Source organism: Mumia sp. zg.B21 (genome assembly GCF_019550855.1).
Taxonomy (GTDB): domain Bacteria; phylum Actinomycetota; class Actinomycetes; order Propionibacteriales; family Nocardioidaceae; genus Mumia.
Window position 1 is genome coordinate 1,407,303 of record NZ_JAHWCJ010000001.1, and the last position, 57,671, is coordinate 1,464,973.

At 70.5% G+C, this 57,671-nt stretch carries 42 protein-coding genes (2 of these 42 cut by a window edge); 11 read left to right on the top strand and 31 right to left on the bottom strand.

Going from position 1 to position 57,671, the window contains the following annotated elements; translation table 11 throughout:
- The 13 genes from nuoL to KV100_RS07000 all read right to left on the bottom strand — a co-directional run.
- Positions 1 to 1,272, bottom strand: partial view of an NADH-quinone oxidoreductase subunit L gene (gene nuoL / locus KV100_RS06940; RefSeq protein WP_220342119.1) — the 5' portion only. The gene continues 684 nt to the left of window position 1, outside the view; the window shows 1,272 of its 1,956 coding nt (coding positions 1–1,272); the start codon lies at positions 1,270 to 1,272; its stop codon lies off the left edge, out of view.
- 10 nt (positions 1,273 to 1,282) lie between these two features.
- A complete protein-coding gene (nuoK, locus tag KV100_RS06945) occupies positions 1,283 to 1,582 on the bottom strand; it encodes an NADH-quinone oxidoreductase subunit NuoK (RefSeq protein WP_220342120.1) in 300 nt (99 codons plus the stop codon).
- The gene (locus tag KV100_RS06950) at positions 1,579 to 2,448 is read right to left on the bottom strand and encodes an NADH-quinone oxidoreductase subunit J (protein ID WP_255559084.1); all 870 of its coding nucleotides are present in this window, start codon (positions 2,446 to 2,448) and stop codon (positions 1,579 to 1,581) included. Before KV100_RS06950 ends, nuoK begins: the two co-directional genes overlap by 4 nt.
- Positions 2,449 to 2,474: 26 nt before the next feature.
- A complete protein-coding gene (nuoI, locus tag KV100_RS06955; RefSeq protein WP_220342122.1) occupies positions 2,475 to 3,047 on the bottom strand; it encodes an NADH-quinone oxidoreductase subunit NuoI in 573 nt (190 codons plus the stop codon).
- A gap of 5 nt (positions 3,048 to 3,052) precedes the next feature.
- Positions 3,053 to 4,306, bottom strand: a complete 1,254-nt coding sequence (gene nuoH / locus KV100_RS06960) for an NADH-quinone oxidoreductase subunit NuoH (RefSeq protein ID WP_220342123.1) — start codon at positions 4,304 to 4,306, stop codon at positions 3,053 to 3,055.
- On the bottom strand, positions 4,303 to 6,873 hold the full coding sequence (locus tag KV100_RS06965; protein ID WP_220342124.1) for an NADH-quinone oxidoreductase subunit G: 2,571 nt from the start codon (positions 6,871 to 6,873) through the stop codon (positions 4,303 to 4,305). The genes nuoH and KV100_RS06965 overlap by 4 nt, the downstream gene beginning before the upstream one ends.
- On the bottom strand, positions 6,870 to 8,189 hold the full coding sequence (gene nuoF, locus KV100_RS06970) for an NADH-quinone oxidoreductase subunit NuoF (RefSeq protein WP_220342125.1): 1,320 nt from the start codon (positions 8,187 to 8,189) through the stop codon (positions 6,870 to 6,872). The genes KV100_RS06965 and nuoF overlap by 4 nt, the downstream gene beginning before the upstream one ends.
- Positions 8,186 to 8,959, bottom strand: coding sequence for an NADH-quinone oxidoreductase subunit NuoE (gene nuoE / locus KV100_RS06975; RefSeq protein WP_374197352.1), 774 nt, complete (start codon positions 8,957 to 8,959; stop codon positions 8,186 to 8,188). The genes nuoF and nuoE overlap by 4 nt, the downstream gene beginning before the upstream one ends.
- A gap of 44 nt (positions 8,960 to 9,003) precedes the next feature.
- Positions 9,004 to 10,353: an NADH-quinone oxidoreductase subunit D gene (locus KV100_RS06980; RefSeq protein WP_220342126.1), complete on the bottom strand. Its 1,350-nt coding sequence runs from the start codon at positions 10,351 to 10,353 to the stop codon at positions 9,004 to 9,006.
- On the bottom strand, positions 10,350 to 11,069 hold the full coding sequence (locus tag KV100_RS06985; protein ID WP_220342127.1) for an NADH-quinone oxidoreductase subunit C: 720 nt from the start codon (positions 11,067 to 11,069) through the stop codon (positions 10,350 to 10,352). Before KV100_RS06985 ends, KV100_RS06980 begins: the two co-directional genes overlap by 4 nt.
- Positions 11,066 to 11,620: an NADH-quinone oxidoreductase subunit B family protein gene (locus KV100_RS06990; protein ID WP_220342128.1), complete on the bottom strand. Its 555-nt coding sequence runs from the start codon at positions 11,618 to 11,620 to the stop codon at positions 11,066 to 11,068. Before KV100_RS06990 ends, KV100_RS06985 begins: the two co-directional genes overlap by 4 nt.
- Before the next feature lies 1 nt (position 11,621).
- Positions 11,622 to 11,981 (bottom strand): NADH-quinone oxidoreductase subunit A, encoded by a 360-nt coding sequence (locus tag KV100_RS06995; protein WP_220342129.1) that lies wholly within the window; start codon positions 11,979 to 11,981, stop codon positions 11,622 to 11,624.
- Between the two features lie 217 nt (positions 11,982 to 12,198).
- Positions 12,199 to 12,891, bottom strand: a complete 693-nt coding sequence (locus tag KV100_RS07000) for a demethylmenaquinone methyltransferase (protein ID WP_220342130.1) — start codon at positions 12,889 to 12,891, stop codon at positions 12,199 to 12,201.
- A 59-nt stretch (positions 12,892 to 12,950) separates the two neighbouring features.
- On the opposite strand from KV100_RS07000, the gene KV100_RS07005 reads away from it, so the two are divergent.
- On the top strand, positions 12,951 to 14,249 hold the full coding sequence (locus KV100_RS07005) for an isochorismate synthase MenF (protein ID WP_374106971.1): 1,299 nt from the start codon (positions 12,951 to 12,953) through the stop codon (positions 14,247 to 14,249).
- Positions 14,250 to 14,275: 26 nt separating this feature from the next.
- Here the strand turns inward: KV100_RS07005 and KV100_RS07010 are convergent, their stop codons facing one another.
- The 3 genes from KV100_RS07010 to KV100_RS07020 form a co-directional block, all read right to left on the bottom strand.
- Positions 14,276 to 17,659 carry a DEAD/DEAH box helicase gene (locus KV100_RS07010; protein WP_220342131.1) on the bottom strand — a complete coding sequence of 1,128 codons (3,384 nt, stop codon included), beginning with the start codon at positions 17,657 to 17,659 and terminating at the stop codon, positions 14,276 to 14,278.
- Between the two features lie 122 nt (positions 17,660 to 17,781).
- Positions 17,782 to 19,611: a gamma-glutamyltransferase gene (gene ggt / locus KV100_RS07015; RefSeq protein ID WP_220342132.1), complete on the bottom strand. Its 1,830-nt coding sequence runs from the start codon at positions 19,609 to 19,611 to the stop codon at positions 17,782 to 17,784.
- A gap of 78 nt (positions 19,612 to 19,689) precedes the next feature.
- On the bottom strand, positions 19,690 to 20,460 hold the full coding sequence (locus tag KV100_RS07020; protein ID WP_220342133.1) for an SGNH/GDSL hydrolase family protein: 771 nt from the start codon (positions 20,458 to 20,460) through the stop codon (positions 19,690 to 19,692).
- Positions 20,461 to 20,547: 87 nt separating this feature from the next.
- Between KV100_RS07020 and KV100_RS07025 the strand changes: the two genes are divergently transcribed.
- From KV100_RS07025 to pta, 3 genes are read left to right on the top strand one after another with little or no spacing between them, the layout of a single operon-like run.
- A complete protein-coding gene (locus tag KV100_RS07025; protein ID WP_220342134.1) occupies positions 20,548 to 23,100 on the top strand; it encodes an RNA helicase in 2,553 nt (850 codons plus the stop codon).
- Between the two features lie 30 nt (positions 23,101 to 23,130).
- Positions 23,131 to 23,649, top strand: a complete 519-nt coding sequence (locus KV100_RS07030) for a GNAT family N-acetyltransferase (protein WP_220342135.1) — start codon at positions 23,131 to 23,133, stop codon at positions 23,647 to 23,649.
- A 47-nt stretch (positions 23,650 to 23,696) separates the two neighbouring features.
- Complete coding sequence (gene pta, locus KV100_RS07035) at positions 23,697 to 25,778, top strand: phosphate acetyltransferase (protein WP_220342136.1); 2,082 nt, start codon at positions 23,697 to 23,699, stop codon at positions 25,776 to 25,778.
- A 12-nt stretch (positions 25,779 to 25,790) separates the two neighbouring features.
- Here the strand turns inward: pta and KV100_RS07040 are convergent, their stop codons facing one another.
- The 5 genes from KV100_RS07040 to KV100_RS07060 all read right to left on the bottom strand — a co-directional run bounded on the left by KV100_RS07040 (position 25,791) and on the right by KV100_RS07060 (position 30,704).
- Complete coding sequence (locus KV100_RS07040; RefSeq protein WP_220342137.1) at positions 25,791 to 27,353, bottom strand: aldehyde dehydrogenase family protein; 1,563 nt, start codon at positions 27,351 to 27,353, stop codon at positions 25,791 to 25,793.
- A gap of 254 nt (positions 27,354 to 27,607) precedes the next feature.
- Complete coding sequence (locus KV100_RS07045) at positions 27,608 to 27,916, bottom strand: DUF4399 domain-containing protein (protein ID WP_220342138.1); 309 nt, start codon at positions 27,914 to 27,916, stop codon at positions 27,608 to 27,610.
- 77 nt (positions 27,917 to 27,993) lie between these two features.
- Positions 27,994 to 28,533 (bottom strand): hypothetical protein, encoded by a 540-nt coding sequence (locus tag KV100_RS20345; protein WP_374226659.1) that lies wholly within the window; start codon positions 28,531 to 28,533, stop codon positions 27,994 to 27,996.
- Between the two features lie 685 nt (positions 28,534 to 29,218).
- On the bottom strand, positions 29,219 to 29,800 hold the full coding sequence (locus tag KV100_RS07055; RefSeq protein WP_220342140.1) for a dihydrofolate reductase family protein: 582 nt from the start codon (positions 29,798 to 29,800) through the stop codon (positions 29,219 to 29,221).
- Between the two features lie 64 nt (positions 29,801 to 29,864).
- Entirely contained in the window at positions 29,865 to 30,704 is an 840-nt protein-coding gene (locus KV100_RS07060) for a helix-turn-helix domain-containing protein (RefSeq protein WP_308291370.1), read from the bottom strand.
- Positions 30,705 to 30,806: 102 nt separating this feature from the next.
- Between KV100_RS07060 and KV100_RS07065 the strand changes: the two genes are divergently transcribed.
- The gene (locus KV100_RS07065) at positions 30,807 to 31,091 is read left to right on the top strand and encodes a hypothetical protein (protein ID WP_220342141.1); all 285 of its coding nucleotides are present in this window, start codon (positions 30,807 to 30,809) and stop codon (positions 31,089 to 31,091) included.
- Between the two features lie 238 nt (positions 31,092 to 31,329).
- Here KV100_RS07065 and KV100_RS07070 read toward each other — a convergent pair whose 3' ends face one another.
- From KV100_RS07070 to KV100_RS07085, 4 genes are all read right to left on the bottom strand, one after another.
- Entirely contained in the window at positions 31,330 to 32,019 is a 690-nt protein-coding gene (locus tag KV100_RS07070) for a hypothetical protein (RefSeq protein WP_220342142.1), read from the bottom strand.
- Positions 32,020 to 32,863: 844 nt separating this feature from the next.
- The gene (locus KV100_RS07075) at positions 32,864 to 33,040 is read right to left on the bottom strand and encodes a hypothetical protein (protein ID WP_220342143.1); all 177 of its coding nucleotides are present in this window, start codon (positions 33,038 to 33,040) and stop codon (positions 32,864 to 32,866) included.
- On the bottom strand, positions 33,034 to 34,455 hold the full coding sequence (locus KV100_RS07080; RefSeq protein WP_220342144.1) for an RHS repeat-associated core domain-containing protein: 1,422 nt from the start codon (positions 34,453 to 34,455) through the stop codon (positions 33,034 to 33,036). Before KV100_RS07080 ends, KV100_RS07075 begins: the two co-directional genes overlap by 7 nt.
- A 71-nt stretch (positions 34,456 to 34,526) precedes the next feature.
- Entirely contained in the window at positions 34,527 to 34,916 is a 390-nt protein-coding gene (locus KV100_RS07085) for an RHS repeat domain-containing protein (protein WP_220342145.1), read from the bottom strand.
- A gap of 275 nt (positions 34,917 to 35,191) precedes the next feature.
- On the opposite strand from KV100_RS07085, the gene KV100_RS07090 reads away from it, so the two are divergent.
- Entirely contained in the window at positions 35,192 to 35,980 is a 789-nt protein-coding gene (locus KV100_RS07090) for an alpha/beta fold hydrolase (protein ID WP_220342146.1), read from the top strand.
- On the opposite strand, the gene KV100_RS07095 is transcribed toward KV100_RS07090, so the two are convergent.
- Positions 35,977 to 37,599 carry a GMC family oxidoreductase gene (locus KV100_RS07095; protein WP_220342147.1) on the bottom strand — a complete coding sequence of 541 codons (1,623 nt, stop codon included), beginning with the start codon at positions 37,597 to 37,599 and terminating at the stop codon, positions 35,977 to 35,979. The two genes, KV100_RS07090 and KV100_RS07095, sit on opposite strands and share 4 nt — an antisense overlap.
- A gap of 192 nt (positions 37,600 to 37,791) precedes the next feature.
- Here KV100_RS07095 and KV100_RS07100 point away from each other — a divergent pair, with 192 nt between their 5' ends.
- Positions 37,792 to 46,965, top strand: a complete 9,174-nt coding sequence (locus KV100_RS07100; protein ID WP_308291373.1) for a polyketide synthase — start codon at positions 37,792 to 37,794, stop codon at positions 46,963 to 46,965.
- Complete coding sequence (locus KV100_RS07105) at positions 46,962 to 47,357, top strand: holo-ACP synthase (protein WP_220342149.1); 396 nt, start codon at positions 46,962 to 46,964, stop codon at positions 47,355 to 47,357. Before KV100_RS07100 ends, KV100_RS07105 begins: the two co-directional genes overlap by 4 nt.
- A 223-nt stretch (positions 47,358 to 47,580) precedes the next feature.
- On the opposite strand, the gene KV100_RS07110 is transcribed toward KV100_RS07105, so the two are convergent.
- Together KV100_RS07110 and KV100_RS07115 are read right to left on the bottom strand one after the other, a co-directional pair.
- Positions 47,581 to 48,207 carry a TetR/AcrR family transcriptional regulator gene (locus tag KV100_RS07110; protein ID WP_220342150.1) on the bottom strand — a complete coding sequence of 209 codons (627 nt, stop codon included), beginning with the start codon at positions 48,205 to 48,207 and terminating at the stop codon, positions 47,581 to 47,583.
- A 120-nt stretch (positions 48,208 to 48,327) separates the two neighbouring features.
- Positions 48,328 to 49,839: a S8 family serine peptidase gene (locus KV100_RS07115; RefSeq protein ID WP_220342151.1), complete on the bottom strand. Its 1,512-nt coding sequence runs from the start codon at positions 49,837 to 49,839 to the stop codon at positions 48,328 to 48,330.
- 231 nt (positions 49,840 to 50,070) lie between these two features.
- Between KV100_RS07115 and KV100_RS07120 the strand changes: the two genes are divergently transcribed.
- From KV100_RS07120 to KV100_RS07130, 3 genes are all read left to right on the top strand, one after another.
- Entirely contained in the window at positions 50,071 to 51,591 is a 1,521-nt protein-coding gene (locus KV100_RS07120; RefSeq protein WP_220342152.1) for an acyl-CoA carboxylase subunit beta, read from the top strand.
- The gene (locus tag KV100_RS07125; RefSeq protein ID WP_220342153.1) at positions 51,578 to 51,787 is read left to right on the top strand and encodes a biotin/lipoyl-binding carrier protein; all 210 of its coding nucleotides are present in this window, start codon (positions 51,578 to 51,580) and stop codon (positions 51,785 to 51,787) included. Before KV100_RS07120 ends, KV100_RS07125 begins: the two co-directional genes overlap by 14 nt.
- A gap of 108 nt (positions 51,788 to 51,895) precedes the next feature.
- A complete protein-coding gene (locus tag KV100_RS07130) occupies positions 51,896 to 53,428 on the top strand; it encodes an AMP-binding protein (protein WP_220342154.1) in 1,533 nt (510 codons plus the stop codon).
- Positions 53,429 to 53,461: 33 nt separating this feature from the next.
- Here the strand turns inward: KV100_RS07130 and KV100_RS07135 are convergent, their stop codons facing one another.
- The 3 genes in view from KV100_RS07135 to menD are tightly spaced (at most 53 nt apart) and all read right to left on the bottom strand, a layout consistent with a single transcriptional unit that may run on beyond the window.
- Positions 53,462 to 55,123: a 4Fe-4S binding protein gene (locus KV100_RS07135; protein WP_220342155.1), complete on the bottom strand. Its 1,662-nt coding sequence runs from the start codon at positions 55,121 to 55,123 to the stop codon at positions 53,462 to 53,464.
- A 13-nt stretch (positions 55,124 to 55,136) separates the two neighbouring features.
- The gene (locus KV100_RS07140; RefSeq protein ID WP_220342156.1) at positions 55,137 to 56,057 is read right to left on the bottom strand and encodes a diiron oxygenase; all 921 of its coding nucleotides are present in this window, start codon (positions 56,055 to 56,057) and stop codon (positions 55,137 to 55,139) included.
- Positions 56,058 to 56,110: 53 nt separating this feature from the next.
- On the bottom strand, positions 56,111 to 57,671 hold the 3' portion of the coding sequence (menD, locus tag KV100_RS07145) for a 2-succinyl-5-enolpyruvyl-6-hydroxy-3-cyclohexene-1-carboxylic-acid synthase (RefSeq protein ID WP_220342157.1). Its footprint extends 131 nt past the window's final position; 1,561 of the gene's 1,692 nt are visible here — the last part of the coding sequence; its start codon lies beyond the right edge, outside the window — the gene reads right to left on this strand; the stop codon is at positions 56,111 to 56,113.

The window sequence follows — 57,671 nt, forward strand, 5'->3', positions numbered from 1 at the left end:
CCCGGAGAACCCTGGGAAGCCGATGATCGCCAGGTAGCCCATCGCGAAGGTCACGAAGGTCACGGGCATCATCGTGCGCAGCGCGCCGTAGTGCCTCATGTCGACGTCGTCGTTCATGCCGTGCATGACCGACCCGGCTCCCAGGAACATGTTGGCCTTGAAGAAGCCGTGCGTGATCAGGTGGAAGATCGCGAACGCGTATCCGGCCGGGCCGAGGCCCGCTGCCAGCATCATGTAGCCGATCTGGCTCATCGTGGAGCCGGCCAGCGCCTTCTTGATGTCGTCCTTCGCGCAGCCGATCCACGCGCCGTACAGGAGCGTCACCGCGCCGACGACGACCACCGCCGTACGGGCGACCTCCGACAGGTCGTAGATCGCCGCCGACCGCACGACGAGGTAGACGCCCGCCGTGACCATGGTCGCGGCGTGGATGAGGGCCGAGACCGGGGTCGGGCCCTCCATCGCGTCGAGCAGCCAGCTCTGCAGCGGCACCTGGGCCGACTTGCCGCAGGCACCCAGCAGCAGCAGGAGGCCGAGCGCGGTCGCCACACCCTGGGAGGCGTTCGCGACGTTGAGGCCGACGTCGTGGATGTTGGTCGTGCCGAACTGCGCGAACATCAGCATGATGCCGAGCGCGAGCCCGAGGTCGCCGACACGGTTGACGACGAACGCCTTCTTGGCGGCGACGGCGGCCGAGCGCTTCTCCTGCCAGAAGCCGATCAGCAGGTACGAGGCGAGGCCGACGCCCTCCCAGCCCAGGAAGAGCACGAGGTAGTCGCCCGCGAGGACGAGCACGAGCATCGCCGCGATGAAGAGGTTGAGGAAACCGAAGAACCGGCGTTTGCGCGGGTCGTCGGCCATGTAGCCGATCGAGTAGACGTGGATCAAGGACCCGACGCCGGTGATCAGCAGGACGAAGAGCGCGGCCAGCTGGTCGTAGTAGACGCTCATCGTCACGTCGAACCCGCCGACCTGCATCCAGGTCCACAGGTCGTGCGTGATCGCCCGCTCGGCGACGTCCTGCCCGAGCAGCGCGATGAAGGCGACGAGACCGACGACGAACGAGGCGATCGCGGCCAGGGTGCCCAGCAGGTGGCCGAAGCGGTCGAGCGGACCGTGGTCGCCCGCACCGTCGCCGATGAGCAGGATCGCGGCGCTGACCGCCGGGATGGCGACCACCAGCCACAACCAGGAGAAAACGCCGTCGGCAGCGACCGGCACGACGTCCGCGTGCTCGCTCGCAGCCAGCACGACGGTGGACAAACTCGTCATTCCCGTCCCCTCAGAGCTTCAGCAGACTGGCGTCGTCGACCGAGGCCGAGCGACGGGTCCGGTAGATCGACACGATGATCGCGAGGCCGACGACGACCTCGGCCGCGGCGACCACCATCACGAAGAAGGCCGCGATCTGACCGTCGAGATTGCCGTTCGCCCGCGCGAACGTGACGAACGCGAGGTTGCACGCGTTGAGCATCAGCTCCACGCACATGAAGACGATGATCGCGTTGCGGCGGACCAGGACCCCGACGGCACCGATGGTGAACAGCAGGGCCGAGAGACCGATGAAGGGTTCGACGTTCACCGGTCGGTCACCTCGTCGTCAGCAGGTCGGTCGTCAGCAGGTCGGTCTTCGGCAGGTCGGTTGTCCGCAGGGTGCGCGGCGCCGTCCTTCGGTGCCCGCGGGCCGGTCACCGAGATCGGTGCCGACTCGATGACTCCGCGCTCGGGACCGTCGGACTCCAGCTTGCGGAGCGTGACCGCGACGTCGCCGGAGAAGGCGCCGTCACGCACGACACCACGGTCGCGCAGCGTCTTCGACGTCGACGACTCGGCCGGCGAGCCGTCGGGCAGGAGGGCCGGCACGTCGACGGCGTTGTGGCGGGCGTAGACGCCGGGAGTGGGCAGGTTGCCGGGGTGCTCGCCGTGCTCGGCGTAGCGCTGCATCCGCTGGAGCGCCAGCTCGCGCTGCGTCGGCTTGGGCTCGAGCCGCTCACGGTGCGCGAGCACCATCGCGCCGAGCGCCGCGGTGATGAGCAGCGCGCTCGTCGCCTCGAACACGAACACGTACCGGTTGAAGAGCAGCCGGGCCAGCCCGTGCACGTTGCCGTCGGCATTGGCGTCGCCGAGCCCGATCACGGGCCCGACGGTCGTCTGGGCGACGACGGTGACGACCAGGAACCCGAAGAGGATGCCCACCACGGCCGCGGCCAGCCGCTGCCCGGGGATCGTCTCGACCAGGGAGTCGGTCTTGTCGACGCCGACCAGCATCAGGACGAAGAGGAACAGCATCATGATCGCGCCGGTGTAGACGATGATCTGCACGACGAACAGGAACGGTGCGTCCTGCATCGCGTACATCATCGCGAGCGAGATCATCACGACCGCGAGGCACAGCGCCGAGTGCACCGCCTTGCGCGACAGCACGACGCCGAGTGCGGCCACCACCATGATCGGTGCCAGCAACCAGAAGGCGGTCACTTCTCGCCTCCCGATGAGGATCCGCCGGCCACCGTGCCGTCGGCGGCCGCCCGCGCTGCCGCGTCGCCGCGGTAGTAGTCGCGCTCGGTGTCGCCCAGACGCATCGCGTGCGGCGGCGCCTCCATCCCCGGAAGAAGCGGGGCGAGGAGGTCGGACTTCTCGTAGATCAGCGCCTCGCGGCTCGTGTCGGCCAGCTCGTACTCGTTGGTCATCGTCAGGGCGCGCGTCGGGCACGCCTCGATGCACAGCCCGCAGAGGATGCAGCGCAGATAGTTGATCTGGTAGACGCGGCCGTAGCGCTCACCGGGCGAGAAGCGCTCGTCCTCGGTGTTGGAGGCACCCTCGACGAGGATCGCGTCGGCGGGACACGCCCACGCGCACAGCTCGCACCCGATGCACTTCTCGAGCCCGTCCGGCCACCGGTTGAGCTGGTGCCGGCCGTGGAACCGCGGCGCGGTCGGCCGCTTCTCGAACGGGTACTGCACGGTGACCGGCTTCTTGAACATCGTCCGGAACGTCACGCCGAAGCCGGCGATCGGGTCCCAGAGCTGCTCCTTCAGCGTCGCCATCGCGATCAGGCCTCCTTCTCAGCCGTACGGCTGGACGACGCCCCGCTGGGGGACGGCTCCCGGCCCGGCATCGGGGGTACGGGGAATCCACCGGCGAACGCGTCGTGCTCGGTCTCGGCGACCTCGGGCGCGCGCCGCTCGGGGATGAACTGCACGACCAGCAGCGCAGCCACGACCACGCCGGCGATGATCAGGATCATCGTCGGGTCGAGGTCGCCGTCGGTGATCAGGCGACGCATGACGCAGACCACGACGATCCAGGCCAGCGAGACCGGGATGAGGACCTTCCATCCGAACTTCATGAACTGGTCGTATCGCATCCGCGGCAGCGACCCGCGCAGCCAGATGAACAGGAAGACGAAGAGCAGCGTCTTGCCGAGGAACCACAGCACCGGCCAGTAGCCCTCGTTGGCGCCGTCGATCTGCGAGATGCCCCACGGTGCTCGCCAGCCACCGAGGAACAGCGTCGTCGCGAGCGCGGAGACGGTGACCATGTTGATGTACTCGGCGAGGAAGAAGAGCGCGAACTTCAGCGACGAGTACTCGGTGTGGAAACCTCCGACCAGCTCGCCCTCGGCCTCGGGGAGGTCGAACGGAGCGCGGTTGGTCTCACCGACCATCGCGATCATGTAGATGATGAACGACGGCAGGAGCGGGAGTGCGAACCACCCGTCCGCCGCCTGCGCGGCGACGATCTCCGACGTGGACATCGAGCCGGCGTAGATGAACACGGCGACGAGCGAGAGACCCATCGCGACCTCGTACGAGATCATCTGCGCCGAGGAGCGGACCCCACCGAGGAGTGCGTACGTCGAGCCGGACGCCCAGCCGCCCAGCACGATGCCGTACACGCCGATCGACGTGATGGCGAGGATGTAGAGCACCGCCACCGGCATGTCGGTCAGCTGCAGCGGCGTCCGGGTGTCGGTGAACGGGATCGTCACCTCGGGCCCGAACGGGATCACGGCCCACGCCAGGAAGGCCGGGATCGTCGCGATCACCGGCGCGACGAAGTAGACGACCTTGTGGGCGTGCTTGGGGAAGATCTCTTCCTTGAGCGCGAGCTTGACGCCGTCGGCGAGGCTCTGCAGCAGCCCGAACGGACCCCAGACGTTGGGCCCCACACGGTGCTGCATGCGCGCCACCACGCGACGCTCGAACCAGATGTTGAAGAGGGTGAAGACCACCAGCACGACGAAGACGCAGAGCGCCTTCAGGATGACCACCCACCACGGCTCGTTGCCGAAGAGATCGCTCACAGCTGCTCCTCCGCCGGTCGGGCGAGGTCGGTATCGGTCGGCGCGGCGCTGTCACCCGGCGCCGTCGTCGCGTCCAGCTCCACACCCTCGTCCGGTGCCGGAGTCTGGTGCGGGTGCGGCGGGCCGGACAGGGCGTCGGCACGCGAGTCGGTCGTGGACCGCTCGATCGTGACGACGTCTCCGTACGTCGCACCGAGGATCCCCAGGAGCGACAGTCCGTTGGAGTTGGCCGGCGTCCAGACGACCCCGTCGGCGATGTCGGCGAGGTCGACCGGGACCGCGACCGCGCCGCGATCGGTACGGAGGATGATCTCGTCACCGGCACGCACGCCGGTCGCACGGGCGGTGGCCGCCGACAGCAACACCACCGAGGGACGTGCCGTCGCCTGGTAGTGCTGGTCTCCGTCCTGGCCACGACCGTCGTCGATCAACCGGCGCCAGGTGTCGAGGACGACCTCGCTCGGGTCGGTCCGCGGTGCGCGGCCCGGCAGCACCTCCGGCCTCGGTGCGCGCGCTCCGTCCCAGGCGCCCAGCTCCGCGAGCTCCGCGGCGGCGGCCTCGGCCGTACGGAAGCCGAGGTCATGTCCCGCGGCCTCGGCGATCCCGGCGAGCACCCGCGTGTCGGAGAGCGCGTGCGGAGGGGAGAACACGGCGCCGAACCGGCGCGGGCGTCCTTCCCAGGTGAGGAACGACCCAGCCTTCTCGGCGGGGGCGGCGACGGGTAGCACCACGTCGGCGCGCTCGGTCACCGCACTGGCACGCACCTCGAGGCTGACGACGAAGCCGGCTGCCTCGATGGCGTCGATGGCGGCCTGCGGGTCGGCGAGGTCGTCGACCTCGACACCGGCGACCAGCAGGCCGCCGATCTCACCGGTCAGTGCCGCCGCCAGGATCGCGTCGCCGCTGCGGCCGACTCCGCCGGGAACGGAGCCGACGCCCCAGGCCGCGGCGAGGTCGGCGCGCGCCTCGGCGTCACCGACCGGGCGTCCACCCGGGAGAAGGTTGGGCAGGCATCCTGCCTCGACGGCGCCGCGGTCGCCCGCGCGTCGCGGCACCCAGGCGAGGCGGGCACCGCGTGCGGTGGCCGCTGTCAGGGCGGAGGTGAAGGCGCCTTCGACCCGCGCCACCCGCTCACCGAGGAGGACGATCGTGCCGGCGTCGAGCCCGGCCTCGCCGAGCGCCTTCGCCTCGTCACCGGGGACGGTACGGATCAGCTGACCGCCGACCTTCTCCAGCGCGCGCGTGGCGTGGCTCGCGAGCGCGACGACCTGGGTGCCGTTCTGCCGCCACGCCTTGCGCAGCCTCAGGAAGATGGTGGCCGCCTCGTCCTCGGGCTCGAGACCCACGAGCACCACCTTGGCGGCGTGCTCGAGGTCCCGGTAGGTGACGCCGAGGCCAGAGCCCGCCACCGCGTGCGCCAGGAAGGCCGCCTCCTCGTCGGAGTGCGGACGGGCACGGAAGTCGATGTCGTTGGTGCCGAGCACCGTCCGCGCCAGCTTGGAGTAGGCGTACGCGTCCTCGACGGTCAGGCGACCGCCGGTGAGGACGCCGACGCCGGCCGTCCGGGCCGCGTCGGTGAGCCCTCGCGCAGCGGCGAGGAACGCTGCCGGCCAGGACGCCGGCTCCAGGGCCCCGGTCTCGGGGTCGCGGATCAGCGGGCGGGTGAGGCGGTCCGGCTGGCGGTCGTAGGCGAACGCGAACCGGTCCTTGTCGCTGATCCACTCCTCGTTGACCTCGGGGTCGTCGCCGGCCAGGCGACGCATCACCTTGCCGCGGCGGTGGTCGACGCGGATCGCCGCGCCGCACGCGTCGTGCTCGGCCACCGACGGCGTCGAGACGAGGTCGAACGGGCGCGAGCGGAACCGGTAGGCGCTGCTGGTCAGGGCGCCGACGGGACAGATCTGGATCGTGTTGCCGGAGAAGTAGGACGAGTAGGGCTCGTTCTCGTAGATCGCCACCTGCTGGAGCGCCCCGCGCTCGGCCATCGCGATGAACGGGTCACCCGCGATCTGCTCCGAGAAGCGCGTGCAGCGGGCGCACAGGACGCACCGCTCTCGGTCGAGCAGGATCTGCGGCGAGATGGCGAGCGGCTTGGGGAAGGTCCGCTTGACCTCGTTGAAGCGTGTCTCGCCGCGACCGTGGCTCAGCGCCTGGTTCTGCAGCGGGCACTCGCCGCCCTTGTCGCACATCGGACAGTCGAGCGGGTGGTTGATCAGGAGGAACTCCAAGATCCCCGTCTGGGCCTTGTCGGCGACCGGTGACGTGACCTGCGTCTTGACGACCATCCCCGGCGACACCGGGAGCGTGCACGACGCCTGCGGCTTGGGGAAGCCGCGCCCGTTGCCCGCGTCAGGAACGTCGACGAGGCACTGGCGGCACGCGCCCACAGGCGCCAGCAGCGGGTGGTCGCAGAAGCGCGGGATCTCGACACCGATGAGTTCGGCGGCGCGGATCAGCAGCGTGCCCTCCGGGACGCTGACCTCGACGTCGTCGATGGTCAGCGTCACGAGGTTCTCGTCGGCACGAGCAGCCTCGGTGCCGGACTCGTTGTTGTGGGTGACGGTCATGCCGACGCTCCCTTCCGCCAGGCCGTGGAGGCCTCGTATGGGAACAGGTCCCATGCCGGGGTGTGCATCCCGGCCTCGAACTCGTCGCGGAAGTGCTCGATCGCCGACGTGATCGGGCTCGTCGCCCCGTCGCCGAGCGCGCAGAACGCACGTCCGAGGATGTTGTCGCACTGGTCGAGGAGGAGCTCGATGTCGCCGTCCTGGCCCTTGCCGGCCTCGAGGCGCTCGAGCGTCTGGACCAGCCACCAGGTGCCCTCACGGCACGGCGTGCACTTGCCGCAGGACTCGTGCTTGTAGAACTCGGTCCACCGCAGGACGCAGCGGACCACCGAGGTGGTCTGGTCGAACACCTGCAGCGCCTTGGTGCCCAGCATGGAGCCGGCACCGGCGACGCCCTCGTAGTCGAGAGGGACGTCGAGGTGCTCGGCGGTCAACAGCGGTGTGGACGAGCCGCCGGGCGTCCAGAACTTCAGCTCCGAGCCCTCGCGCATGCCACCGGAGAGGTCGAGGAGCTCGCGCAGCGTGATGCCGAGCGGCGCCTCGTACTGACCGGGGCGCTTCACGTGGCCCGAGAGGGAGTAGAGCGTCATGCCCTTGGACTTCTCGGTGCCCATCGAGCCGAACCAGTCGGGTCCGTTCTCCACGATGCAGGGCACCGAGGCGATGGACTCGACGTTGTTGATCACCGTCGGCGCGGCGTAGAGGCCGGCCACCGCGGGGAAGGGCGGTCGCAGCCGCGGTTGGCCCCGGCGCCCCTCGAGGGAGTCGAGGAGCGCGGTCTCTTCACCGCAGATGTACGCGCCGGCGCCGGCGTGCACGACGACGTCGAGGTCGATGCCTGACCCGAACACGTCCGTCCCCAGGAACCCTGCCTCGTACGCCTCCTCGACCGCGGCCTGGAGGCGACGGATCACGTGCAGCACCTCGCCGCGGACGTAGATGAACGCCTTCTTGGCCCGGATCGCGTGGCAGGTGATCGCAACGCCCTCGACCAGGGTGTGCGGGCTGGCCATCATGAGCGGGATGTCCTTGCAGGTGCCCGGCTCGGACTCGTCGGCGTTGACGACGAGGTAGTGCGGCTTGTCGCCGCCCGGCTTGCTCGGGTCCTGCGGGATGAAGCTCCACTTCATGCCCGTCGGGAAGCCGGCGCCGCCGCGCCCGCGCAGGCCGGAGGCCTTCACGGTCTCGATGAGCGCGTCCGGCTCGGTCTGCAGGGCCGTACGCAGGGCGGCGTACTCGCCGTACGCGTCCAGCGTCCACGCGCGCTCGTGGTCCCACCCTCGGGTGAGGACCGGGGTGAGGGGTGCGACGCTCATTCGGTCTCCTCCGCCTCGTCGCGCTGTGCGGGTGGGGTGGTGCTGTCGTCGACCTTGGTCTCGGACTCGGCCCGCTGGGTGTCTGCCTGCTTGACGGCGGCACCGGCGTCGTCGCCGGTGGTGCCGGTCTCGCTCGGTCGCTCGCCGCTCAGCTGGTCGCCGCTCGGGCGCGCACCGTCGGGGGCTGTCCAGCCGTGCTCGTTCGCCAGCCGCAGACCGGCGAGGGACGGCTCCCCCGCGGCAGGGCCCTCGTGGGCGCGACCGTCGGGGAACCCGGCGAGCACACGCTCGGCCTCGCGCCAGCTGGTGATCTGCGCGCCCCGGGTCGCCGTGCGGGTCCTGCCCGCGCGCAGGTCGTCGACGAGCTCGACCGCGGAGTCGGGGGTCTGGTTGTCGAAGAACTCCCAGTTGACCGTCATCACCGGCGCGTAGTCGCAGGCCGCGTTGCACTCGATGTGCTCGAGCGTCACCTTGCCGTCGGCGGTCCGCTCGTCGTTGCCGACACCGAGGTGCTCGCGCAGCCGGGCGAAGATCGCGTCGCCGCCCATCACCGCGCACAGGGTGTTGGTGCAGACCCCGACGTGGTGCTCGCCGACGTCACGCCGCTTGTACATCGTGTAGAACGTCGCGACGCCGTTGACCTCCGCCGTCGAGACGTCGAGGAGCTCGGCGCACAGCTCGATCCCCTCGGCGGTCACCCGGCCCTCGACCGACTGCACCAGGTGGAGCATCGGCAGCAGGGCCGATCGCTTCTGCGGGTAGCGGGCCATGATCGCCTGAAGGTCGTCGCGCACGCGTGCGGAGTCCAGACCACTCACCGGTCCACTCCTCCCATCACGGGGTCGATGCTGGCGACGGCGACGATGACGTCGGAGAGCATGCCGCCCTCCGACATCGCCGCGGTCGCCTGCAGGTTGCTGAAGGACGGGTCGCGGAAGTGCGCACGGTACGGACGGGTGCCGCCGTCGGAGACGAGGTGGCACGCGAGCTCGCCGCGGGGGGACTCCACGCTGGTGTACACCTGGCCGGCCGGGACGCGGAAGCCCTCGGTCACCAGCTTGAAGTGGTGGATCAGCGCCTCCATCGACTCACCCATGATGTGGCGGATGTGGTCGGCCGAGTTGCCCTGGCCGTCGGGACCCACGGAGAGCTGCGACGGCCACGCGATCTTGCGGTCGCCGACCATCACCGGAGCGCCCTCCAGCCCGCGCAGGCGGGTCACGCACTGCTCGACGATCCGCAGCGACTCGTCCATCTCGTCCAGGCGGATGCGGAAGCGTCCGTACGCGTCCGGCTCGTCGCGCGTGATGACGTCGAAGTCGTACGTCTCGTAGCCGGAGTAGGGCTGCTTCTTGCGAAGGTCCCAGTCGTACCCGGTCGACCGCAGCGGCGGTCCGGTGACGCCGAGCGCCAGGCAGCCGGCCAGGTCGAGGTAGCCCACGTCCTTGAGGCGGCCCTTGAAGATCGGGTTCTGGTTGCAGAGTGCGGCGAGCTCCGGGAGCCGCTTGCGCATCAGCGCGACGAACCGGTCGACCGCGTCGAGCCCGCCTTCGGGGACGTCGACGGCGACGCCGCCGGGTCGGATGTAGGCGTGGTTCATCCGCAGGCCCGTGAACAGCTCGAAGATGTCGAGGCAGAGCTCGCGCTCACGGAACCCGACCGTCATCACGGTCAGGGCGCCGATCTCCATGCCCCCGGTCGCGATCGCGACGAGGTGCGAGGAGATCCGGTTGATCTCCATCATCATCACGCGCAGGACCTGGGACTTCTCAGGGACCTGGTCGGTGATGCCGAGGAGCTTCTCGACGGCCATCACGTAGGCGGCCTCGTTGTACATCGGGGACAGGTAGTCCATCCGGGTGCAGAACGTCACGCCCTGCGTCCAGGTCCGGTACTCCATGTTCTTCTCGATGCCGGTGTGCAGGTAGCCGATGCCGCACCGGGCCTCGGTCACCGCCTCGCCGTCGATCTCGAGGATCAGGCGCAGCACGCCGTGGGTCGACGGGTGTTGCGGACCCATGTTGACGACGATGCGCTCGGAGGCGTCGGGATCGACGCCCGCGACCACGGTGTCCCAGTCCTGACCGGTGACGGTGAAGACGCGCCCGGACGTCGTGTCCTGGCTCTGGGCGTACGGGTCGGGACCGGTCTGTGTGGTGCTCATGAGTAAGACCTCCGCTCGTCTGGCGGTGGGATGGTGGCGCCCTTGTACTCGACGGGGATGCCGCCGAGCGGGTACTCCTTGCGCTGCGGGTGACCCGGCCAGTCGTCGGGCATGAGGATCCGGGTGAGCGCGGGGTGGCCGTCGAAGATGATCCCGAAGAAGTCGTACGTCTCGCGCTCGTGCCAGTCGGCGGTCGGGTAGACCGATACGACCGACGGGACGTGCGGGTCGGCGTCGGGCACGGCGACCTCGAGGCGGATGCGCCGGTTGTGGGTCATCGACAGCAGGTGGTAGACCGCGTGCAGCTCGCGGCCGATCTCGTGCGGGTAGTGGACCCCCGAGATCCCGCTGCAGAGCTCGTAGCGCAGGGCCGCGTCGTCGCGCAGGTGCTGGGCGACCTCGAGGATGCTCTCGCGCCGCACGTGCAGGGTCAGCTCGTCGCGGTCCACCACGACGGACTCGACCGCACCCTCGCCGGCGAGCTGCTCGAGCCGGTCGGCGACCTCGTCGAACCAGCCGCCGTACGGCCGTCGCGCGGTGCCCGGCATGGCGACCGGGCGCTGCAGCCTGCCGTAGCCGGAGGTGTCGCCGGAGCCGCGGACGCCGAACATGCCCTCGCGGACCTCGACGACCTCGAGCGTGCGGGCCTCCGACGGGACGACCTCCTCACCGCCGACGGTCGTGCTGCTCGGGTCCTGGGTGCTCCCGCCGGTCATCGCAGCAGGCCCTTCATCGCCGAGGCCGGCACGGCCTCGAGAGCGACCTTCTCGTCCGAGTCGATCTGGTCGAGGCGGTGCTGGCCGAGCTTGGTCTCCTGGATCTTGGTGTGCAGCTTCATCACCGAGTCGATGAGCATCTCCGGCCGCGGCGGGCAGCCGGGAAGGTACATGTCGACGGGCACGATGTGATCGACGCCCTGCACGATCGCGTAGTTGTTGAACATCCCGCCCGAGCTCGCGCACACACCCATCGCGAGCACGTACTTCGGGTTGGCCATCTGGTCGTAGATCTGCCGCAGGACCGGCGCCATCTTCTGGCTCACGCGGCCGGCGACGATCATCAGGTCGGCCTGGCGCGGCGAGGCCCGGAAGACCTCCATGCCGAAGCGGGACGAGTCGTACTTGGGAGCACCGAACTCCATCATCTCGATCGCGCAGCAGGCCAGGCCGAAGGTGGCCGGCCAGAAGGACGCCTTGCGGAAGTAGCCCGCAAGCCCTTCCACGGTCGTCAGCAGCACTCCGCTCGGGAGCTTCTCCTCCAGGCCCATGTCAGTCCCACTCCAGTCCGCCGCGGCGCCAGACGTACACGTACGCGACGAAGACCGTCGCGATGAACAGCAGCATCTCGACGATGCCGAACCAGCCGAGAAGGTCGAACTCCACCGCAAAGGGGTAGAGGAAGATGATCTCGACGTCGAAGACGATGAAGAGCATCGCCGTGATGAAGTACTTCACCGGGATGCGGCCCCCGCCGACCGCCTGGGGGGTGGGCTCGATCCCGCACTCGTACGAGTCGAGCTTGGCGCGGTTGTAGCGCTTGGGCCCGGTCATCGGCGCGATCAGCACGGAGAACACCGCGAACGCTCCCGAGATGACGGCGAGCACCAAGATCGGCGTGTACTCGGTCACCGCATCCTCCCTTCGTGAAAATCTTCACGAGCCTGTTCACACGCTCTCACGGTCGAGTGAGATCTTGTGTTTCACGTCACTATGCCACGGCTTCGAGGCTGGTTCGACAGGGGGTGGGCGAGGTCACGGGCCGCAGCGCGACATGCTGTCCCACCTGCGATTACGTCCCACCGGCGTTGCGTAATTCAATCGCCACAGGGCGGGCGTAACGGGCGGCTCAGCCCTTGGTGGCGGTGTGGAGCGCCACGATGCCGGCGGAGAGGTTCTCCCAGCGGACGGGACCCCACCCGCTGTCGGCGATGACCTTGGCGAGGCCCAGCTGGTCCGGCCAGGCCATGATCGACTCCGCCAGGTAGACGTACGAGTCGGGGTTGGACGAGACAGCGCGTGCGGCCGGCGGGAGCGCCCGCATGAGGTACTCGAGGTAGACCTTGCGGAACGGGCCGAACGTCGGGTGGCTGAACTCGCAGACCACGAGGCGACCACCCGGCCGGGTGACCCGGAGCATCTCCTCGAGAGCGACCGCCGGCTCGTGGACGTTGCGCAGGCCGAACGAGATCGTGACCGCGTCGAACGAGTCGTCGGCGAACGGCAGCCGCATCCCGTCGCCGGCGGTGAACGGAAGCTCGCCGTGGTGACGCTTGCCCTCGCGGAGCATGCCGATGCTGAAGTCGCACGGCACGACGTACGCGCCGTCCTTCGCGAACGGCACCGACGACGTCCCCGTGCCGGCCGCGAGGTCGAGGACCCGGTCTCCGGGACCCGCCGCGACGAGGTCTCGCACCCGACGGCGCCAGTGGCGGTCCTGCCCCAACGACAGCACGTCGTTCGTGAGGTCGTAGCGTCGCGCGACGGCGTCGAACATCGAGGCGACCTCGTGCGGCTGCTTGTCCAGGCTGGCTCGGCTCACGCGCCTACTGTGTCACGCGCCGCAGCGGTCGCCGGGGAACGGGTCGTACCCTGGCTGACGTGACCGACACCGTCGTCCCCCTGCGTGGACCCCTCCGGCTCGTGGCGCAGACGGTCTCTCTCGACCCCGCCGCGCTGGAGGACGTCCCCCTCACTCACCTGCTCCCCGCCGACGGCGCGCTGGCCTGGGTCCGCGACGGCGACGGCATCGTGGGATGGGGTGAGGCTGCCCGCATCGAGACCGCCGGCGACAAGCGCTTCGCCGAGGCCAGTCAGTGGTGGCGCGAGGTCTCCGCGCACGCCGTGGTCCGAGACCGTGTGGGTGTGCCCGGCAGCGGCCTGTTGGCCTTCGGGTCGTTCGCTTTCGCCGACGACTCCGGACGCACCCGCGGCCGTGAGCCCGGCAGCTCGGTCCTGATCGTCCCCCGGGTGGTGGTCGGTCGACGCGGCGGGACCACCTGGGTGACCACCATCCGCGAGGAGGCGCTCGCTCCGTCGGCCGACGTCGCCCCTACCGACACCCCCTCCGCCCCCGAGGACGCTGTCTTCACCGACGGGTCGACCTCCGGCACCCAGTGGGAGTCGATCGTGGCCGAGGCGGTCCGCCGTATCGAGGCCGGTCGACTCGACAAGGTCGTGCTCGCGCGCGACCTGGTCGCCGACCTCGCCGCGCCGCTCGACGTCAGAGCGCCGCTGCGTCGCCTGGCCGAGGCCTACCCCAACTGCTGGACCTTCCACGTCGACCACCTCTTCGGTGCCACGCCCGAGATGCTCGTCCGCCGTGAGCGAGGTCTCGTCACCTCCCGTGTCCTCGCCGGCACCATCCGCCGGACCGGTGACGACGCCCGCGACCTCGCGCTGGCGGGCTCGCTCGCGCGTTCGAGCAAGGACCTGGAGGAGCACGAGTACGCCGTGCGATCGGTCGCCGACGCCCTCGAGCCGTACTGCTCGTCGACCAACGTCCCCGAGACCCCGTTCGTGCTCCACCTGCCCAACGTGATGCACCTGGCGACCGACGTCGCCGGTGTCGTCGCCGACCACGAGTCGGCGAGCGCCCTCGACCTCGCCGAGGCGCTGCACCCCTCGGCGGCGGTGGGCGGGACACCGCGCTCGGTCGCGCTCGAGCTGATCGCGGAGATCGAGCATCTCGACCGTGGCCGCTACGCGGCGCCGGTCGGGTGGATCGACGCCGACGGCGACGGCGAGTGGGGCATCGCGCTGCGCTCGGCGGAGTACGACGGCGCGCGGGTGCGCCTCTTTGCGGGGTGCGGGATCGTCGCCGACTCCGACCCGGAGGCTGAGCTCGCCGAGGCGCAGGCCAAGCTCGTCCCGGTGCGCGACGCGCTCACCAGCGCCTAGGAGAACAGCACCTAGGAGACCGGCGTCTAGGAGAACAGTCCGGCGAGGTCGTCGGCGCTCAGCTCGCCGGAGGACGAGGACGACTCGTCGAGCACGCTGGCGACGAGCTCGGCCTTGCGGGACTTCAGCTCGACGACCTTCTCCTCGATCGTGCCCGCGGACACGAGCCGGTAGACCATCACCGGCGACTCCTGACCGATCCGGTGCACCCGGTCGACGGCCTGGGCCTCGACGGCAGGGTTCCACCAGGGGTCGAGGACGAACACGTAGTCGGCCTCGGTCAACGTGAGGCCGACTCCCCCGGCCTTCAGACTGATCAGGAAGACCGGCTGGTCGCCTGCCTTGAACCCGTCGATCGCCCCGGCCCGGTCGCGCGTGCTTCCGTCGAGGTAGGACGTCGCGATCCCCTCGCGTTCGAGCCTGGCCTGGACCCGTCGGAGGAAGGTCGTGAACTGGCTGAACACCAGTGCGCGGTGGCCCTCTGCCGCCAGCTCGAGCACGTGCTCGACGAGGAGCTCCACCTTGGCGGAGCCGATCACGTCATAGCTCGGGTCGACCAGCCCCGGGTCGAGGCTCAGCTGACGCAGCTTGGTGAGCGCGGCGAAGATCGTCATCCGGTGCCGTCGCAGCGCCACCTCGTCGTCGCCCGCCTCCTCGAGGAGCCCCAGGATGCGCTGGCGTTCGCGCTGCAGGTGGGTGTCGTAGATCTTGCGGTGTCGGGCCGACAACGTCACCTCGAGGACCTGCTCCTGCTTGGGCGGGAGGTCGGCCGCGACGAGGTCCTTGGTGCGCCGCATCAGGATCGGGCGGATGCGCCGGCGCAGCAGCGCCAGCAGCTCACCGTCGCCACCCTTCTCGATGGGGTTGGCGACGTCCTTCGCGAACTGCGTGGGATGGGGGAAGAGCCCGGGCGCGGTCAGCGACAGCAGCGACCACAGCTCCATGAGGTCGTTCTCGACGGGAGTGCCGGTGATGGCGAGCGAGAACGGGGCGTCGACGCGACGGACGGCCTGGTAGGTCTTGCCCCGGTGGTTCTTGACCGCCTGCGCCTCGTCGAGGATGCGCCCCGCCCAGTCGAGGGCGGCGTAGTCGTCGGCCTCGAGGCGCAGCAGCGTGTAGGACGTGACGACGACGTCGGCCCCTTCGGCGACCTCGCGCAGCGACTCCTTGCGGCGAGCGGTGGACTCGCCGACGGTACGGACGACGAGGTCGGGCGCGAACGCCGCGGCCTCGTTGGCCCAGGTGCCGACGACGCTGGTCGGCGCGACGACGAGGAACGGAGGCGCCTGGGGGTCGACCTCGCGGCGGTGAGTGATCAGGGCGAGCGTCTGCAGGGTCTTGCCGAGGCCCATGTCGTCGGCCAGGATCCCGCCGAGCTCGTGCTCGGCGAGGAACGCGAGCCAGGAGAACCCGTGCTGCTGGTAGGGGCGGAGCGTCGCCTTGAGGCCCGTCGGCGCCGCGACGCCGGGGACACCCTCGGAACCCACGAGGCGGCGCGCCATCGCGACCCAGCGCGCGGCCTGCACGTCGACGACCCCGATCTCGTCCAGCTCGTCCCACAGGTCGAAGGCCTGCGTGGCGACGCTCATCGTCGCGGCGTCACGCCGTCGGTCGCTCATCGCGCGCGCGTCCTCGATCATCCGGGCAAGCGCGTCGAGCTCGGGATGGTCGACGCTGACGTACAGGTAGGTGCCCTTGCGCTCGGTCTGGTGCAGCAGGATCTTGTCCTGGCCGGTGGCGATCGCCTCGATCACCGTCGCGAGGCCCACCTGTCGGCCACCGATCGTGACGGCGACCTCGAGATCGAGCCAGTCGGTGCGGCCCGAGGGTGCCGGGGCGGTGGTGAACTGGATCTCGGGCTTGCCCAGGACCTCCCGGAACTCGGGCTGGTGGCCGTCGGCCTGGATCTCGAACGCGGGGTTGGTGCGCAGGCCGGGCAGCACGTCCTGCGCGAACCGGACGGCGTCCATCTCGCGGAGGACGAGCTGAGGGTAGGGCGTGGGGCCGGCGGCGCCGGCGCGCAGCAGCAACGTCGCCGCGTCCTCGTCGAGGACGAGCCGGTCGAGGGCGACGCGCTCGAGGTCGGGGTCGCGCATGCCGTACGGGGCGGGCTCCTCGTCGAGCGCGAAGACCCGGACGGTCTGCCCGGTCGTCGGGTTGCGGTAGTGCCACGACCACGACAGGTGCGCCTCGTGACCGCCTGTCCAGGTGAGCGCGAGGACGAGGTGCGGCGCGGGGGGCTCGGGGACCGCGACCGAGTCGTCGCGGGAGGTCACGTCGACCAGCCGCCGGACGCGAGGGAGGTAGGTGTGGAGGAGGTCGTCCATGCCGTCGCGCGGCACCACGACCTGCCGGCCGGTCGCGAAGAGCTCCTTGACCGCGGGCGTCGGTGCGCGGTCGAGCGGTGCGAGGACCACCGTGGCGTCCTCACCGGTCCCCTCCCACAGCGCAGCGCCGTGCTCCGGGGACCCGAGCAGCGTCACGTCCTCGGCGGGCACCCACAGACCACCCACCTCGGCACCGACGGCGAGGACGGCCCCGCCGGCCCCGTCGGCGTGGGCGTCCATCGTCAGTCGTGCAGGCTGGGACGCGAGGCGTACGTCGGCGAACCCGGAGGCGACCAGCGGGAGACCGACCTCGGTGGCCTCGCGCAGCAGGCGCCACAGCGACGCCCCGAGTCCGGCGAGCGCCAGCGTGTCCTCGGAGCCGAAGCCGTAGGAGAACCGCGCGCGGTGGGTGCCGTGGATCGCGCGCAGCACGTCGAGGTGCTCGGGGACGAACCGTCCGTCCCGCGGGTCGGCAACCACGAGGTCGCGCCACCCCACGCCGGTCTTGACCCAGCTGCCGCGGCGCCCCCGCGTCACCGGGCGCAGCCGCAGCGGAGGGCGTACGGCGTCGGTCGTGGAGTGTCCGAAGCGCCACTCGGTCTGTCGTCGCGGCCCCACCTCGAGACGGAGCGCCAGCTCCTGACCGGCGCGAACGGGCCGCTGCTCGGCAGGCGAGGCGTCGTCGTCGAGGTCGGCGACGAGGTCGTCGAGGACCCGCTCCCAGCTCGGGCCGGCCACCGCGACGGTCTCGGGAGCGGTCGGCTCTCGCGAGCCCGCCTCGCGGTCGCGGGCGACGAGCACGGTCGCGACGGCGTGCTTGCACCGGTGGGCGACGGGGCACGAGCACGCCGTGTAGAGCTCGACCGGCTGTCCAGGGGCGAGGCGTGCCGAGACGACCGTCTGGTAGCTCGCCGCTCCGCTGCCGGAGACGCTGCTCTGGAGCAGGTAGCCGTCACGGTTGCGGGCCACGTCGAGGTCGATGACATAGCCGCCTCGCGCGTAGGCGCGGCCGCGCTCGATGGTGCTCTCGTCCATGTGCAGACGCAGGAGTCCCTCGTCAGCGAGGTCGTCGAGAGTCAGCACCTGTCCAGGGTAGGCGGCGCGACGGACGCTCCCCTACTCCTCCACAGCGGCGTGCGACCCCATGTGCCGCCCACAGCGGCGGGCGGGCCGTGCCCGGCGTTGACCGGGCACGGCCTCCCGCGTCACCACCGACGCTGGGGACGAACGACCAGCCCGGTGCCGCCACCGCGTCGCACCGGCTCGGCCGCCGCGATCATGCTGCCGCGCCGCCCGACCTCGATCGTCGCCGCGGCCCCGATCTCGGCCGCGGAGGTGAAGGCGTCACCCGACGGCACGAGCCGCTGGCCGTACGGCGCGAGCGCGGCGCCGTACGCCTCGATGAACGCAGGCTCCGCCGGCGTCGTCGCCGCGTTGCGGCTGGAGGCGCGCGGGGCGGCGACCGCCTCGGGCAGCGTCATGCCGAGGTCGATGCGGTTCATCAGGATCTGGAGCACGGTCGTGATGATCGTGGCGCCGCCCGGTGAGCCGAGGACGTACCTGACCTTGTCGTCCTTGCCGAGCACGATCGTCGGCGCCATCGAGGACCGCGGACGCTTGCCGGGCTCGATCCTGTTCGGGTCGGCAGGGTCGTAGACGGTCGAGAAGTCGGTCAGCTCGTTGTTCAGCAGGAACCCCCGGCCGGGCACGGTGATGCCCGATCCGCCGGTCTGCTCGATCGTGAGGGTGTACGCCACCGCGTTGCCCCAGCGGTCCACGACCGACAGGTGGGTGGTCGACACGTTCTCGGTGTCGGGCTTCTCCGCCCGTGCTGCCTCGCCGCACCCGCGGCCGTCGAGCGCTCCCGGCGCGACAGGTCGCACCGCGGCCTGCTGCGGGTCGATGCGGCAGGCCCTCGAGTCGGCGAACCGCTGGCTCAGGAGCGTCGAGGTGGGGACGTCGACGAACGCGGGGTCACCGACGTAGGCGTTGCGGTCGGCGAACGCGTGGGCGCTGGCCTCCAGATAGAGGTGCAGGCTCTGCGCCGTCCCCGAGCCGGCGCGGAGCCGGTAGTTCTCGAGGATGTTGAGCGCCTCCCCGACAGTGGTGCCGCCCGAGCTCGACGGTGCCATCGAGAAGACCTGGTGGCCTCGGTAACCGACCTTGCTCGGGGCCTGGTGCCGCACGCGGTACGTCGCGAGATCGGCCGTGGTCATCGAGCCGGCAGGGGCCGGCAGGGTCGAGGCAGGGTCCTTCGGCGGCGCCTGGACCGTCTCTGCGATCTCGCTGGCCAGCGCGCCGCGGTAGAACGCCCGAGGGCCGCGCCGGGCGATCTCGGCGTACGTGCGCGCGAGGTCGGGGTTGCGGAACGTCGTGCCGACCTGCGGCGCGTCACCACCGGGCAGGAAGAGCCTCGCGGTGTCCGGGAACGCCGCGAACCGCGCCTTGTTGTCGAGGGTCTGGCTACGGAAGGTCTGGTCGACGGGGAAGCCCTTGGCGGCGACGTCGATCGCCGGGGCGAGCGCGCGGGCGAGGGATCGCGTCCCGAACCGCTCGAGGGCCGCGTCCCAGGTGGCCACCGTGCCCGGCACGCCGACGGCGACACCGGACGAGACCAGCTCGGGCGAGAAGCGGTACGGCTGCCCGGTCGCGGGATTGATGAACGCGTCGGGCGTGATGCCCGCCGGAGCGGTCTCGCGCCCGTCGATCGTGCTCACCTTGCGGCGCTTGGCGTCGTAGAAGACGAAGTAGCCACCGCCCCCGACGCCCGCGCTGTAGGGCTCGGTGACCCCCAGCGTCGCAGCCATGGCGACAGCGGCGTCAGCCGCGTTGCCCCCGCGGGCGAGCACGTCGCGTCCCACCCTGCTGGCCGTCGCGTCCACCGACGAGATCGCGCCACCGGTCCCGTACGAGGTGGGCGTCGGTGTCACCGGCGGTGCCGGTCGGCGGTGGGCCTGGGCCGGGCTGGTGCCGACGAGCAGGCTCACGCCCAGCGCAGCGACGGACAAGGTTGCAGTGACGCGCCTCACATCCATGGTGCGAAACTACGACGAGTCGGCACCTCGTGCAGATCACCGGCGCGGCGGGTCGCCGAGGTCGGCCCCGCGGCTGCCTCAGATCCGCTCGAGCGTCGGACGCTTCGGCTTCACGGTGTCGCCCGACGAGGTGCCGTTGATGCGGCGCTGCACCCACGGGACGGCGAACTCGCGGGCCCACAGCAGGTCGGCGTCCCGCTTGGCCTTCTTGGTCAGCGGGGTCACGGTGGTCAGCCGCGGCTTCTTGATCGTGTGGGAGACGCCGAGGGTGTCCAGCACGTGGATCGCCATCTGCTGGTGGCCCTGGGCCGACAGGTGGAGGCGGTCGGTGTCCCAGTAGCGGTCGTCGCGGTACTCCCTGAACCGCCAGAAGTCGACGAGGGTCGCGCGGTGCTTGTCGGCGATCTCCCGCACGATCTCGTTGTAGATCGCGACCCGTCCCCGAAGCTTGCCGAGCACTGGCGCATAGCCGAGGTCGTACGCGGTGAACACCACCACCCGGGTGCCGGTGACCGCGAGTCGGCCGATGGCGGCGTCGTACAGGTCTCCGAGGAGGTCGATGTCGACCTTGGGGCGCAGGAGGTCGTTGCCGCCGGCATAGATCGTCACGAGGTCCGGCGACAACCGGACGGCAGGCTCGAGCTGCTCGGCGATGATGGGCTTGAGGAGCCGGCCGCGCACGGCGAGGTTGGCGTAGCCGAAGGAGTCGGTCTTCGTCGCGAGCACCTCCGCGACCCGATCGGCCCATCCGCGCAGACCGTTCGGCCGGGACTTGTCGGGGTCGCCGACGCCCTCGGTGAACGAGTCGCCGAGAGCGACGTAGCGGTGGTAGACGGGTTCGCTGGCCATAAGTCCGATTCTTGCACCGCCCGTCGCGCCAGACGTGCATCTGCGAACCCCCGGGCGGGTGGAGCCGCGTGGGAGGATGGAGGCATCATGCGCCTCCTCGACCATCTCCCTGCGCCCGAGGAGTCCGACGACGCCGACGTCGTCCTCGACGCGTTCGTCACGTGGGCGGAGGGCGAGGGCCTCTCGCTCTATCCGGCTCAGGAGGACGCCCTCCTCGAGCTCGCCTCCGGCGCGAACGTCATCCTCGCCACACCGACCGGATCGGGCAAGAGCCTCGTAGCGGCGGGCGCCCAGTTCGCGGCCCTCGCCCGCGGTGAGCGCAGCTTCTACACCGCGCCGATCAAGGCGCTGGTCTCGGAGAAGTTCTTCGCGCTCGTCGACATGTTCGGCGCGGACAACGTCGGGATGATGACCGGCGACGCCACCGTCAACGGCCAGGCGCCGATCATCGCGGCGACCGCGGAGATCCTCGCCAACAAGGCCCTGCGGGAGGGTCGTGCCGCCGACGTCGGCCTGGTCGTGATGGACGAGTTCCACTTCTACGCCGAGCCCGACCGGGGCTGGGCGTGGCAGGTGCCGCTGCTCGAGCTGGCCGACGCGCAGTTCCTCCTGATGTCCGCGACGCTCGGCGACACGACCCGGTTCGAGGAGGACCTCACCCGGCGCACCGGGCGCCCGACGGCTCTGGTCGCAGGGACCGACCGCCCGGTGCCGCTCGTCTACGAGTACGTCACCACGCCCGTCCACGAGACCGTCGAGGAGCTCCTCGCGACCGGCCAGTCGCCGATCTACGTCGTGCACTTCACGCAGGCGTCGGCGATCGAGCGTGCGCAGGCGCTGTCGAGCATCAACGTGACCACGCGGGCCGAGAAGGACGCCATCGCGGCGGAGCTCGGCGAGTTCCGGTTCCAGACCGGCTTCGGCAAGACGCTCTCGCGGCTGGTGCGGATGGGCATCGGCGTGCACCACGCCGGGATGCTGCCCCGCTATCGACGGCTGGTCGAGCGACTCACCCAGAAGGGTCGGCTCAAGGTCGTGTGCGGCACCGACACCCTCGGCGTCGGCATCAACGTGCCGATCAGGACCGTCTTGTTCTCGGGCCTGTCGAAGTACGACGGTGTCCGCCAGCGTCACCTCCAGGTGCGCGAGTTCCAGCAGATCGCGGGGCGTGCGGGCCGCGCCGGCTACGACACGCTCGGCCGCGTCGTCGTGCAGGCGCCCGAGCACGAGGTCGAGAACGCCAAGATGGTCCGCAAGGCCGGTGACGACGCCAAGAAGCTGCGCCGGATCCAGCGCAAGAGGCCTCCCGAGGGCTTCGTCAACTGGTCGGAGCGGACCTTCGACAAGCTGACCACGGGCGAGCCCGAGCCGCTCGCCTCGCGGATGAAGGTCAGCCACGCCATGGTGCTCAACGTGGTCGCACGCCCCGGCGACGCGTTCGCCTCGATGCGCGCCCTGCTCGAGGACAACCACTCCGACCGGGCCGAGCAGCGTCGCATGATCAACGACGCGATCGGGATCTATCGCGCCCTCGTCGCCGGCGGGGTCGTCGAGCGGCTCGCCGAGCCCGACGCCGACGGCCGTACGGTCCGGCTGACCGTCGACCTCCAGGAGAACTTCGCGCTCAACCAGCCGCTCGCTCCGTTCGGGGTGGCCGCGCTGGAGATCCTCGACCCCGAATCCGACACCTATGCGCTCGACGTGGTGTCCGTCGTGGAGGCGATCCTCGACGACCCGCGCCCGATCATCAACGCCCAGCGCAAGGCCGCCCGCGGCGAGGCCGTGGCGGGGATGAAGGCCGAGGGCATCGAGTACGAGGAGCGAATGGAGCTGCTCGAGGAGGTCGAGCACCCCCAGCCGCTGCGGGAGGAGCTCGAGGCCGCCTACGAGACCTATCGCAAGGGTCATCCGTGGGTCGCCGACCACGAGCTGCGCCCGAAGTCGGTCGTCCGCGAGATGTGGGAGACCTCGATGACGTTCAGCGAGTACGTCTCCCGCTACCAGCTCGCACGCTCGGAAGGGCTGGTCCTGCGCTATCTCGCTGACACGTACCGCACGCTCGTGCACACCGTCCCGGAGACGTACCGCGACGACGTGCTCCGCGACATCACCGACTGGCTCGGCGAGGTCGTCCGCCAGACCGACTCCAGCCTGCTCGACGAGTGGGCGGCTCTCGCCGCCGGTGGGGGTGGCTCGGTCGACGTGACGATCGCCCACGACCCGGACGCTCCGCCGCCGCCGGTGACGTCCAACGACCGGGCGTTCCGGGTGCTCGTCCGCAACGCGCTGTTCCGCCGCGTCGAGCTCATGGCGCTGCGACGCTGGAACGACCTCGGGGCGCTGGACGCCGCGGCCGGCTGGACCGCCGACCTGTGGCACGAGGCGATCGACGACTACTTCGCCGAGTACGACACGCTCGGCACCGGTCCGGACGCCCGTGGTCCCGCGATGCTCGTGGTCGACACCGACCCCGAGGGCGCGGAGACCCGGGTCTGGCACGTCCGTCAGATCCTCGAGGACCCCGAGGGCGACCGTGACTGGGCGATCTTCGCGACCGTGCACCTCGACGCGTCGGACGAGGCGGGCGAGGCCGTGGTGCAGGTCACCGACGTCGGCCCGCTCACCGAGGCAGATGCCTGAGACGGGCACCCTGCTCCGTACCGTTCCTCCGTGGCTCTCTTCTTCCTCGCCGACCCCGACATCACCCCGTCCCTGCGCGCCGGACTCCTGCGCACCTGGACCGACTCCTCCAACGCCGGTGGAGCGGTCGGATTCGTCCCCCCGGTGACCGAGGACGACGTCGAGCCGAGCCTCGACACCGTCCTCGCGTCGGTCGGGCGAGGACGGACGCGCCTCGTGGTCGGGCTCGACGGCGACGAGGTGCGAGCCGCCGGATTCCTCGAGCGCAACACCCACCGCCTCATGCAGCACTGGGTGTGGGCCAAGACTGTGATGGTCCATCCGGAGTCGCAGGGGCACGGGGCCGGCTTCGCGCTGATGCTCTCGCTCGCCGGCGTCGCGCGCAGCATGCCCGGGATCGAGGCGATCCGGCTGGCCTGCCGAGGCGGGCTCGGCCTCGAGGACTTCTACGCACGCTGTGGCTACAAGGAGGTCGGCCGGGTGCCTGGCGCGATCCGCGTCGGGGTCGACGACGACCGCGACGACATCACGATGCTGCTGGCCCTGTGACCATCCCGGGCGGGCAGGCGGGGCACGCCCGGCCTAGGCTCGGGCAGGTGGGAAACAGCGTCTACATCGCCTCCGTCGAGGGGTTCACCGGCAAGTCGACTGTCGCGCTCGGGGTCGTCGAGCAGCTGTCGCGACGCGTCCAGAGGGTCGGCGTCTTCCGTCCGATCGTCCGCGGCGACGTCGCGGCGACCGGCGGACGCGACTACGTGCTCGACCTGCTCGAGTCGCACGGCGCGGTCGTCACCTCCTACGAGGACGCCGTCGGCGTGACGTACGAGGAGGTGCACAACGATCCGGTCGCTGCGATGGAGCGGATCATCGACCGGCACGCCGCGGTCGCCGCGTCCTGCGACGCCGTCGTGGTGCTCGGCACCGACTACACCGACGTCGCCGCCCCGACGGAGTTCGTCTACAACGCACGCGTCGCCGCCAACCTCGCCTCACCGGTCCTGCTCGTGCTCAACGGCGCCGACCGTACCCGTGCGGACGTCAGCAGCGTCGCCGACGTCGCCGTCGCCGAGCTGGAGGCGAACCACGCCGAGCTGTTCGCCGTGATCGTCAACCGGGTGACCGACCCCGAGGTCCTGTCCGACCGCGCGACGCTGGTCGACCGTGACGTCCTCGTCTATGCCGTGCCGGACGAGCCCGTCCTGTCGTCCCCGACCGTCGCCGACCTCATGGCCGCCTGCGACGGCACGCTCGTACGCGGCGACGAGCGTCTGCTCGGACGCGAGGCCAGTGGCTTCGTCGTCGCCGCGATGACGCTGCCGAACGTGCTCGACCGGCTCTTCGAGAGTGCCGTCGTCATCGCCCCCGGCGACCGTCCCGAGATCGTGCTGGGCGTGCTCACGGCGCACGCGTCGACCGAGTTCCCCCAGATCGCGGGCATCGTGCTCAACGGCGGCATCGCGCTGCCCGAGCAGGTCGACAGGTTGCTGCGTGGGGTCGGGTCGACCATGCCGATCATCGCCACGGACCTCGGCACCCACGCGACCTCGCAGGCGTTGACGGGGCGACGCGGCCGGCTGACCCGGGAGTCACCTCGCAAGATCACGACCGCACTCGCGCTCTTCGCCGAGCACGTCGACGGCGACGCGCTCCTCGACCGGCTCGAGGTGTCGCGGACGACCGCTGTCACGCCGCTGATGTTCGAGCACGAGATCCTGGACCGCGCGACCGCCGACCGGAAGCACATCGTGCTGCCCGAGGGCGACGACGAGCGCATCCTGCGGGCTGCCGACATCCTGCTGCGCCGCGGCGTCGCCGACCTCACGCTGCTCGGTGACCCGATCGCGCTGACCGCGCGAGCCGCGAGCCTCGGCGTGGACCTCTCGGCCGCCGCGATCGTGGACCCGAGCGCCTCCGACGACCTGGAGCACTTCGCCCAGGAGTACTACCGGCGCCGCAAGCACCGCGGTGTCGACCTCGACGACGCCCGGGCGACGGTCACCGACGTGTCGTACTTCGGCACGATGATGGTCGAGCTCGGCCACGCCGACGGCATGGTGTCGGGTGCGGCGCACACCACCGCTCACACGATCCGGCCGGCCCTCGAGGTCGTCAAGACGGTCCCGGGCGTCTCGACGGTCTCCTCGGTGTTCTTCATGTGCCTCGAGAACCAGGTCCTCGTCTACGGCGACTGCGCCGTCGTCGTCGACCCCGACGCGGTCCAGCTGGCGGACATCGCGATCTCGTCGGCGCGCACGGCGGCGGCGTTCGGCATCGAGCCGCGGGTCGCGATGCTGTCGTACTCCACGGGCGCCTCCGGCAGCGGGGCCGACGTCGAGAAGGTCCTCAACGCGACCGGACTCGCTCAGGAGCGCGCCCCCGAGCTGCTCATCGAGGGGCCCATCCAGTACGACGCCGCGATCGACCTCGCGGTGGCGCGGACCAAGCTCCCCGAGTCCGACGTCGCAGGACGCGCGACCGTCTTCGTGTTCCCCGACCTCAACACGGGCAACAACACCTACAAGGCGGTGCAGCGCTCGGCGGGCGCGGTCGCGATCGGCCCCGTGCTGCAGGGCTTGCGCAAGCCGGTCAACGACCTGTCGCGCGGCGCCACGGTGCGCGACATCGTCAACACCGTGGCCATCACCGCGATCCAGGCTCAGCAGCTCGACGCAGGCTGAGCCCGGCGCGCTCTACTTCTTGGTGACCCGCAGCGCCTTGCCTCCGTGCAGGGCGGTGAGCAGCGAGACGAACGACTTCTCCTGACCCGGGGTCCGGCCGAAGGTGGTGAGCACCATCGCCGGCTTGAACCGCGGCACGGTGACCGCGTGCGAGTAGGCGAACTCCTTGAGCCCGTCCTCGCCGTGGATCCGACCGAAGCCCGACTCCCCCACACCGCCGAACGGCAGCGACGGCACGCCGGCGAACGAGGTGACGGAGTTGACCGAGGTCATCCCGGCACGGATCTTGTGGGCGATCTCGGCCGCACGCTTCTTGCCGAAGACGGCTCCGCCCAGGCCGTACGACGTCGCGTTGGCGCGGCGTACGGCCTCGTCCATCGACGGCACCGGGTTGACGACGAGCGTCGGGCCGAACGTCTCCTCGGTCACCGCGTCGGCGTCCTCGGGGACGTCGACGAGGATCGTGGGCTGGACGAACCGCTCGCCCACGGCGTCCGGCCCTCCGACGACGGCACGGCCTCCACGCGCGACCGCATCCTCGACGTGCCGCTTGATGATCGGGACCTGGCTCGGCATCGTGATCGGCCCGTACTCGGCGTCGGCGTCCGAGCCGGCCCGTACCTTGGCGGCCTGGGCCGTGATCTCGGAGACGAAGGCGTCGAAGACCTTCTCGTGGACGTAGACCCGCTCGGTGCCGATGCACGTCTGGCCTGCGTTGGACATCCCACCCCACAGCGCCGCGTCGGCGGCCGCCGCGATGTCGGCGTCCTCGTCCACGATGAGCGCGTCCTTGCCGCCGCCCTCGATGACGACCGGCGTGAGGTTCTCGGCGGCGGCCGTCATGACCTTGCGGCCGGTCGCCGGCGACCCGGTGAAGGCCACCTTGTCGACCTTCGCCGACGCGAGCGCCGCGCCGGTCTCTCCCAGGCCCGTCACGAGCTGGAGCACCGGGTAGTCCGACACCACCTCGGCGAACGCGTCGACAAGCCAGGTGCCGACCCCGGGGGTGTACTCCGACGGCTTGAACACGACCGTGTTGCCGGCGGCCAGCGCGTACGCCAGCGAGCCCATCGGCGTGAACACCGGGTAGTTCCACGGGCCGATGACACCGACGACACCGCGAGGCTTGTATTCGATCGTCGCCTTCTGGTTGACCATGAGCAGGCCGGGCGAGACGGTGCGGCGCCCGAGCACCTTCTTGGCGTGTCCCGCCGCCCACGCGATGTGGTCGATGGCGAGACCGATCTCGAGCACGGCGTCACCATGCGGCTTGCCCGTCTCGGCGTGGACGACGTCGGCGAGCTGGTGGATGCGGCGCGTGATGACGCCGTTCCAGCGGCCGAGCACCTCCTTGCGGCCGTCGAAGCCGATCTCGGTCCACCACTGGCTGGCGATGCGCGCCCGCTCGACGGTCGCGTCGACCTCCTCGCGCGTCATCACCGGGTAGGTGCCGACGACGTCGCCGGTCGCAGGGTTCAGCGAGTCGAACGTCTGCGGCGTCGGAGCTCCCTGCTCGTCGGCACCCGCGTCCTTGCGGGTGCGGGTGCGCTTCGGCGTGGTGCTGATGGTCGCCATCGGATCCTCCGGGTGTGACGTGCGGCACAGGCTGTGTCTTGAAGCCTACTGGGCGGTAGCACGTGTTCACTGGGGCCGACCGCATTAGTGTCCCGAGAACCTGCTCCGCCAGGACGCCGGCGATGGCCCCACCCACGACAGAGCGACACTGAGCGAGTCGAAGACCCCGAGCGTTCGCCACAGCAGCGCGTTCGCGCCGAGCGCCGGCAGCGCAAGCCGTCCGTCCCGATCCCGATCTCAGCGGCCCCGCGGGCCTATCGTCGCGCTTGCCGAGTGACGACCAACTTCAGCGCGGTGCGGGGACGATAGAACACTTTCAGGATCATGCTGAACTGAATGGCTCCGAGCACGCAGACGGTTTCGTCCTCCTCGATAAGAACGCTCATAGGCTCACTTGTCGCCCAGTCCATCGCAACTTGGAGGGTGTGCTCGCCGGCGGGCACTTCGATGCGAACCTCGCGGTTGGGGCGAAGTCGAGCGACGACGTCATTGTCCAGCCGAAAACTGAGCCTCCGAAGCGCCCCTCCTGAGTCGTAGCCTCTCCTGAGGACCAAGGTAGCCATCTCCGCACCTTTCAATCGGTATCAACTGCGGGTTTTTCCCCACAACCAGGATCCTCCCAAGCCCTCGCCGAGTCCCTTCAGCCCCCCCATGCTGCTTCCTTCGACGCATCTTTCACTTTCCCCCGCTTTGTCTTCTTTTTCGAATTTCGGGCGCCTTCCATCCATCCGTTGAGCGCGCCAGCCCCCGCTCCACAACCGACCGCCGCACCGGCCGGACCAGCGATCAGAAAGCCTGCAGCCCCGCCCAGGGTGCACCCACCGGTGAAGCCCGCTACCGCCATCCCGGCCCTCTGCTGCCTCGCGGACCTCTTTTTAGGCTTCGGCGCGGCCTTCTTGGGCCGCGCCTTGTACGGAGCCGGATAGCCATTGTGCTTGGAGCTCTTGGACGGGACAGCCGCCACGGCAGATTTGCCCCCGCGGATTGTCTTGTGCACGTAGACGCCGGGACTGGGCCGACCGCCTGGATGTTCGATGTAGCCATCAAGGTCGACGCTGCCGATCGGGTCAACGGGATATGTGTAAGCGTTGTCGTTCCCGCCTTGGACGCCGTCGCGCGACAAGAATCTGCCAGTGAGCGGGCTGTATAGACGAGCACCCATCAGGGTGAAGCCACCCACAGTGTCGGTCGAGCGCTGCTGCGCACCCAAGTCTTGTCATCCCGCCACTGAATCTTGGCCGACGTCGCCGAAGGCTGTCCAGTGCACACAAGGAAACGTATTCCAAGACGTGGATCGTGATCCTTCCGTGATCTTTTTTGAACGAAAACCCGACAATGGGTGCGAATCCGAACAGTTGCCGTCAGTCTGACCATTGAAGATGAGTTCGCCCAACAAGCGCCGTCATGCGGGACTCAGAGCGCATTCCGCGGCCTTGACTCAGCCAAAGGCGCGCGGGCCCCTCACCGCTTCACCGACGCCTTCCGTCGAGCCGACGAACGAGCGACAGCCCTGCGAGAACGGTGGGGACGATCAACTGCTCTGACTCACAGGAAATCGTTGAGGACCTGGAGTCGCGAGTGCACTGGCCAATTCGACTTCCTCAATAGACTGCGGGAGCGGCCCGCCCGGGCTGCCTTCCACCCGCCAGTACTCCACATCCGCGTGCTCGTACATATCGCGCTGGGTGTCGCATCTCGTTCGAGCAGGAATGGAGTAACCTAGCCCGATCACAAGAGCAACGTAGCCTGGTCAAAGTAGCCAGATAAGGGTCACAGCGCCACGTATGACCACAAACCGTACCCGAGGCAGATCAGGGCAGCGGGTTCGCGGCCTCTCGCGTCTTCTTCCATTACCTGGCCACCGGTCAACGGCGCACCCGAAAGCGTAGGTGCAGCACGCGGTCGCCCTGGATCACGACGTCAGGATCCTCCAGCAGGTGCTGGGCACGGACCGACCCGAAGTAGCGCTTGCCGGAGCCGAGCACGACAGGCACGAGGTCCATGCGCACCTCGTCGACCAGGCCCGCGGCCAGCGCCTGACCACCGACGTCACCGGCGGCGACCTCGACGATGCGGTCACCCGCAAGCTCCTGCGCCGCGGCCGCCGCTGCCTCGACCCCGTCGACGAAGTGGAACGGCGCCGCGGCGTCCCAGCCCTCGGGCGGTGGACGGTGCGTCACGACGACCACGTGGTCGATCCCGCTCGGAGGCTGCCCGTCCCAGCCGTCCGTCAGGTCGAAGACGTGGCGGCCGGCGATCGTCACCCCGATCTGGTCCCAGTACTGACGTGTGTAGTCATAGGACGCCGGCGACACCTTCACCTCGCCGCTCTCGTCCAACGGGACGTCACCGCTGACCAACCACTCGAAGATCGGACCGGGATCGTCCTTCTCGTCCGCGATGAAGCCGTCCACCGACACCGAGCCGTACATCACCACTTTGCTCACGGGGCTCTCCTCCGCCTTGGGATCCCCAAAGTAGTGGGTCGTGAGCCGTCGTCCTTGTACGAAATCAATCGGCCGGCAGCGGCCAGCTGTCCAGCACGTGGTCGGGGTGTTCGCGCAGGAACCGTCGCCGGACTTCGGCGTACCGTGTCGGTGTGAGCCCGGCGAACGCCCGGAAATCGTGGCCGAAGTGGGCCTGGTCGAAGTAGCCTGCGCCACTGGCGACGTCGCTCCAGTTGATCGGTTGGGCGAAGTCGATCGCGAGCAGGGTGGCGGCGAAGCGCTGGGTGCGGGCCAGCCGCTTCGGCGTGACGCCGACGAGCTCCTTGAACCGCTGTGTCAGATGAGTGCTGCTGACACCGGCCGCGACCCGCAGGTCGCCGATCGCCGCCGCGCCGCTGGTCGCCATGATGATGCTGCTCGTATGGCGGACCAGCCCCAGGCCGGGGGTCTCGCACAGCCGTCCGATGAGCTCCTCCTCGAGCAGCGCCAGCATCTCGTGCGGCCCGTCCGCCGTGGCCAGCCGGTCGCGCAGCTCAGCGACGGCAGGCCGGCCCCACACCTGCTCCACCGTCACCGGCCGGTCACACAGCTCAACTGCGGGCATCGGCACGAACGGCGCGAGCCCCCACGGCTTGACGTGCACGCCCACGGACCGAGTCCAGGCCGGGTAGCTGAACCCCAACGCGCGGGTGGACGGGGTGACTATGCAGCCGTCGGCGTGCTCGGACGGCTCGACGTCGGTGCTGGCACGGATGTGGAACGGCGGCCCAAGGTTGACGACGAGCAACGCCGCCGGCGACGCCGGCAGGGTCAGCCGGGCGTACGGCGGGGCGCCCTCCAGGTAGTAGAGGTCCTCGATCAGCCCGTCCAACGGCGGACCGGGCACCTTGGACACGTACTCCACGCGTCCAGCATCGCCGACGCTGTCGACGCTGTCGATGAGTTCACCGGGCCTGCCGACACGTCACGCGGGTCGGCGCGGTTCGGCGATGCGGTCGCCAGCCTCATGACGACCACCGGCGTGCCCCAGGACATGGTCACGCTGGTACGCCACACCCCGGTGTGGGCCGAGTACGAGGCGCTGGCGCCCACCCTGGCGTACGACTTCGCCCTGCTCGGTGACGGGACCGTGCCACGAGCGCGGCTCGAGGGCGTACGTACACCGACGCTGGTGCTCGACGGCGCTGCCAGTCCGGAGCTGCTCCGCTGTCCGTCGCGGATCGTTCGGTCCACCACCGGGTGGCGACCCGGGCGGGTTCGACGGCCGCGGCCACCTCGTCAGGCGTGGTGATCGGGTGGGTCCCGACCACGTCGCCTGTCGCCGGGTTCAGCGAGTCGAACGTGTGCGGCGTCGGAGCCTCCGTCTCCCCGCCCGCCCTCTTGTGGGCGCTCTTGCGTGTACGGGCGCTTCGGCGTCGGGCTGGTGGTCGCCGTCGGGTCCTCCGGGTGTGACGTGCGGCACAGACTGTGTCTCGAAGCCTACTGTCCGGTAGCGACGGATCACAGGGCGGACCGGGCCTCCTGGGAGGTCAGTCCTCGTGAAGGTCCGCCCCTGTCGGCGGAAGAGCGACACCGAGGCGGAGGGAGGGCGGATCCTGGGTGACGTCGACCTGAAGGCCGCCGTCGACGAACACCCGCTTCGCCGCGAGCCGCTGGAGCAGATCTTTTCGATCGTGGGGAACTCTCGTGGAACCCACGCGTCGCCTCCCCAACATCACGGTGCACAGATTCGAGTCCACGTCTGACGGGTCGAGCCAGACGTCGAAGTCGTACACCACCTCACCCTCATCGAGCTCGGTCGCTTCACAAGCGCGCACTACCCACTCACGATCCGTCTCCTCGACCGAGATCGGCACCTCGCTCAACGGCAGCCTCCAAAACTCCGGCGCACCCCGGAGCATCTCGACGTTTGAGGGTTCCTTCATCCAGCGAGGCTCACGTGGCGCCGATCGCAGCAGACTGAAGGTCGCCCGGACAACCTCGGCAAGGGTCCGAAGCCCCATCCGCGAGAACTCTCTACCCAGTTTCGACGGCGGCACACCCCGCTCCCAGAAGGAGGAGTAGACCTCCCACAGGTCCGAATCGAGCTCGCCGTCGACCACACTGCCGACCTCCGACCGGAGGAGGTCAAGAGACGGGTCGCCTGATTCGATACGCCGGGCCCAGGCCTGGCTGTATGCCTCGAAGAAGAAGGGAGCCTGTGCAGATTCTGCACTCATGACGCCGGCCCCATGCTCATCAATCCCACCCTTGTCTGAGTGTGCTGCGGCAACGAGACGTCGTTCCGTTCAGGCCATTGTCCTCTGCACAGCAGGGGGTCGGGGTCGATCGCGCATAACGATTGCGTCCAGCTCGGACAGGTTCACGACCCGTGGCCTACTGCGGGACACCGCGGACGGACCGCCGCAATGACACGCCCGCGCCCGCGTCCCGCAAGCCGTCGGCCAAGGTGTCGGCGTATCGCTCGGAGACGCGGATCGCGACCGCCACCCGGGTCGGCCGCTTCCGCTCCAGATCCCGGGGTAGAGGACGCAATCGTGGCAAGCGCCCATCCAACGCCGCCGCGCACGACTAACCCGGTGAGAAGACCTCACCGGGTGTCGTCCGCGGCCACTCGATGCCCCAGGAGGATGGCGAGTAAACCCGGCGCCGTGAGTGCAATTGCGCAGATTAGCGCTATTGACCTATACGCCGATTCGCCGGTTACCACGAATGCAACCCAAAGGGCGGGAGCCGTGCCAATGATTGGCATTAACGCCAGGCCGAACTCCCATCCACCGCGTCGCGATGTGCTGTCTCCGCTGCGTCGATGCTCCTGAATAATCAACAACGCGATGGAGATAAGCACCATCAGCGGGACCAGCCCGATTACCGGATATGGACTGAAAAACAGAACGATCGAGACTGGGATGAGAAAGATGCACTGGACGAAAAACCGTATCAACTTCATTGAACTCCGCGGCGAGAATTGAGTGACTACCTGCGCGTGAGCAGCCCTAGACCTCCTCTTGCTACGCAAGATGCCTGCCAGCAACGAATGAGATTTACCACACTCGTCGCCCCTCAGTCGCCCAAATCGCGCGGCGGCGAATCCTCCGCGATGAAGCCCCATACTACGAGCACACATCCCAACCCCCATACAGCCGCAGCAGCAACCCATTGGCCACAAACCATGAAGAACGTGCCGGTGCTGAACACGATGTAGCCGAGCCCTTTTGCATAGCGGGCGAATTTCAGCATGAAACGAAGAGCATAAGAGGCAAAATGTATACAGTAAGCCTACCCCATCTTACATCCGCGCTAACCGTGAGCCCAAAGAAGGGGCCTTTCTTATTCCAGGCCATAACTCCTATGTACCAGCCAACGAACTCGCTGGCAGCTAGCGCCGCAAATCCTCCGAAAGCTCTCATTGTTGTCCGCCTGAACTTCTCCATATTGGTCCTGGAGAATGCTCGATGCTTAGGACCTTCGAGGACTGCGTGGATTGCTCGATAGATGCCCCAGGTTATACTGACCCCCGCTGCGGTCCCGAGGGCTTCCTTTCTGGTCAACTGAACAAAAAACCCCGCCTCGATCCCGAAACCGCCCCGCGTCCAGTACGGGTTGAACCACTTGGTTGTCCTGTATTCTCCGCTGAGATCGAAGGAGTTTACTGGATCCGGAGGATAAGTATAGGAATTATCGTTACCGCCTCGCACAGGATCCGGCGATAGGAACCTCCCGGTGTGCGGGTTGTATAGGCGCATTCCCATGGCATACAGACCGCCACCACTGTCAACCTCCGGCCGGGCGGCCCCAAGCCACGCCGATCCTCCCTGAGGCGACTGGAGGCTGGCGCGGGAAATTCCGTACTCAGTTGACTCACGGCAAGTGCCAATTGTCGCAACCGCACCGCTCGCAGGATTATCGAACGAAGCAACAGTGTCGCCGTGGAGGTTGACGATGTAGAACTGCGCGTTTCCACGATCGACCTGCAGCCCAGCCTGATACCCGAGCGGTGAGCGTATGAACCGTGCCTCAGAGGCGACCGATGAGTTGCCGGAACGGTCGACGTATTCACTCCACGCTGGCGAGTTGCTGTCGTCAACGTAATGATTTCGGGTAGTCCGCGTGACGACTGAATCTGACTTCAACACAGTAGACCCGATTCGCGACAGAGGGTCGAGGTCGTAATCGTACTCGCTAAGAAGCGAGCCCTCGCCGTTCGCGCGGGGCACCGTCTGCTTCGAGCCAGCTACCATGTCGTTCGCGTAGTAGGACACCTGTAGGCGCCCACCCGAGATTCGATCTGCCGAGTCGAAGGTGGATCTGGTGGCCAAGGGCCTGCTTCCGTCACATTTGCCCTCGCTGTTGGCGCCGCTGGTGGTCAGGCTCTCGCGGTTGGAGTCGCGGCTGAAGGCGTACTCACGTCGCTGGCACGTCCGCGATGACGAGGGGCCCAAACCAAAGGAGTCCTCCACCTGCGTGAGGCGGTCGACCCGATCGTACTTATGCGTCTGAGTCGAAGCGACGCTGGACGCTGTCTGGACCCGGCCCTCCATGTCATAGGTCTGGCTGAAGGTGAGGCTCTCGTCGCCGATGCGGTAGGAGAGCGAGTTGGCATTGCCTGCGGTGTCGTACTGCCACTCCGCGATGATTCCGTTGGGGTGGATCATCGAGGTCGGCGCCCCGCTGGGACCGTACTCGACGCTGAACTGATCGGGTTGGCCGCCGGGCAGGTCGACATCTAGCCCCGTGACGAGTCCGCGCCGTCTCCCGGGCCGTCGTAGGTGTACGAGTAGGTTCCCTTGCCGTCGTCAAGCGTCGCGAGGTGCCCAGCCCGATCATATTCCTTCTCGCTTGTATTGCCCGACGAGTCCGTGCGCGAGACTTCGCGTCCCCAGCTGTCATAACTGAGGGAGATGACGGAGTCGCCATTCGAGATCGAGCGCAGCGCACCCGTCGTCGGATTGTAGGAGCACGTCGTCGCGGGAACCGGGTCGTCACCGGGAGAGCCGTTGGCCACCACGAGATGCTCAGAGGTGAGGCGTCCCATGGCGTCGTAGGCGTAGGTGGCGACGCGTTCGATTTCGCCCGCCGACGTCCCGGCCTGCGGGTCGCGGGACTCCTTGATCACGGTCGGGTTCCGCCGCGAATCGTAGGCCGCGTAGAAAGATTAAGAGTAATGCTCGCGAGCACGCGGGAACCCTGTGCCATGACCGGACCACACCTGACTTCAGCCAACCACCTCCGCGGCGGTTGTGTGCACTAAACCAAGCAGTTCCATATTGCGAAACGCTATTCCACGAACTGGATCGTGACCAGTCCGTTACTTCGTTCGGTAGACCGACATTAGCGATGAGTTCACCCAGCCCGCCCGGTCGTACGGCTATGAGAGGGCATCCCGCGACCGTGACGTCCGCCGACGGCACGCGGCTCGCTGTCACACGGCGTGGGTCCGGCCCCGCGGTCGTGCTCGTCGACGGTGCCCTCGCCTGCTCGCGCACCGACCCCGGCCGACCTCTTGCGCAGGCACTGGCCGAGGCCTTCACGGTTCACGACTTCGACCGGCGCGGGCGCGGGCGCAGCACCGACACCGCGCCGTACGCCCCGCAGCGCGAGATCGAGGACGTGGCCGCAGTCCTCCGTGCCGCGGGCGAGGATGCCTGCCTCTTCGGGATGTCTTCCGGTGCCGTGCTCGGGCTCGAGGCGGTGGCTGCCGGTGTGCCGGTTCGACGCCTCGCCGTCTACGAGCCGCCCTACACCGGCGAGGTCGTCGGGGCCGCCAACGTGCGCCGGGCACGCAGCGAGCTCGAGGCGATCCTGGCCGACACGTCACGCGGGTCGGCGCGGTTCGGTGATGCGGTCGCCAGCCTCATGACGACCACCGGCATGCCGCAGGACATGGTCACGCTGGTACGTCACACCCCGGTCTGGGCCGAGTACGAGGCGCTGGCGCCAACCGTGGCGTACGACTTGGCCCTGCTCGGTGACGGGACCGTGCCACGATCGCGGCTCGAGGGCGTGCGTACGCCGACGCTCGTCCTCGACGGCGCCGCCAGCCCGGAGCTGCTCCGCTGTCCGTCGCGGATCGTCGCGTGCGTCGTCGGCGCTGTCGCCTACCGGTCGCTCCCGGACCAGACGCACGACGTCGATCCCGCTGTCCTGGCGCCGGTCCTGACTGAGTTCTTCGCCGGCTAGACCGCCGCCGTCGCGGCGGCCACCCGCGCCGGCGGGAGCGTCCGGCCACGCATCAGGTCGGCCGCCCTCTCGCCGACCATGATCGCCGGCGCGTTGGTGTTGCCGCGCGGGACCATCGGCATCACCGAGGCGTCGGCGACCCTGAGCCCCTCGACCCCACGCACCCGCAGCTCGGGATCGACGACGGAGGACTCGCCGCTGCCCATCGCGCAGGTGCCGACGGGATGGAAGAGCGTCTGGCTCATGGTCCGGATGTGCTCGACGAGCTCGGTGTCGGTCGGGACCGCGCCTCGCGCCTTCGGCATCCAGAGGTCGACCAGGAACCGGGCGAGCGGGCCTGACGAGACGGTGTCCAGCACCCGCCGCACACCCGCGAGCTGGGCGTCGAGGTCGGTCTGGTCGTCGTAGTACGCCGCGTCGATCTCGGGATGCCACGTGGGGTCGGCCGAGCGCAGACGCAGCGAGCCGCGGCTCGCCACGTTGACCAGCGTCGACGCCGCCGTGAACATCTGCGCCTGCGGCTCGCGCAGCCCGTTGTCGTAGAACCCGCTCGGAGCGGCATGGACCTGGAGGTCGGGTGCGGCGAGCCCGTCGCGGCTGGAGAAGAACGCGCCCGCCTCGCCGAGGTTGGAGGCGAGCGGCCCGGTGCCCGTGGTCTTCCACCGGAGGAGGTTCGCGAGCGTGCTGGACTGCACCAGATCGGTGCTGCCGCGCGTCGTCCAGATCAGCGGGACCGCCGGATGGTCGTGCAGGTTCGCGCCGACTCCCGGCAGGTCGGCGACCACGTCGATGCCGTGCTCGCGCAGGTGTGTCGCGGGGCCGATGCCCGACAGCATGAGGAGCTGTGGGCTGTTGACGGCGCCGCCCGACAGGACGACCTCGCGCTCGGCCCGTGCGACCTGCTCCGTCCCCGCGACCGCGTACGCGACCCCGGTGGCCCTGCCGTCCTCGACGACGACGCGCGTGGCCAGCGCTCCGGTGAGGACCGTGAGGTTGGGACGGTCCATCGCGGGCTGGAGATAGGCGTCGACGACGGACCACCGACGGCCCTTGCGGCAGGTCACCTGATAGAGCCCGGCGCCCTCTTGCGAGGCACCGTTGAAGTCGTCGTTGCGCGCGAAGCCCGAGTCGACCGCCGAGTCGACCCACGCCGCGGTGAGCTCGTGGGTGAAGACGCGGTCCTCGACCCGCAGCGGCCCGTCGGTCCCGTGGTAGAGCCCAGAGAGGCGGGTGTTGCCCTCGGCCCGCACGAAGTAGGGCAGGACGTCCTCGTAGCCCCAGCCGTCGGCGCCGTACGCGTCGCGCCACGTGTCGTAGTCCAGGGCATTGCCGCGGATGTAGATCATCGCGTTCATCGAGGAGCAGCCGCCGAGGGCCTTCATCCGCGGCCAGTAGGCGCGCCGCCCGTGCAGCTGCTTCTGGGCGGTGGTCGTGTAGTTCCAGTCCCAGCGGGTCTTGAAGAGAGTCGAGAACGCCGCCGGGATCCGGATCTCGTCGGCGTCGGCCGGCGGGCCCGCCTCGAGGAGGAGCACCGTCACCGACGGGTCCTCGGTCAACCGGGCGGCCACGACCGCACCCGCGCTCCCCGCGCCCACCACCACGTAGTCGTACGACGTCATGCGCCGAAGTGTGACACACCTCATATCCGGCCGTCGCAGCCTCCGCCTGCTCCACGGGCAGCAGGGATCGGCGGCCGACCGATCGGAGAAAAACATGAGGTAGTCCTCAGGTAAATGTTGAGGCTTCCCTCATGTTTGGGTCATGATGAGGGCTGCCCCGACCGCGCACCACCAGGAAGGCTCGAGGGACTCGTGACGATCATCGACACCCCGACCACCCGGACGACGACGCACGACCACCGCACCCGGCTGGTCGACGCGCTCAACGACGCGACCCCGTACGCCCTCGCTTTCGGAGGTCAGGGAAGCCCGTGGCTCGAGCCGCTGAGCGACCTCCTGCGCACCTACGCGCTGGGGCCGCAGCTGCACGCGATCTGCGCGGGCGCCGAGCGCCTGCTCACGCCGGTGCGCCCCGAGATCTCCCGCATCCCGCTGCCGTTCACCCCGCTGGAGTGGGCCGACGCGCTCGCGGTCGCCGAGTCGGCCGCCAGCGACGAGGCACCCCCCGCCCCGGACACCGACCTGCTGGCCCAGCCCGCCGTGTCCGTCCCCGGCATCCTCCTCGCCCAGTTCGCCGGCGTCGAGGCGCTGCGCCTGCAGGGTCTCGACCCCGCGACCAGCGCTCCCACCGCGGTCGTGAGCCACTCGCAGGGCGTCCTCGCCGCCGAGGCTGTGGCCGGACGAGACGCGTCCGAGGTCCTCGCCCTGGCCCGTCTGGTCGGCGCGGCCGTCCAGCTCACCGCCCAGCGCCGCGGCCTGCTCGGCGACACCATGCTCGCCGTACGGCGGGTCGACCCTGCCGAGGTCGAGCGCCTGCTCGCGGAGGTCAGCGACGTCGACGTCGACGTCGCCCTGCGCAACGGCCGCCGTTCGGTCGTCCTCAGTGGCCCGGCCGACGACCTGGTGACGATCAAGCGTCACCTCGAGCGCGAGGCGCAGACGCAGGCGTCGCTCCGCGACCGCAAGCTCACCGGCGGCACGCCGTTCTCCCCCGTCTTCGAGGTGCTGGAGCCGCGCGCCGCCTTCCACCACCACCGCCTGGCCGAGGCCGGCGACCTCGTCGCCGAGTGGGCCACCGCCTGCGGCCTCGACCCCGACTGGTCCCGTGACGTTGCCACGCGCGCCGTCATCGCCCCCGGCGACTGGGTCGGCGACCTGGAGTCTGCCCTCGACACCGGCGCGGAGTGGATCCTCGACCTCGGTCCGGGTGACCTCGCCTCGATGCTCGCCGGCTACGAGGCCACGGCGCGTGGTGTCGGCGTCGTCGCTCCCGCCACCCGGCGCGGACAGCGCACCCTCACCACGCCCGGCGCTGCCCCGCGGCGAGCCACCCCCTGGTCGGCGTACGCCCCGAAGCCGGTGACGCTGCCCGACGGCCGAACCGTGCTGGAGACCCGCTTCACGCGTCTCACCGGACGTTCTCCCATCCTGCTCGCGGGTATGACGCCGACCACCGTGGACGCTCCGATCGTCGCGGCCGCCGCCAACGCCGGATTCTGGGCCGAGCTCGCCGGCGGCGGGCAGGTCACCGAAGGCATCTTGACCGACCGCGTCGAGGAGCTCACGGGCCTCCTCGACCCGGGCCGTACCTTCGCGTTCAACGCGCTCTATCTCGACCCCTACCTCTGGAAGATGCAGCTGGGTCAGCAGCGTCTCGTCCAGCGCGCGCGGGCCAACGGTGCCGCCGTCGACGCGGTCGTCGTCAGCGCCGGCATCCCCGAGCTCCCCGAGGCCGTCGCGCTGGTCGACGAGCTCCGCGAGGCCGGCATCTCCTATGTCGTCTTCAAGCCCGGCACCGTCAAGCAGATCCGCGAGGTGCTGGCGATCGCCCGTGAGGCGGCGCCGACCCCGGTCGTCGTCCACGTCGAGGGCGGCAAGGCCGGCGGCCACCACTCGTGGGAGGACCTGGACGACCTGCTCCTCACCACCTATGCGCAGCTGAGGGCCCAGGACAACGTCGTCGTCTGTGTCGGCGGCGGCATCGGCACCCCGCAGTCGGCGTCGGCCTACCTCACCGGCGCCTGGGCGCGACGCCACGGCTACCCGGCGATGCCGCTCGACGGCATCCTCGTCGGCACCGCGGCGATGGCGGCCCTCGAAGCCACCACCTCTCCGCAGGTCAAGCAGCTGCTCGTCGACACACCCGGCACCCCGGACTGGGTCGGTGCGGGCCGCGCCGTCGCCGGCATGGCGTCCGGGCGCAGCCAGCTCGGCGCCGACATCCACGAGATCGACAACGCCGCCTCGCGGGCAGGCCGCATCATCGACGAGGTCGCGGGAGACGCCGACGCCGTGGCCGCCCGGCGCGACGAGATCATCGCCGCGATCGCAGCGACCGCCAAGCCCTACTTCGGTGACGTCACGACGATGACGTACGCCGCGTGGCTCGCACGCTACGCCGAGCTCGCCGGTGCCGAGCCGGGCGAGAACGAGATCACCGGCGCCGGCGCCGAGAACTGGCTCGACGTCACGCTGCGCGACCGCTTCCACGCCATGGTGCAGCGCGCGGAGGCACGCCTCTCCGACGAGGACCACGGCGAGATCCCGACGCTGTTCGCCGACGCCGAGTCGGTCGGTGACCCGCACGCCGCGATCGGCACGCTGCTGACCGCCTACCCGCGTGCCCTCGAGGTGACGCTCCACCCCGGCGACGTCCCCTTCTTCGTCGAGGTGTGCCGCCGTCCGGGGAAGCCGGTGCCGTTCGTGCCCGTCCTCGACGCCGACGTACGCCGCTGGTACCGGTCGGACTCCCTGTGGCAGGCCCATGACGCGCGCTACGGCGCCGACGCGGTCTGCGTCATCCCCGGTCCCGTCGCCGTCGGCGGGATCACCCGTGTCGACGAGCCGGTCGCCGACCTGCTGCGCCGCTTCGAGGACGAGACGGTCGACGACGTCCTGACCGCCGGTGCGCTCGAGTCGCGCGTCGCCGGGCGTCGCCGCGTCGACGCCGCCGACGACGTGCTCGGGCTGGTCCTGGCCGCGCCCGACGTGAGCTGGGCTGGCCGTACGGTCCGCAACCCTGTCCACCGTCTCGGCGTCGACTGGGTCATCGTCGACCCCTCGCGTGCCGAGCACGCCGAGACCGGAGCGGTCCTGCGCACCGACGGCCCCGACGCCGTGCTGGAGGTGCCGCTCGGCGGCACCCGCTCGCTGTCGGTCCGCATCCAGGTCGCCGACGCCGCCGACGGCGCTGCTCCGGTCGTCACCGCCGACAGCGCCGTGGCGGCGATGCGTTGCCTCGTCGAGGTCGCCGGGGGCGGCTCGTTGCCGCAGGCGCGGGACGGCGTCGCCCGTACGACCGTGCGCTGGTCGGGCGACCTCGGCTCCGACCACGCCGCCGTCACCGGCGGAGCGGTCGCTCGCAGCGGTCGCCCCGCACCCGACGCGCTGGTCGGCCTCGCCTGGCCTGCCGTCTTCGCCGTCCTCGCCGGCACCCGCGCACCGGGCTCCGACGTCGACGTCGTGGAGGGCATGCTCGACCTCGTCCATCTCGACCACGCGATCCGGCTCGCTGACGACCTTCCGCACGGCGGCGCCACGCTGAGCGTCGAGGCGCGCCTCGTCGGGGTCGAGGACGCAGGCGTCGGCCGCGTCGTGACCATCGACGTGGACGTGTGCACGGACTCCCACGAGCTCGCGACCCTGCGCGAGCGCTTCGCGATCCGCGGCCGCACCGGCGCCGCCGACCTGGGCGACCCCGTCATCGCCGGTGGCGCGGCGCGCGGCGCCGTGACCGACACCCCGCGTCGTACGCGGGCGAAGCGGTCGGTCGTCGCCCACACCGACATGCGGGCGTTCGCCGCGGTCACCGGTGACCACAACCCGATCCACACCAGCGCCGCCGCCGCCCGCCTGGCCGGCCTGGGCGATCCGATCGTCCACGGCATGTGGCTGTCGGCGACCGCGCAGCAGATGCTCGGTGACCGCCGCGTGGACGGCTGGACGACACGGTTCCTGGCGCCCGTCCGGCTGGGCGCGACGGTGGACCTGACGGCCGTGCGTACCGGTCTCGACGCCGGCGCGGAGATCCTCGAGATCACCGGCCGCAGCGAGGGCGAGCTCGTGCTCGCAGCCACCGCGCGCATCGCCGCGCCCCGCACGGCCTACGCGTTCCCCGGCCAGGGCATCCAGCACCCGGGCATGGGCATGGCGGGATACCGGCGCAGCAAGGCCGCGCGGGAGATCTGGGACCGCGCCGACGCCCACACCCGTACGGCGCTGGGCTTCTCCATCCTGACCGTCGTCCAGGACAACCCGACCGTGGTCGTCGCCGACGGCGTCACGCACCGGCACCCCGACGGCGTCCTGTTCCTCACGCAGTTCACCCAGGTCGCGATGGCCGTCCTCGGCTCGGCGCAGATCGCCGAGCTCCGTGAGGCCGGGGCGTTCGTCGAGGACGCGGTGCTGGCGGGCCACTCGGTCGGTGAGTACAACGCGCTGTCGGCCGTCTCGGGCGTGATCAGCCTCGAGGCCGTGATCGAGGTCGTGTTCCAGCGTGGATCGGTGATGCACGCGCTGGTCCCCCGCGACGCCGAGGGCCGGAGCGACTACCGCCTGGCCGCCATCCGCCCGAGCCAGATCGGGCTGGCGGACTCCGACGTCGCGGCGTTCGTCGAGGGTGTGTCGCAGGAGTCCGGCGAGTTCCTCGAGATCGTGAACTACAACCTCCGCGGCTCGCAGTACGCCATCGCCGGAACCGTCCGCGGCCTCGAGATCCTCGAAGAGGAGATCGCACGACGCCGCGCGGCGTTCGGCGGCAAGGCGGCGTTCATCCTGGTGCCGGGCATCGACGTGCCCTTCCACTCGACCGTGCTCCGCGGTGGCGTGCCGGACTTCCGGGCGCGTCTCGAGGAGCTGCTCCCCGAGACGATCGACCCGTCGATCTTGCTCGGTCGCTATGTCCCGAACCTGGTCCCGCGGCCGTTCACGCTCGACCGGGGCTTCATCGCCGAGGTCGCCGCGACCGTGCCGTCCGCGCCGCTGGAGGAGGTCCTCGCCGACTACGACGCATGGGCCGCCGACCCGGGCCGCCTGGCACGGTGCCTGCTCGTCGAGCTCCTGGCCTGGCAGTTCGCCAGCCCCGTGCGCTGGATCGAGACGCAGGACCTCATGTTCGGCGACCTCGGTGTCGAGCGCTTCGTGGAGGTCGGGGTCGCCAACGCACCGACCGTCGCGAATCTCGCCTCGGCGACGCTCAAGCTCCCGAGCGCACCGCACCGCTCGGTCGAGGTCGTCAACATCGAGCGCGAGCAGGCCGTCGTCTTCGCGACCGACACCGACCCGGAACCGGTGTCGGAGGACCCGTCGGACACCGTCGAGGAGTCGGCGGCCGCGGCCGGCGCCCCCCAGACCGCCGGTGCTGCCGCGGGGCCCTCCCCCGTCGCAGCGCCGGCCCCGAGCGCCGACCGACCGGCTGACCTGTCCTTCGACGCCGCCGACGCGACGACGGTGCTGCTGGCCTGGTGGACCAAGATGCGCCTCGACCAGATCGGTGCGGCCGACTCGATCGAGTCGCTCTGCGACGGCGCGTCCTCGCGGCGCAACCAGCTGCTCGTCGACCTCGGCGGCGAGCTCTCGCTGGGCGCCATCGACGGCGCCGCCGACGCGGACCTGCCGACCCTGTCGGGCCAGGTCAAGGGCCTCGCCCGGGCGTACAAGCCGTTCGGCCCGGTGCTGTCCACCGCCCTCGGCGACCATCTCGCCAAGGTCCTCGGCCCCACGGGCAAGCGCCAGTCGGCGATCACCGACCGCGTCACCGGCGTGTGGCAGCTCGGACCGGGCTGGGCCAGCCACGTGGTCGCGGAGCTCGCCCTCGCGACCCGCGAGGGCAGCAGCGTACGGGGCGGAGCCTTCGGCGAGCTCGGGGCGCCGACCAGCGCCGCGGAGCTCGACAGCGCGGTGGACGCCGCCGTCGCGGCCGTCGGCGCCCGGCATGGTGTCGCCGTCGCGATGCCGAGCGCCGGTGGCGCCGACGTCACCGTCGACGCCGCTGCCCTCGGTGAGATCACGGCGGAGATCACGGGGCCCGACGGGGTGCTCGCCTCCACCGCTCGCCACCTGCTCGGGAGGCTGGGACTGTCGAGCGCCGGCGCGGTGGCTGACGCCGGCGACCACGCGACCGACGCCGCGGTGCTGGCGCAGGTCGAGGCCGAGCTCGGCAGCGACTGGGCCCGTCTGACGACCCCCGCCTTCGACGCACGACGCGCGGTGCTGCTCGACGACCGGTGGGCCAGCGCCCGCGAGGACGTCGCGCGGATCGCCGCGGGTGACGACGTCACGGCCACGGTCGAGACCTTCGTCGGCGCCGGCGAGGACGTCGCAGCGCAGGCACGGTGGTGGGCCTCACGGACCGACGACACCGGCGTCGCCGAGCGGCTGACCACGGTCGCGGAGGCAGCGCTCGACACCACACCCGGGGACTGGGCCGACGACGTCGTCGTCGTCACCGGAGCCAGCACCGGGTCGATCGCCGCATCGGTCGTCGGTCGGCTGCTCGGTGGCGGCGCCACCGTCGTCGCGACCACGTCCCGGCTCGACCAGTCCAAGCTGCGGGCGTTCAAGGAGCTGTACCGCACGCACGCCCGCGCCGGGGCACGCCTCTGGGTCGTCCCGGCCAACCTCGCGTCCTTCGCCGACGTCGACGCGCTCGCGTCGTGGGTGAGCGAGGAGCAGACCACGTCCGCCGGTGGCGCCACCACGGTGGTCAAGGCTGCGCTGACGCCCACGCTGCTCTTCCCGTTCGCCGCGGGGCGGGTCGCCGGTGACCTCACGGAGGTCGGCTCCCGCTCCGAGGTCGACATGCGGATCCTGCTCTGGTCGGTCGAGCGGCTCATCGCCGCACTCGCCACCACGGGCCGCGCCCACGACCTCGCGTCCACGCTGCACGTGGTGCTGCCGGGCTCCCCGAACAGGGGCACCTTCGGTGGCGACGGGGCGTACGGCGAGGCGAAGGCCGCGCTCGACGCCGTCACCGCGAAGTGGTCCAGCGAGGCCACCTGGAGCGACCGCGTCTCGCTCGTCCACGCGATCATCGGCTGGGTCCGCGGGACCGGGTTGATGGGGGCCAACGACCCGCTCGTCGAGGCGGTCGAGCAGGCGGGAGTCCGTACCTGGTCGACCGACGAGATGGCCGAGGCTCTGCTCGAGCGGGCGACACCGCAGGCCCGCGCTCAGGCGCGTACGGCGCCGGTGACCGTCGACCTGACCGGCGGGCTGGGCGAGGCCGACGTCGACCTCGGCGCGCTGGCCCGGGACGCGGCCGACGCGGTCGGTGCGACCGGTGTGCCGACGGAGTCCGACGACTCCGTGAGGATCGCGGCGCTCGCGCCGTCGCCGGCGCAGCTGCCTGCGCGTCCTGACGTGCCCTGGCCCAGCATCTCGGCCCGCCCCGAAGACCTCGTGGTCATCGTGGGCGCCGGCGAGCTGGGGCCGTACGGGTCGGCGCGCACGCGGTTCGAGTACGAGGTGTCCGAGGAGCTGTCGGCCGCGGGCGTGCTCGAGCTCGCCTGGTCCACCGGCCTGGTGGCCTGGGACAACGGCGGCTGGTACGACGTCGCGTCGGGCGAGCCCGTCACCGAGCCCGAGCTCCACGAGCGCTACCACGACGAAGTGGTCGAGCGGTGCGGCATCCGTCGCTACGCCGACGACGGCGCGCTCGTCGACGCCTCGACGCCCCTGCTCGCTCGGGCCTACCTCGACGAGGACCTCACGTTCTCGGTCGGCAACGAGGCCGCCGCGCGGGCGATGTATGACGCCGACCCCGGCCGTACGGTCATCGCACCGGGCTCCGACGGCGACTGGACGGTGACGCGCAGGGCGGGCACCGAGATCCGCGTCCCGCGGCGTCTCGCGCTGACCCGGACGATCGGCGGCCAGATCCCGACCGGCTTCGACCCCACCGTGTGGGGCGTCCCGGCTGAGATGCTCGAGTCGTTGGACCGGGTCGCGGTCTGGAACCTCGTCTGCACCGTGGACGCGTTCCTCTCCAGCGGGTTCAGCCCTGCCGAGCTCATGGGCTGGGTCCACCCCGCGGCGGTCGCGAGCACCCAGGGCACCGGCATGGGCGGCATGACGTCGATGCGCTCGCTCTACGTCGACACGCTGCTCGGCGAGGCCAAGCAGAACGACATCCTCCAGGAGGCGCTGCCGAACGTCATCGCGGCGCACGTCATGCAGTCGTACGTCGGTGGGTACGGGTCGATGGTCCACCCCGTCGCCGCCTGCGCCACGGCGGCGGTCTCGATGGAGGAGGGCGCTGACAAGATCCGGCTCGGCAAGGCCGACTTCGTGGTCGCGGGAGGTTTCGACGACCTGTCGACGGAAGGCATCGTCGGATTCGCCGACATGTCCGCGACCGCCGACTCCGGCGTGATGCTCGCCAAGGGCATCGACCCTCGCTACGTCAGCCGGGCCAACGACCGGCGACGCGGCGGGTTCGTCGAGTCGCAGGGGGGCGGCACGGTGCTGCTCGCCCGCGGCGACGTGGCGCTCCGGATGGGGCTGCCGGTCCTCGGTGTGGTCGCGTACGCGGGCTCCTTCGCTGACGGCGTCCACACGTCGATCCCGGCACCGGGCCTGGGTGCGCTGGCCGCGGCCCGCGGTGGCGCGCAGTCGCCGCTGGCGCGCGGGCTCGCGACGCTCGGTCTCGCCGCGGACGACGTGGCGGTGGTGTCCAAGCACGACACCTCCACGGCAGCCAACGATCCCAACGAGTCCGAGCTGCACGAGCGGATCGCCGCGTCGCTCGGGCGCTCCGAGGGCAACCCGCTCTTCGTCCTGTCGCAGAAGGCGCTGACCGGACACTCCAAGGGTGGCGCGGCGGCGTTCCAGGCGATCGGGCTCTGCCAGGTCCTCGGCAGCCAGGTGCTGCCGCCGAACCGGAGCCTCGACTGCGTCGACGACGTGCTCGACGAGAACCCGCACCTGGTGTGGCTCCGCGACGCGCTGCCGGCGCCGGCGCCGATGCGGGCCGGGCTGGTCACGAGCCTCGGGTTCGGCCACGTCGCGGCGCTGGTCGCCATCGCGCACCCGGAGGCGTTCCTCGCGACGCTCGACGCCGACGAGCGCGAGGAGTACGAGCGGGCGTCGCGGGCGCGGGAGATCTCGGGTCGCCTGCGGCTCGTGCGGGCGATGTATGGCGGCCCTGCCCCGTACCAGCGCCCGGTCGGACGCCGCCTCGGTGACTCCGACGCGCGGGAGCGGGAGGCCTCGATCCTCCTCGACCCGCAGGCACGACTCGGTGCGGACGGCACGTACGCGGTCGGGGTTGGGAACGCCTCCGCCGTCGTCGAACCGCCCGCACCGGGATCGGGGAACGTCGCCAGGGGGGTGGGTGACGTCGCGGACGGCGGACCGCGCACGCGATGAGCGTGCTCGGCGTCGGCGTGGACCTGGTCCACGTCCCGTCGTTCGGAGAACAGCTCGCGCAGCCGGGAACCCGGTTCGCCGAGCTGTTCACCCCCGGCGAGCGAGGTGACGCGGCGGACGGCTCGGCCGACCGTACGCGTCACCTCGCGGCGCGGTGGGCGGCCAAGGAGGCCGTCGTCAAGGCCTGGTCGGCTTCCTTGCACGGCTCCCCGCCCGTCGTCGACGAGAGCGAGGCGCTGGCCGCGATCGAGGTCGTGAAGGACCTCTGGGGGCGGCCGCGGATCGTGCTGCACTCCCCCGTACGCGAGCATCTCGACGCGGCGGCCCTGCATGTGTCGCTGTCGCACGACGGCGACTACGCGATCGCGTACGTCGTCCTCACCGCCGCCTGACCTCCGCTCGCGGGTCACTCTCTGCCGCCCGCGGGTCACCGCGCGCCGCCCGCGGGTCACCGCCTGCCGCCCGCGGGTCACTGTCTGCCGCTCGCGGGTCACCGTGTGGCGGCGGTGGGTCACCGTGTGGCGGCCGCGGGTCACCGTGCCAGTGACCCGCGAGTGCCAGAGAGTGACCCGCGAGTGCCAGAGAGTGACCCGCGAGCGGAGGAAGAGGGTGAGGTCAGCCGGACTGCTCGGCGGCGAGCAGGTACGAGCCGAGGAGGCGCTTGAGCTCGATCACGGCCTCGGCATGCTCCTGACCGTCGCGGATCGAGAAGTTGAGCATCGAGTACGCCACGTGGACGAGGACCTCGGCGACGATCTTGCGACGTGCGCGGGGGGTCTTCGGCGTGAGCGGCGCGAGCACATGGGCGACGTCGGCGGCCAGCTCACGCTCGGTCAGCGCCGCGGTCGCTCGCGTCGCGGGCGTGGACTGCACGGCGTGCCACACCGCACGGCGCGACGGGTCGGTGACCCAGAGCGCGGCGATGTGGTCCACGAGCTGGTCGAGGAGCCGGAGCCAGTCGAGGGTGGGCAGCTCGGCGGCGAGGCGGGCGAGCTCCGCGCGCACTGCGACGACGTCTTGGCGGTCGAGCTCGCAGACGACGACGTACTTGTTCTGGAAGAACTGATAGATCGTGCCGATCGGGATGCCCGCGCGGTTGGCGACCTCCTCGAGCGTGAACGACTCGAAACCGACCTCCAGCAGGAGGTCGCGCGACGTCTGCAGGATCAGATCGAACTTCTTCTGACTCCGCTCCTGCGTCGGCCTCCGCCGCGGCTCGAGAATCTCGATGGTCGCGTTCACACCATCAACCCTACCGATGCGTAGGTTTCGGCGTGGGAGGCGCGACACATGATGCAAACGCGGTTTGCAGACGAACGGCGCGGCACGCCCCGTGAGGGCCGTGCCGCGCCGCGATCGTCGTCAGCGAGCCGCAGTGGCGTCCAGCGCGTCGACGAGGCCGTCACCGAAGAAGCCGTTGTAGGCCGGCGTGCCGGTGCAACGGGTGTCGATCGGGCACGGCTTGTCGTCAGCCTGGGCACGCAGGAGCGCGACCAGCTCCGCCGGCGTCGCCTTGGGGTGCGACGCCTTCAGCAGCGCCAGCACGCCAGCGACGTGCGGCGAGGCCATCGAGGTGCCGGACTTGAGTCCCCAACCGCCGTTGAGGACGGTCGAGAGGATCCGGCTGCCCGGCGCGGTCACGTCGATCACGCCGTCGCCGTAGTTGGAGAAGGTCGACTTGGCTTCAGCCTGGTCGTTCGAGGCGACCGTCACGACACCCGGCAGCTCGGCCGGGAGGTCCTCGCAGCCCTCGTCGATCTGACGCGTCACCGGCGTCGTGTCGTTCGGGCTCGTGGTGTCGGTCGTCTTGTTGGCCAGGTCGTAGTTGGCGTTGCCGGCGGCGGCAGCGCTCACGACCCCGTTGCGCTCGGAGTACGAGACGGCGCGACGGACGGCCTCCTTGGCGGCGGCCTGGTCAGGATCGTTGCTGCACCAGAACATCCACGGATCGATGTAGTAGCTGTTGTTGGTCACGTCGACGCCGTGCTCAGCGGCCCAGACGAAGCCGCAGACGGCGTACTCGGGGTAGATGTAGCCGTCGTCGTCGACGACCTTGATCGACGTCATCATCGAGTTCGGCGCGACCCCGACGATGCCCACACCGTTCTTGGCCGCGGCGATCGTGCCGGCGACGTGCGTGCCATGGTCGCTGGTCGTCGGGATCCAGGCGGCGCGGCTCGTGTCCGGGACGCCGTACGCAGTGCAGCCGACCGAGTTCTTGGCGTCCACGTTGGGCGCGAGGTCGGGGTGGGTGTCGTCGATGCCGCTGTCGAGCACGCCGACGGTGACGTCGCGGCTGCCGTCGGGCGCGACGTCGGCCTTGATCTGGGTCATGTCCCACTGCTGCGCCTCGAGCGGGTCCGCCTCCACGACCTCGGTGGCGGAAACACCCTGGCGGATCTCGAACGCGGACCGGGTGTCGGTGCTGCGCGCGAGCGAGCGAGGCTGCGGCGCCTCCTCGGCGGGCGTCTTGACCGCGGCCGTACGGGTCGCGCCGACCGACTGGACGGCGTGTCCCTTCGCGACGTCGACGACGTCCTCGCGGAAGTCGGCCGACGTCGAGTGGGCGACGACGACACCGATCTGCGGCCAGGACTGGATGACCGTGCCACCGGCGTCGCGGACCGCGCGCTCGGCGAGACGGGTCTGCCCCGGGTTGGGCTTGCTGTTGACGACGTAGCTCATCAGCTCGCCGTCGGCGACGGCGACCGGCGCGGCGAGCGACGAGGCGCTCGCCGCGCTCGACGGCGCCGAGGCTCCGACTGCCGGGCCAGCGGTGAGTGCGGCGGCGACCAGGCCGATGCCGCAGAGGGTCGCGGCGGCGAGGGGCCGTCGAGATCGGCGAGGAGAGAGTGGGGATGTGGAACTGACCATGAGGTGGTGTCCTCCGCTGCTTTTCGGTCCACGATCCGGCCCGACCGCTGTGATGGGCTTGGGGCCTTCTCGGGGGAGTTGCTTGTGTGACGCAACCGTAGACCGAGGGTTCGCCCGACGCTGGTCACCGGGGTGATCCATGACACAGGACGACTCGGGTTGACAAAAACATGAGGTACCCCTCATCTTTGTAGAAGTCCTGAGGCTTCCCTCATGTTTTAGGAGACCGAGTTGACCACGATCAACACGGAGACCGCAACCTCCGATCACCGCGCCCGTCTCGCCCGTCGTCGGCAGGAGCGTTTCCGCCGCGTCGAGCCGCGCGGACGGCGTGAATACACCGCTCGCGAGCGTGCCGAGATGCTCGTCGACGCCGGGTCGTTCGTCGAGATGACCCCGATGCGCGTCGACGGTGACGGCAAGGGTGCAGGGGTCGTGATCGGCTGGGGTCGTGTCGACGGCCGTGGGGTCGTGATCGCGAGCCACGACGCTGCTGTCGCGTCCGGCGCCATCGGCGCCGTGATGGCCGAGACGGTGCAGAAGGCTCAACGCTTCGCGATCGACCGGGGATACCCGATCGTGTACGTCAACGACTCCGGCGGCGCGCGCATCCACGACGGGATCCTGGCGCTGCACGGCTGTGGCGAGATCTTCGCCCTCAACGTCCACGCACAGCGACGCATCCCGCAGATCTCGCTGATCCTCGGCCCGTGCGCCGGCGCCGCGGCGTACTCCCCCGCCCTCACCGACTGGACGATCATGGTCCGCGAGCAGGGCCAGATGTTCCTCACCGGACCGGACATCGTGAAGGCGACCACCGGGGAGGACGCGAGCGCCGAGGACATCGGCGGCTCGCAGATGCACACCGAGACCAGCGGCGTCGCGCACCTCGAGGTCACCAACGAGGAGGAGGCGTTCCACGCGACGCGCCTGCTGCTCTCGTACCTGCCCTCCCACGTCGGCGCCCCGATGCCGGTCGTCGCCGCGCGCCGACCCGACCCGGTGGCGGCCGAGCGGCTGCCGTACGTCGTCCCGGACAAGGCGAGCGTGGTCTTCGACATGCGCGACGTGCTGGACGGCGTGCTCGACCACGGCCCGCGCCTCGAGCTCATGCCGGCGCACGCGCCGAGCATCCTCACGCTGTTCGGCCACCTCGACGGCCGGCCGGTGGGCGTGCTGGCCAACCAGCCGGCATCGCGAGGCGGGGTCCTCGACGCGAAGTCGTCGGTCAAGGCGGCACGGTTCATCGAGTTCTGCGGCCGGTTCGGGCTGCCCGTGGTGACCTTCGTGGACGTGCCCGGCTTCCTGCCCGGCACGGTCGAGGAGTCCCGTGGCGTGATCACGCACGGCGCCAAGCTGCTCAAGGCGTACGTCGAGACCACGTCGCCGCTGCTCACGGTCGTCGTCCGCAAGGCGTACGGCGGCGCCTACATCGCGATGGGCTCGCGTTCGCTCGGCGCCGACTACTCGTGGGCGTGGTCCGGGGCGGAGATCGCCGTGATGGGACCCGGCGGCGCGGTGGCGCTGCTGCACCGCCGCCGGCTGCGCGACGCGGAGGACCCGATCGCCGTGCGCGACGAGCTGGCGGCCGAGTACCGGGAGAACGTCGCTCGCCCGTACGTGGCGGCCGAGGCGGGCATCGTCGACGACGTGATCCTCCCCGAGGAAACCCGTGACCGCCTGGTCGACGCCCTGGCGACGCTGGGCTTCGAGGAGAGCGGCCGCGGCGGGGGTGCGCGTGTACGCCGCTAGGGCCGAGATCGTGGGCAACGTGTGGCGACTGGTTGCCCGGGAGGGTGACCGCGTCGCCGCCGGCGACGTGGTCGCGGTGCTCGAGACGATGAAGATGGAGATCCCGGTGCACACCGCGGAGCCGGGCACGGTCCGGCTCCGCGTCCGCGAGGGCGAGATCGTCCAGGAGGGCGACGTCATCGCGGAGATCGGCTGACGGCCGCGCTCTCCGGCTCGTACGCGTTCACGCGGCACGGGCGGCGTGATAGGACGTGATCAGGGTCACACGACCTGCGTCCCGGCCGCCGACCGTACGAGGTGCTCGATGTTCTTCCCGCTGACCGTCCGCGACTTCCTCGACCGTGCCGTCACCGTCTATCCGGAGCGGATCGGCGTCGTGGACGAGCCGGACCAGCCTGCGCCGTCCTGGGGCGAGGTCACGTACGCCGAGCTCGGGCGTCGCGCGCGGTCGCAGGCCGCCTACCTCGACGACCTCGGGGTGCCGCAGGGCGCGCGGGTCGCGATCGTCTCGCAGAACTCCGCACGGCTGCTCGCGTCGTTCTTCGGCGTCTCCGGGTGGGGCCGCGTCCTCGTCCCGATCAACTTCCGTCTCGCGCCTGCCGAGATCGCCTACATCGTCGAGCACAGCGGCGCGGCGGTGCTGATGGTCGACCCCGAGATCCGCGGGCTGCTCGACTCGGTCACGGCCGAGCACACGTTCGTGCTCGGCGAGGACGACGAGGCGATGTGGGCGACCCGGGGCGAGCCCGAGCCGTGGGAGGGTGACGAGTCTGCGACGGCGACCATCAACTACACGTCCGGGACCACCGCACGACCCAAGGGCGTCCAGCTGACGCACCGCAACCTGTGGACCAACGCCAGCATCTTCGGCTGGCAGACGAGCATCAGCGATCGTGACGTCTACCTGCACACGCTGCCGATGTTCCACGCGAACGGCTGGGGCATGCCGTACGCGGTGACCGGGATGGGCGGACGGCACGTGGTGATCCGCAAGATCGACGGGGCCGAGATCCTCCGGCGGGTGGAGCGCCACGGCGTCACGGTGATGTGCGCCGCCCCCGCCGTCGTCCAGGCCGTGCTCGACGCAGCGAAGACGTGGGACGGCGAGATCCCGGGCCGGGACCGCGTCCGCATCATCGTGGCCGGCGCCCCTCCCCCGACCCGCACCATCGAACGGGTGCGCGGCGAGCTCGGCTGGGAGTTCATCCAGATCTACGGGCTGACCGAGACCGCGCCCCTGCTGACGATGAGCCGCATGCGCGAGGAGTGGGACGACCTCGAGCCGCTGGAGCAGGCCCGCCTCCTCGGCCGGGCCGGTGCCCCCGCCGTCGGCGTACGCATCATGATCGACGACACCGGTGAGGTGCTGGCGCAGTCGAACCACAACCTCGAGGCCTACTGGGACAACCCTGAGTCGACGGCCGTCGCGCTGGCCGACGGCTGGTTCCACACCGGCGACGGCGGCACGATCGAGGACGGCCACCTCATGATCGCCGACCGCAAGAAGGACGTCATCATCTCCGGCGGCGAGAACGTCACCTCGATCGAGGTGGAGGACGCGCTCATGCTGCACCCGGCCGTACGCGAGGTGGCCGTGATCGGCATCCCGGACGAGAAGTGGGGTGAGCTCGTCACCGCCCTGGTCGTCCTCGACCTCGACGCCGGCGAGGTGGGCGAGGGCGACCTGATCGCGCACACGCGGCAGCACCTCGCCGGTTACAAGTGCCCGAAGCGGATCGAGTTCCGCGAGGAGCTCGCCCGTACGGCGACCGGCAAGCTGCAGAAGTTCAAGCTGCGCGCGCCGTACTGGGAGGGCCAGCAGCGCCAGGTCCACTGACCGCCCGCGGCCGTCGGCTTGCCGGCTCGGTCGTCACCGTTGACGGCCGAGCCACCGCGCGGGGGTCGCGGCGGCGAGCAGCTCGGGCACGGTCGCGAACTTGCGGCGGGGCCGACCCTCCAGGGCACCGTTGCGCCGCTCGGCGAGGTCGATGGCCCGCATCCGCCTCACCCCGACGACGTCGCTGCGGCGCCTGCGCAGGAGGGTGCGGAAGTCGCGAGCGGAGCCGGTGGGCTCGGGCAGCCGGCCTGCCGAGACGTCCTCGATCAGCGCCGCGACCGTCTCCTGGGCGCAGGCACGGTTGGCGCCGATCCCGCCCTTCGACCCTCTCTTGATCCATCCGACGACGTACGCCCCGGGCACCGGCTGCCCGTCGCGACCGAGCACCCGCCCTCGGGCGTTCGGGACCGAGCCGGTGACCTCGTCGAACGGCAGGCCGGGCACCGGGGTGCCGCGGTAGCCGATCGAGCGGACCACGGTCCCGGCGACGATCGTCTGCTCCGACGAGTCGTCCCCGGTGGTGTCGCGGACCCGTACGGAGGTGATCGCCTCGTCACCGTCGAGCGCGACCGGCGCGGTCCAGAACGCGAGCACCACCCGCTTGCCCGGTGGCGGATCGGCCTCCCAGGCGACGTCGACGCGACCGACGTCTCGCAGCATCGCCGCCTTGCTGCCCACGGGAGCGGCGTCGACGGCTGCCGTTGTGGCGGGGTGGTCCGCCACGACGAGGTCGACGCCATCGATCGCGCGCATGCCGACGAGCTCGGCACGCGAGTACGCAGCCTCCTCGGGTCCTCGCCGTCCGAGCACGACCACCTCTCGTACGGCACTGCGCCGCAGCGCCTCCAGGGCGTGGTCCGCGATGTCGGTGCGCGCGAGCGCCTCCGGGTCGGTGAGCAGCACGCGAGCGACGTCGAGTGCCACGTTGCCGTTGCCGACGACCACCACCCGCGGGCTCGACAGGTCGATCTCGACCGGTGCGCGGTCGGGCTGAGCGTTGTACCAGGCGACGACCTCGGTGGCGGACACGCTGCCCGGAAGCCCTTCGCCGGGGATGCCGAGGGTCTTGTCCGTCGCTGCCCCGACCGCGTAGACGACGGCGTGGTGGTGGGCGAGGAGCTCGGCGTGCGAGACGTCCGCACCCACGGCGACGTTGAGCTGGACGCTGACGCGCGGGTGGTCGTACGTCCACGCGAACGTGTCCTCGATGCGCTTGGTCTGCGGGTGGTCCGGCGCGACGCCGGAGCGGAGCAGCCCTCCGGCGACAGGCAGCCGGTCGATCATCGTGACGGTGGCAGGGGACCCGGTGAGGAGCGCCCGGGTGGTGTAGGCGGCCGAGGGACCGGTGCCGACGACGGCGACCCGGAAGGGCCCGGAGCCCTGCGGCGGTGCGACCGGGAAGGCGAGCGCGTCCCAGGTGGCCGACTCCGGGTGCGCCTCGTAGTACTGGCGGTTGAGGTCGGCGAACACGGTGTCGGGGCCGCGGAGCAGGTCGACCGGGAGGACCGCGCCCACCGGGCACGCGTCGGCGCACGCCCCGCAGTCGATGCAGGTGTCGGGGTCGACGAAGACCATCTCCGAGAGGCCGCCGACTCCCGCGGCACGCTCCTCGGGGGTGGGGTGGATGCAGTTGACCGGGCAGACCGACACGCAGGTCGCGTCGTTGCAGCAGCTCTGCGTGACCGCGTAGGCCATCGAGGGTCCTCGCTCAGATCATGTTGACGGACTGGTAGATCGGCATCGCCCGCTTGGTGAGCAGCCGGGCCTCGGCGAGGAAGTCCATGAGGTGCACGCACGACAGCCGCATCATCGCCTTGCGGTGCTGGTTGGTGCTCACCTCGGCGAGCGCTCGCTCCTTGTCCAGGCCGACGTTGGTGTAGACCTCGGGGCTGACCATCGACCTGACGATCACGAAGGCGGCACCGGCGAAGAGCAGCGCACCCCACTCACGGCGCAGGCGACCGGCTGTCCTCAGGCCCTCGAGGATCTCGGCACGGGCGAACTTCATGTGCCGTGCCTCCTCGACGACGTGGATCTTGGAGGTGGTCCGCACGATGTGGACGACGTTCTCGCCGCGCATCCAGTCGCGCTGCATGACGTCGAGGATCTCCTCCGCGATGAGGATCGGCCCGTACGCCTGCTCGGCGCCCGCGGTCGTCTTCAGGAGGCGGGCGAGCTCGACGGCGGGACGGGGCGGGAGGTACTTCGGGATGCCGAGCACCTCGCAGGTCCGCGCGAACATCAGCGAGTGGCGGCACTCGTCGGCGATCTCGGTGAGCGCGAAGCGGAACTCGCTGTCGGCGGGGTTCTTCGCGTACTGGTCACGGAGGATCAGCTGCTGCAGCATCATCTCGAACCAGATGCCCGTCTGCATGATCGAGCCGACCTCGTGCCGCGTGAGGAGCACCCGCTGCTCCTCGCTCATCTCGTCCCACAGACGCGTGCCGTACAGCGTGCTCCACTCCGGGTTGAGCCCGTAGTGGTCGTCGGGGATCGGCCGGTCCCACGCGACCTCGGTGTCGGGGTCGTACGAGAGCTCGGCCGACGAGGCGAGCAGCCGCGTCGTGACGTCGCCGATGCTCGTGCGCTGCCGGGCGGTCTCGCGGAAGGCGGTCGCGGCGACGGTCATGGTGCCTCCAGGTCCGGTTGACGTGACGGACCTCATGTTACATCGGCGATGTATTAATGCAACCGTGCTGCCGAGCGGAGCTGTTGGTCCGCCTCCCGGCGGTCGGCGCGCCCGACCCGGGCCTCCACGACCTGGATGCCGGCGGGTCCGTCGAGGGCCGCCTCGAGCTCGTCGGACGTGGTCACGAGGCGGTGATCCACGCCCATCGCCTGGCAGAGCGTCCCGATGTCGACGCGGGTCGGCGTCCCGAAGACCCGCTCGAACGCGGAGGCGTACGGCGCGCCGCCCTGCTCCAGCGTCGAGAAGATGCTGCCGCCGTCGTCGGAGGCGACCACGATGGTGAGGTCGGGCCTCGGCTCGTCGGGGCCGATCACGAGGCCGTTGCTGTCGTGGAGGAACGTGAGGTCCCCCATGTAGGCCAGCGCGTGCGACGACCGACGACCGAGTGCGGCACCGATCGCGGTCGAGACGACGCCATCGATGCCGGCGAGACCCCGGTTGGCCATCACCATCCGACGCTCCCCGACCGGGTACGGGAGAGCCATGAGGTCGAGGTCGCGGATCGGGTTGGAGGAACCGACGACCAGCAGGTCGCCCGGCTTGACCGCCCCCGAGACCGTACGCGCGACCTGCCACGGGTTGAGCTCACCGCCGTCCAGCACGACCTTCTCGACCGCCGTCAGCGTCGCCACGTCCGCGCGGCGCCACTCCTCCAGCCACCCGGGGTCGTCGCTCCCGTCGACCCGCACGGCGGGGTACGCCGCAGCGACCCGGTTGCCGGGGTCGGGGAACGGCGAAGCCCCCACGACGACCACCTCCACGTCCGGTCGCGACAGCAGCCGGGTGATCGGACGCGACAGCGTCGGCCGGCCGAGCACGACGACGCGCTCGATCCGCTCGGCCAGCTCGGGCAGGCCCAGGAGAAGGCGGTAGGTCGCGATGGGGTGCGTGCCCGTCCGCGCTCCCGAGGACGGCTCGGCGAAGAGCGGCCAGCCGGCCTCCTCCGCGAGGAGGCGCGCCGGTGGTCCGGCGTCGTCTCCCGCCACCACGACCGTGCGCGGGCCGAGCGGCAGCACGCCCGGCAGCGGCGGCGACTCCATCATCGGCGCACGCCACGGAGCTCCGCCCGGTCGCCCGGCGAGGGCCTGCGGCAGACTCGTGGCGACGTCGTCGGGGTCCGGGAGCAGCGGCTCGCGGAACGCGACGTTCACGTGCACCGGGCCGCCGGCGGGCCGTGCCATCGGCCCCTCCCCCGTACGCCCGACCGCCGCAGCGACGACCCGCGACACCGCCGCCCGCCACGGCGCGGCGCTGTCCGGCACGACGTCCGGCGCGGCGACCTCGACGTACGCCCGCACCGCGTCACCGAAGAGCTTCACCTGGTCGGTGGTCTGGTTCGCCTCCGTACCCCGCAGCTCCGCGGGGCGGTCGGCCGTCATCGCGATCAGCGGCACGCGGGCGTGCGCCGCCTCCAGGACGGCAGGGTGCAGGTTGGCGGCCGCGGTGCCGGACGTCGTCACCACGACGACGGGGCGGTGCGACCCCTTGGCGAGGCCGAGCGCGAGGAAGCCCGCGCTCCGCTCGTCGATCCGTACGTGCAGCCGCAGCTCGCCG

Coding starts and splice junctions, on each gene's coding strand:
- KV100_RS06950 (WP_255559084.1), bottom strand. CDS start 2,448: ATGGTGGTGGCCGCACTCGGCGTCGTGCTGTCGCGCAAGGCGGTGCAC.
- KV100_RS06980 (WP_220342126.1), bottom strand. CDS start 10,353: ATGAGCACCACACAGACCGGTCCCGACCCGTACGCCCAGAGCCAGGAC.
- KV100_RS07105 (WP_220342149.1), top strand. CDS start 46,962: ATGAGCGTGCTCGGCGTCGGCGTGGACCTGGTCCACGTCCCGTCGTTC.
- nuoF (WP_220342125.1), bottom strand. CDS start 8,189: ATGAGCGTCGCACCCCTCACCCCGGTCCTCACCCGAGGGTGGGACCAC.
- KV100_RS06985 (WP_220342127.1), bottom strand. CDS start 11,069: ATGACCGGCGGGAGCACCCAGGACCCGAGCAGCACGACCGTCGGCGGT.
- KV100_RS07070 (WP_220342142.1), bottom strand. CDS start 32,019: ATGAGTGCAGAATCTGCACAGGCTCCCTTCTTCTTCGAGGCATACAGC.
- KV100_RS07115 (WP_220342151.1), bottom strand. CDS start 49,839: ATGGTCAGTTCCACATCCCCACTCTCTCCTCGCCGATCTCGACGGCCC.
- KV100_RS07020 (WP_220342133.1), bottom strand. CDS start 20,460: ATGGCCAGCGAACCCGTCTACCACCGCTACGTCGCTCTCGGCGACTCG.
- KV100_RS07130 (WP_220342154.1), top strand. CDS start 51,896: ATGTTCTTCCCGCTGACCGTCCGCGACTTCCTCGACCGTGCCGTCACC.
- KV100_RS07080 (WP_220342144.1), bottom strand. CDS start 34,455: ATGATCCACCCCAACGGAATCATCGCGGAGTGGCAGTACGACACCGCA.
- KV100_RS07040 (WP_220342137.1), bottom strand. CDS start 27,353: ATGGCGACCATCAGCACCACGCCGAAGCGCACCCGCACCCGCAAGGAC.
- KV100_RS07140 (WP_220342156.1), bottom strand. CDS start 56,057: ATGACCGTCGCCGCGACCGCCTTCCGCGAGACCGCCCGGCAGCGCACG.
- KV100_RS06990 (WP_220342128.1), bottom strand. CDS start 11,620: ATGGGCCTGGAGGAGAAGCTCCCGAGCGGAGTGCTGCTGACGACCGTG.
- KV100_RS06965 (WP_220342124.1), bottom strand. CDS start 6,873: ATGACCGTCACCCACAACAACGAGTCCGGCACCGAGGCTGCTCGTGCC.
- KV100_RS07095 (WP_220342147.1), bottom strand. CDS start 37,599: ATGACGTCGTACGACTACGTGGTGGTGGGCGCGGGGAGCGCGGGTGCG.
- nuoE (WP_374197352.1), bottom strand. CDS start 8,959: ATGGCCCGCTACCCGCAGAAGCGATCGGCCCTGCTGCCGATGCTCCAC.
- ggt (WP_220342132.1), bottom strand. CDS start 19,611: ATGGATGTGAGGCGCGTCACTGCAACCTTGTCCGTCGCTGCGCTGGGC.
- KV100_RS07025 (WP_220342134.1), top strand. CDS start 20,548: ATGCGCCTCCTCGACCATCTCCCTGCGCCCGAGGAGTCCGACGACGCC.
- KV100_RS07045 (WP_220342138.1), bottom strand. CDS start 27,916: ATGGCTACCTTGGTCCTCAGGAGAGGCTACGACTCAGGAGGGGCGCTT.
- nuoI (WP_220342122.1), bottom strand. CDS start 3,047: ATGGCGACGCTGAAGGAGCAGCTCTGGGACCCGATCGCCGGCTTCGGC.
- KV100_RS07065 (WP_220342141.1), top strand. CDS start 30,807: ATGACGACCACCGGCGTGCCCCAGGACATGGTCACGCTGGTACGCCAC.
- KV100_RS07135 (WP_220342155.1), bottom strand. CDS start 55,123: ATGGCCTACGCGGTCACGCAGAGCTGCTGCAACGACGCGACCTGCGTG.
- KV100_RS07075 (WP_220342143.1), bottom strand. CDS start 33,040: ATGCTGAAATTCGCCCGCTATGCAAAAGGGCTCGGCTACATCGTGTTC.